The organism is Enterobacter sp. HSTU-ASh6 (genome assembly GCF_026319105.1).
GTDB lineage: Bacteria > Pseudomonadota > Gammaproteobacteria > Enterobacterales > Enterobacteriaceae > Enterobacter > Enterobacter sichuanensis.
In genome coordinates this window covers 171,081-228,751 of the sequence record NZ_WSPD01000008.1, presented here as the reverse complement: position 1 = coordinate 228,751, position 57,671 = coordinate 171,081, and the positions used below count along the sequence as shown (strand labels likewise).

52 protein-coding genes and 2 pseudogenes (1 of these 54 only partly in view) are annotated in these 57,671 nt (G+C 55.3%); 29 read left to right on the top strand and 25 right to left on the bottom strand.

What is annotated here, in order from left to right; all coding sequences use genetic code 11:
• Positions 1–226: 226 nt before the first annotated feature.
• The 7 genes from GM298_RS12495 to lpfA all read right to left on the bottom strand — a co-directional run bounded on the left by GM298_RS12495 (position 227) and on the right by lpfA (position 7,969).
• A complete protein-coding gene (locus GM298_RS12495; RefSeq protein ID WP_266154183.1) occupies positions 227–1,429 on the bottom strand; it encodes an MFS transporter in 1,203 nt (400 codons plus the stop codon).
• A 238-nt stretch (positions 1,430–1,667) separates the two neighbouring features.
• Positions 1,668–2,366, bottom strand: coding sequence for an autotransporter domain-containing protein (locus GM298_RS12490; RefSeq protein ID WP_266154182.1), 699 nt, complete (start codon positions 2,364–2,366; stop codon positions 1,668–1,670).
• A gap of 151 nt (positions 2,367–2,517) precedes the next feature.
• The gene (gene lpfE / locus GM298_RS12485) at positions 2,518–3,051 is read right to left on the bottom strand and encodes a long polar fimbrial protein LpfE (RefSeq protein WP_416347236.1); all 534 of its coding nucleotides are present in this window, start codon (positions 3,049–3,051) and stop codon (positions 2,518–2,520) included.
• Positions 3,051–4,118, bottom strand: a complete 1,068-nt coding sequence (lpfD, locus tag GM298_RS12480; protein ID WP_266154180.1) for a long polar fimbrial protein LpfD — start codon at positions 4,116–4,118, stop codon at positions 3,051–3,053. The genes lpfE and lpfD overlap by 1 nt, the downstream gene beginning before the upstream one ends.
• Positions 4,119–4,135: 17 nt before the next feature.
• The gene (lpfC, locus tag GM298_RS12475) at positions 4,136–6,664 is read right to left on the bottom strand and encodes an outer membrane usher protein LpfC (RefSeq protein ID WP_266154179.1); all 2,529 of its coding nucleotides are present in this window, start codon (positions 6,662–6,664) and stop codon (positions 4,136–4,138) included.
• A gap of 23 nt (positions 6,665–6,687) precedes the next feature.
• Positions 6,688–7,386 carry a long polar fimbrial biogenesis chaperone LpfB gene (gene lpfB, locus GM298_RS12470; RefSeq protein WP_025759183.1) on the bottom strand — a complete coding sequence of 233 codons (699 nt, stop codon included), beginning with the start codon at positions 7,384–7,386 and terminating at the stop codon, positions 6,688–6,690.
• A gap of 58 nt (positions 7,387–7,444) precedes the next feature.
• On the bottom strand, positions 7,445–7,969 hold the full coding sequence (lpfA, locus tag GM298_RS12465; protein WP_126800928.1) for a long polar fimbrial major subunit LpfA: 525 nt from the start codon (positions 7,967–7,969) through the stop codon (positions 7,445–7,447).
• Between the two features lie 349 nt (positions 7,970–8,318).
• Here lpfA and tag point away from each other — a divergent pair, with 349 nt between their 5' ends.
• Together tag and GM298_RS12455 are read left to right on the top strand one after the other, a co-directional pair.
• Entirely contained in the window at positions 8,319–8,900 is a 582-nt protein-coding gene (tag, locus tag GM298_RS12460; RefSeq protein ID WP_025759181.1) for a DNA-3-methyladenine glycosylase I, read from the top strand.
• Positions 8,878–9,324 carry an N-acetyltransferase gene (locus tag GM298_RS12455; protein ID WP_045285996.1) on the top strand — a complete coding sequence of 149 codons (447 nt, stop codon included), beginning with the start codon at positions 8,878–8,880 and terminating at the stop codon, positions 9,322–9,324. The genes tag and GM298_RS12455 overlap by 23 nt, the downstream gene beginning before the upstream one ends.
• Here GM298_RS12455 and GM298_RS12450 read toward each other — a convergent pair.
• Positions 9,287–11,566, bottom strand: a complete 2,280-nt coding sequence (locus GM298_RS12450; RefSeq protein WP_266154186.1) for a molybdopterin guanine dinucleotide-containing S/N-oxide reductase — start codon at positions 11,564–11,566, stop codon at positions 9,287–9,289. The two genes, GM298_RS12455 and GM298_RS12450, sit on opposite strands and share 38 nt — an antisense overlap.
• A gap of 211 nt (positions 11,567–11,777) precedes the next feature.
• Between GM298_RS12450 and GM298_RS12445 the strand changes: the two genes are divergently transcribed.
• The 6 genes from GM298_RS12445 to ghrB all read left to right on the top strand — a co-directional run bounded on the left by GM298_RS12445 (position 11,778) and on the right by ghrB (position 17,850).
• Positions 11,778–12,440: an OmpA family lipoprotein gene (locus GM298_RS12445; protein ID WP_021242473.1), complete on the top strand. Its 663-nt coding sequence runs from the start codon at positions 11,778–11,780 to the stop codon at positions 12,438–12,440.
• 179 nt (positions 12,441–12,619) lie between these two features.
• The gene (locus tag GM298_RS12440; protein WP_021242472.1) at positions 12,620–13,636 is read left to right on the top strand and encodes a LacI family DNA-binding transcriptional regulator; all 1,017 of its coding nucleotides are present in this window, start codon (positions 12,620–12,622) and stop codon (positions 13,634–13,636) included.
• 103 nt (positions 13,637–13,739) lie between these two features.
• The gene (locus tag GM298_RS12435; RefSeq protein ID WP_025759178.1) at positions 13,740–14,489 is read left to right on the top strand and encodes a sugar phosphate isomerase/epimerase family protein; all 750 of its coding nucleotides are present in this window, start codon (positions 13,740–13,742) and stop codon (positions 14,487–14,489) included.
• Positions 14,490–14,492: 3 nt separating this feature from the next.
• The gene (locus GM298_RS12430; protein WP_266154178.1) at positions 14,493–15,431 is read left to right on the top strand and encodes a sugar kinase; all 939 of its coding nucleotides are present in this window, start codon (positions 14,493–14,495) and stop codon (positions 15,429–15,431) included.
• Between the two features lie 137 nt (positions 15,432–15,568).
• On the top strand, positions 15,569–16,849 hold the full coding sequence (locus GM298_RS12425) for an MFS transporter (protein ID WP_025759175.1): 1,281 nt from the start codon (positions 15,569–15,571) through the stop codon (positions 16,847–16,849).
• Positions 16,850–16,875: 26 nt separating this feature from the next.
• The gene (ghrB, locus tag GM298_RS12420; RefSeq protein ID WP_266154177.1) at positions 16,876–17,850 is read left to right on the top strand and encodes a glyoxylate/hydroxypyruvate reductase GhrB; all 975 of its coding nucleotides are present in this window, start codon (positions 16,876–16,878) and stop codon (positions 17,848–17,850) included.
• Positions 17,851–17,908: 58 nt separating this feature from the next.
• Here the strand turns inward: ghrB and cspA are convergent, their stop codons facing one another.
• Both cspA and GM298_RS12410 read right to left on the bottom strand, forming a co-directional pair.
• Positions 17,909–18,121: an RNA chaperone/antiterminator CspA gene (gene cspA / locus GM298_RS12415; RefSeq protein ID WP_003860775.1), complete on the bottom strand. Its 213-nt coding sequence runs from the start codon at positions 18,119–18,121 to the stop codon at positions 17,909–17,911.
• A 247-nt stretch (positions 18,122–18,368) separates the two neighbouring features.
• A complete protein-coding gene (locus GM298_RS12410) occupies positions 18,369–19,079 on the bottom strand; it encodes a DUF3053 domain-containing protein (RefSeq protein ID WP_025759171.1) in 711 nt (236 codons plus the stop codon).
• A gap of 331 nt (positions 19,080–19,410) precedes the next feature.
• Between GM298_RS12410 and GM298_RS12405 the strand changes: the two genes are divergently transcribed.
• Entirely contained in the window at positions 19,411–19,698 is a 288-nt protein-coding gene (locus GM298_RS12405; RefSeq protein WP_025759170.1) for an HTH-type transcriptional regulator, read from the top strand.
• A gap of 39 nt (positions 19,699–19,737) precedes the next feature.
• On the opposite strand, the gene GM298_RS12400 is transcribed toward GM298_RS12405, so the two are convergent.
• Positions 19,738–21,357 (bottom strand): ABC-F family ATP-binding cassette domain-containing protein, encoded by a 1,620-nt coding sequence (locus tag GM298_RS12400; RefSeq protein WP_266154176.1) that lies wholly within the window; start codon positions 21,355–21,357, stop codon positions 19,738–19,740.
• Positions 21,358–22,095: 738 nt separating this feature from the next.
• Between GM298_RS12400 and GM298_RS23340 the strand changes: the two are divergent.
• Together GM298_RS23340 and GM298_RS12390 are read left to right on the top strand one after the other, a co-directional pair.
• A pseudogene (locus GM298_RS23340) lies at positions 22,096–22,185 on the top strand (hypothetical protein); the annotation flags it as partial.
• A pseudogene (locus tag GM298_RS12390) lies at positions 22,170–22,620 on the top strand (hypothetical protein). The pseudogenes GM298_RS23340 and GM298_RS12390, both read left to right, overlap by 16 nt.
• A 93-nt stretch (positions 22,621–22,713) precedes the next feature.
• On the opposite strand, the gene glyS reads toward GM298_RS12390, so the two are convergent.
• From glyS to GM298_RS12375, 3 genes are all read right to left on the bottom strand, one after another.
• Positions 22,714–24,783 (bottom strand): glycine--tRNA ligase subunit beta, encoded by a 2,070-nt coding sequence (glyS, locus tag GM298_RS12385; protein WP_045286000.1) that lies wholly within the window; start codon positions 24,781–24,783, stop codon positions 22,714–22,716.
• Positions 24,784–24,792: 9 nt separating this feature from the next.
• Positions 24,793–25,704, bottom strand: coding sequence for a glycine--tRNA ligase subunit alpha (gene glyQ, locus GM298_RS12380; RefSeq protein ID WP_003860141.1), 912 nt, complete (start codon positions 25,702–25,704; stop codon positions 24,793–24,795).
• 160 nt (positions 25,705–25,864) lie between these two features.
• The gene (locus GM298_RS12375; protein WP_025759165.1) at positions 25,865–26,170 is read right to left on the bottom strand and encodes a YsaB family lipoprotein; all 306 of its coding nucleotides are present in this window, start codon (positions 26,168–26,170) and stop codon (positions 25,865–25,867) included.
• 182 nt (positions 26,171–26,352) lie between these two features.
• Here GM298_RS12375 and GM298_RS12370 point away from each other — a divergent pair, with 182 nt between their 5' ends.
• Positions 26,353–27,348: an acyltransferase gene (locus tag GM298_RS12370; protein ID WP_266154175.1), complete on the top strand. Its 996-nt coding sequence runs from the start codon at positions 26,353–26,355 to the stop codon at positions 27,346–27,348.
• On the opposite strand, the gene GM298_RS12365 is transcribed toward GM298_RS12370, so the two are convergent.
• The 4 genes from GM298_RS12365 to xylA all read right to left on the bottom strand — a co-directional run bounded on the left by GM298_RS12365 (position 27,341) and on the right by xylA (position 31,743).
• The gene (locus GM298_RS12365; RefSeq protein ID WP_025759163.1) at positions 27,341–28,261 is read right to left on the bottom strand and encodes a GlxA family transcriptional regulator; all 921 of its coding nucleotides are present in this window, start codon (positions 28,259–28,261) and stop codon (positions 27,341–27,343) included. The genes GM298_RS12370 and GM298_RS12365 overlap by 8 nt on opposite strands.
• Positions 28,261–28,800 (bottom strand): isochorismatase family protein, encoded by a 540-nt coding sequence (locus GM298_RS12360; RefSeq protein ID WP_266154174.1) that lies wholly within the window; start codon positions 28,798–28,800, stop codon positions 28,261–28,263. Before GM298_RS12360 ends, GM298_RS12365 begins: the two co-directional genes overlap by 1 nt.
• Before the next feature lie 103 nt (positions 28,801–28,903).
• Positions 28,904–30,358 (bottom strand): xylulokinase, encoded by a 1,455-nt coding sequence (xylB, locus tag GM298_RS12355; protein WP_025759161.1) that lies wholly within the window; start codon positions 30,356–30,358, stop codon positions 28,904–28,906.
• A 62-nt stretch (positions 30,359–30,420) separates the two neighbouring features.
• Entirely contained in the window at positions 30,421–31,743 is a 1,323-nt protein-coding gene (gene xylA, locus GM298_RS12350; protein WP_014830210.1) for a xylose isomerase, read from the bottom strand.
• Between the two features lie 370 nt (positions 31,744–32,113).
• On the opposite strand from xylA, the gene xylF reads away from it, so the two are divergent.
• The 4 genes from xylF to xylR all read left to right on the top strand — a co-directional run bounded on the left by xylF (position 32,114) and on the right by xylR (position 37,090).
• Positions 32,114–33,106: a D-xylose ABC transporter substrate-binding protein gene (gene xylF / locus GM298_RS12345; protein ID WP_025759158.1), complete on the top strand. Its 993-nt coding sequence runs from the start codon at positions 32,114–32,116 to the stop codon at positions 33,104–33,106.
• A gap of 71 nt (positions 33,107–33,177) precedes the next feature.
• A complete protein-coding gene (locus GM298_RS12340) occupies positions 33,178–34,719 on the top strand; it encodes a xylose ABC transporter ATP-binding protein (RefSeq protein ID WP_047957484.1) in 1,542 nt (513 codons plus the stop codon).
• Complete coding sequence (xylH, locus tag GM298_RS12335) at positions 34,697–35,878, top strand: xylose ABC transporter permease XylH (protein ID WP_266154173.1); 1,182 nt, start codon at positions 34,697–34,699, stop codon at positions 35,876–35,878. Before GM298_RS12340 ends, xylH begins: the two co-directional genes overlap by 23 nt.
• A 33-nt stretch (positions 35,879–35,911) precedes the next feature.
• Entirely contained in the window at positions 35,912–37,090 is a 1,179-nt protein-coding gene (xylR, locus tag GM298_RS12330; protein ID WP_021242460.1) for a D-xylose utilization transcriptional activator XylR, read from the top strand.
• Between the two features lie 39 nt (positions 37,091–37,129).
• Here the strand turns inward: xylR and GM298_RS12325 are convergent, their stop codons facing one another.
• Positions 37,130–37,954, bottom strand: a complete 825-nt coding sequence (locus GM298_RS12325) for a protein bax (RefSeq protein ID WP_032672543.1) — start codon at positions 37,952–37,954, stop codon at positions 37,130–37,132.
• 313 nt (positions 37,955–38,267) lie between these two features.
• On the opposite strand from GM298_RS12325, the gene GM298_RS12320 reads away from it, so the two are divergent.
• Together GM298_RS12320 and avtA are read left to right on the top strand one after the other, a co-directional pair.
• Positions 38,268–40,298, top strand: a complete 2,031-nt coding sequence (locus tag GM298_RS12320; RefSeq protein ID WP_266154172.1) for an alpha-amylase — start codon at positions 38,268–38,270, stop codon at positions 40,296–40,298.
• A 240-nt stretch (positions 40,299–40,538) separates the two neighbouring features.
• Positions 40,539–41,795, top strand: a complete 1,257-nt coding sequence (gene avtA, locus GM298_RS12315; protein WP_025758385.1) for a valine--pyruvate transaminase — start codon at positions 40,539–40,541, stop codon at positions 41,793–41,795.
• 72 nt (positions 41,796–41,867) lie between these two features.
• On the opposite strand, the gene yiaJ is transcribed toward avtA, so the two are convergent.
• Positions 41,868–42,680, bottom strand: a complete 813-nt coding sequence (gene yiaJ / locus GM298_RS12310) for an IclR family transcriptional regulator YiaJ (protein WP_266154171.1) — start codon at positions 42,678–42,680, stop codon at positions 41,868–41,870.
• 230 nt (positions 42,681–42,910) lie between these two features.
• Between yiaJ and yiaK the strand changes: the two genes are divergently transcribed.
• The 8 genes from yiaK (at position 42,911) to araD (ending at position 50,475) form a co-directional block, all read left to right on the top strand.
• Positions 42,911–43,909: a 3-dehydro-L-gulonate 2-dehydrogenase gene (gene yiaK / locus GM298_RS12305; protein WP_059386744.1), complete on the top strand. Its 999-nt coding sequence runs from the start codon at positions 42,911–42,913 to the stop codon at positions 43,907–43,909.
• A gap of 10 nt (positions 43,910–43,919) precedes the next feature.
• Positions 43,920–44,387, top strand: a complete 468-nt coding sequence (locus GM298_RS12300; protein ID WP_059386745.1) for a YhcH/YjgK/YiaL family protein — start codon at positions 43,920–43,922, stop codon at positions 44,385–44,387.
• Between the two features lie 26 nt (positions 44,388–44,413).
• Positions 44,414–45,340: a DUF4862 family protein gene (locus GM298_RS12295; protein WP_128339058.1), complete on the top strand. Its 927-nt coding sequence runs from the start codon at positions 44,414–44,416 to the stop codon at positions 45,338–45,340.
• Positions 45,341–45,383: 43 nt separating this feature from the next.
• Complete coding sequence (locus GM298_RS12290) at positions 45,384–46,703, top strand: MFS transporter (RefSeq protein ID WP_045286011.1); 1,320 nt, start codon at positions 45,384–45,386, stop codon at positions 46,701–46,703.
• Positions 46,704–46,767: 64 nt separating this feature from the next.
• Positions 46,768–48,273 carry an FGGY-family carbohydrate kinase gene (locus tag GM298_RS12285; RefSeq protein ID WP_266154170.1) on the top strand — a complete coding sequence of 502 codons (1,506 nt, stop codon included), beginning with the start codon at positions 46,768–46,770 and terminating at the stop codon, positions 48,271–48,273.
• Positions 48,270–48,923 (top strand): 3-keto-L-gulonate-6-phosphate decarboxylase UlaD, encoded by a 654-nt coding sequence (gene ulaD / locus GM298_RS12280; RefSeq protein ID WP_266154169.1) that lies wholly within the window; start codon positions 48,270–48,272, stop codon positions 48,921–48,923. The genes GM298_RS12285 and ulaD overlap by 4 nt, the downstream gene beginning before the upstream one ends.
• A gap of 2 nt (positions 48,924–48,925) precedes the next feature.
• Positions 48,926–49,786 (top strand): L-ribulose-5-phosphate 3-epimerase, encoded by an 861-nt coding sequence (locus tag GM298_RS12275; protein ID WP_059386748.1) that lies wholly within the window; start codon positions 48,926–48,928, stop codon positions 49,784–49,786.
• Complete coding sequence (gene araD / locus GM298_RS12270) at positions 49,780–50,475, top strand: L-ribulose-5-phosphate 4-epimerase (protein ID WP_095449911.1); 696 nt, start codon at positions 49,780–49,782, stop codon at positions 50,473–50,475. Before GM298_RS12275 ends, araD begins: the two co-directional genes overlap by 7 nt.
• Here the strand turns inward: araD and GM298_RS12265 are convergent, their stop codons facing one another.
• On the bottom strand, positions 50,476–51,294 hold the full coding sequence (locus tag GM298_RS12265) for a helix-turn-helix domain-containing protein (protein WP_126800944.1): 819 nt from the start codon (positions 51,292–51,294) through the stop codon (positions 50,476–50,478). It lies immediately after the preceding gene.
• A gap of 225 nt (positions 51,295–51,519) precedes the next feature.
• Here GM298_RS12265 and GM298_RS12260 point away from each other — a divergent pair, with 225 nt between their 5' ends.
• Both GM298_RS12260 and GM298_RS12255 read left to right on the top strand, forming a co-directional pair.
• On the top strand, positions 51,520–52,920 hold the full coding sequence (locus GM298_RS12260; protein WP_266154168.1) for an MFS transporter: 1,401 nt from the start codon (positions 51,520–51,522) through the stop codon (positions 52,918–52,920).
• A gap of 10 nt (positions 52,921–52,930) precedes the next feature.
• On the top strand, positions 52,931–54,886 hold the full coding sequence (locus GM298_RS12255; protein WP_266154167.1) for a glycoside hydrolase family 127 protein: 1,956 nt from the start codon (positions 52,931–52,933) through the stop codon (positions 54,884–54,886).
• Between the two features lie 55 nt (positions 54,887–54,941).
• Here the strand turns inward: GM298_RS12255 and GM298_RS12250 are convergent, their stop codons facing one another.
• The 3 genes from GM298_RS12250 to GM298_RS12240 form a co-directional block, all read right to left on the bottom strand.
• On the bottom strand, positions 54,942–55,346 hold the full coding sequence (locus GM298_RS12250) for a type II toxin-antitoxin system HicB family antitoxin (RefSeq protein WP_045286019.1): 405 nt from the start codon (positions 55,344–55,346) through the stop codon (positions 54,942–54,944).
• 14 nt (positions 55,347–55,360) lie between these two features.
• The gene (locus tag GM298_RS12245) at positions 55,361–55,546 is read right to left on the bottom strand and encodes a type II toxin-antitoxin system HicA family toxin (protein ID WP_047957473.1); all 186 of its coding nucleotides are present in this window, start codon (positions 55,544–55,546) and stop codon (positions 55,361–55,363) included.
• 209 nt (positions 55,547–55,755) lie between these two features.
• Positions 55,756–56,496 carry a MipA/OmpV family protein gene (locus tag GM298_RS12240; RefSeq protein ID WP_059386754.1) on the bottom strand — a complete coding sequence of 247 codons (741 nt, stop codon included), beginning with the start codon at positions 56,494–56,496 and terminating at the stop codon, positions 55,756–55,758.
• Positions 56,497–56,616: 120 nt separating this feature from the next.
• On the opposite strand from GM298_RS12240, the gene GM298_RS12235 reads away from it, so the two are divergent.
• On the top strand, positions 56,617–57,579 hold the full coding sequence (locus GM298_RS12235) for a LysR family transcriptional regulator (protein WP_045286021.1): 963 nt from the start codon (positions 56,617–56,619) through the stop codon (positions 57,577–57,579).
• Here the strand turns inward: GM298_RS12235 and aldB are convergent.
• Positions 57,576–57,671, bottom strand: the end of a protein-coding gene (gene aldB, locus GM298_RS12230) for an aldehyde dehydrogenase AldB (RefSeq protein ID WP_045286022.1). 1,443 nt of this gene lie beyond the right edge of the window; only the last 96 of its 1,539 coding nucleotides appear in the window; its start codon lies beyond the right edge, outside the window; its stop codon occupies positions 57,576–57,578. The genes GM298_RS12235 and aldB overlap by 4 nt on opposite strands.

Here is a 57,671-nt window from a genome sequence, read left to right as displayed (position 1 = left end):
GCCTGCCTCGATTAAAAAGCAGACAGATTAAACATACGCTCAAGGGATCGTTCAATGAAACGTCTGGAGGCGTGGTAAGTAGACCACAGGGAAGCAGAAAAGTGGCAGAAGAGAGTGTGATCGGTACAGTTATTTACAAAAAAGCAAATCCCAAAACAGACAAAAACGCTTTATTTCCCGTTTTCAGAAAATACAAAGGCCGGATAACCGGCCTTTCGTGTCGTCATTACGCATGAACTTCTTTGAAAACTTCACGCTGCGGTTGGCGAATCGTGGTCGAGAGCGCCAGGGAGATAATCAGCAGAGCGAAAATCACGCAGAAGGTCACATAGAACCCACCGAACAGGGAAGCAATCAGCGAGCCACAGATACTGCCAATCCCAAAGCCCAGATAGATAACGCCGTAGTTTTTCGCCAGATTATTCAGACCAAAGAACTCGCTCACCAGTGACGGGAAGACCGTAATGGTGCCACCGAAGTTAAAGGCCACACAGGCAATCGCCGCAAAGAAGGTTGCTTCGTTCAGCGGGGCAAACAGGAGAGCCGCCATACCGACCAGCGAAACCACCTGTCCAATCGTAATCACGCGGATGCGGGCGATTTTGTCAGACAGAATACCGAGTACCAGACGACCGGAGAGGTTGGCAATGGAGATCACGGTCACCGCATTGGCCGCCGTGGCCGCATCCAGTTTTACCATCCCCTGCGCGATGTCTTTTGCGACACCGATAACATACAGACCGCTCATGCAGGCCGTCAGGAACATCACCGCCAGCATCCAGTACTGGGGTTTACGCATGGACTGCGCGAGTGTGAAGTCGTTCTCCACTACGCCGTTCACGGATTTAACTTCCTGCTGTGGCGCATCTTTCATCAGGGTGGCGCCGATCAGAATCATCACCAGAACAATCGCCCCCCAGATCATAAAGGTTTTTTCGAGGCCAACGGATGCCAGCAGGTGGGCGTCGATAAATTTAAAACCGAGACTACCCAGACCATAAGATCCGATGGCAAACGCAGAGATCAGGCCTTTACGTTCCGGGAACCACTTCACGCAGTTCGACAGGGTCAGCAGGTAACCTGCACCATCGGCCAGCCCCACCAGCATCCCGGCGCTCAGCCACAGCATCATCAGGTTGCTGGAATGCGCCGTCAGGAAAAAGCCCAGGCCGAGCAGGATCCCGGACGCCATGGTCACACGCTTCACGCCAAAACGTTCCTGCAGCTTGCCCGCCACGGAAGACGAAATCGCCAGCCCCAGGCTCAAGAGACCAAAGGAGAATGCGACCTGGCTAACCGGTGCACCGAGTTTGTCGGAAAGGGCACTGTTAAACAGACTCCAGGTATAGACCGAGCCCAGCGCAAACTGGGTGACGATGGTGCCAAAGAGCGTGAGCCAGCGCGTGCGGTTATAAGTTGATGTGTTCATGGCAGTTGTCCTGCAAGAGAAATTGAGGGAATTCGCTGAGGACAACAATAAACAAAACCTTAATATGCCTGGGGTAAAACGGCATGAAGTGCAGGCGAAACGGAATGAAATGCCTGGAATCGGGAATGAATGGCCTGGCCCGGGAATAAAGCGATAGAGTGTTAGTACCTGCTATCGCTGTAACCCCTGCGGTTATTGTATTCAGGATGTTATCGTAACGTTTAAAAAAGTAACAACGCTAGAAATTTGCATTAACACCCAGGGTGTACAAAAACTCCTCTCCGCTGGTGGTGTGTTCCCCTTGTGCAAGCGACGCATAGGCCGCAACGTGGGTGTTAAACGGCATATCCGTTCCCACGGTCACATCCATCCAGTTGCCGTTTTGTGCCGGAGAGGGGGTCTGCGGCATGCCAAACTGCGATTTCCACTGATTCTCACCAAACTGCTGGTTATAGCTAATCTGCGCCCAGGGACGGAGATCGCCGTAGCGGGTATTTACACGCCACCCCAGCGTGCTGACGCTGGCATGCCAGAGCGGGTCGCTGGACGTTTGCATTGTCGCACTATCACCAAACTCGTTAATCATCATGGGAGCCGTGCCTTCATAACGCCACGCCACCACCGGGCCAGTGTTGATGCCCGCTGAAACCGGAAAATTCCAGCCCACGCTCATCGCTCCGTCCAGGGTGCTGCCAGACGGCACATTCAGGGCCAGACCAGGCGCGTCTTGTGAAGACTGAATTCGCTCAGCGAGAATATCCTCATAACGCGGTGGGTGATCCGCGTCCCAGGTATAGCGTTCCGCCGTATTATTTTGGGCGTCTGAAACGATATATTCCTGTTGCCAGGCAGACGCTGTATTACAAAAAAACAGGCAGGCTGAAATCCCCACCAGGCCAGAAGCGGCATGGCGACCACTGATTTTTTTTATCATCATCAATGCGACCCCAGAGAGAGCCGAATTCGGCGATTATTATCATTTTCAGGACGAGATTTTAGAGCCTATGGCTCTGTATTAACTATTGTCTTTTTCACCAGCACGTCAAGCCAGCCAGGTTGAATTATTTAACGTTCTGTCAGCCACTCCTCTATTCATAAACAACGCTGAAGTTCAGCATGGCGTTAGCCGCCCCCGATTTTGCATCAGGACTGACCGTGACATAGCTGGCGATATATCTCAGCGCGTTATTTCCATCAGTGGGGATGGTATGTGCCAAAGGCGTGGGATCGGTGCTCAGCGGAAACTGCTGAACACCCTCGTCGGTTTTAATTTTCAGGGCAATCCCCGTCGCGCCGCCGCTGTCCAGCGCGAAAAAACGGGGGTCTGTGCTGTCCGCCAGGCCATCCATCGTGACGTAAGTCCGGGCCACGTTAGTACAGTTTTTTAGCGCAATGGTAAACGCCTTTTGATTAAGTTCACGCCCAGCCTGTACCGGGCGCGGCAGTATTACCGACCCCATGTCCACCTCAATGTTGTCCTGCTCCAGCTCGCAGGTTCCCTGACGAATGCTGATGGTAAAATGTACATCCCCGGCAGACCCTATATTGACGGGAACCGCCCATGCGCCGCAGGAGATCAGCAGTCCGCCATAAATCATCGCGTTTATCCTTTTCACGGGCATCACTCCACATCAATTCGCAGGGTGGCAATGCCTTCAAAATCGCCGGTTACCGGCAGCTTACCGGTCGTGCTCACAGGCGAGAACGAAAGCGTGGTGGAGGCAGAACGGTGGATGTCATCCGTCAGCGGCGCGGCCGTCAGCGCCTGCGCATCCGTGCTATTCGGTTTTAGCACCACGCCGCTGGCGTTTTTGATCACTGCGCCAATATCCGGGTTGCCGAGATCGATGGCTGAACTGTCATTCGGATTCGGCGTTCCCTCAATGCGCAGGAAAATTTTCACGCCGTCAGAGATATTAGTGCAGTTAAACTGCAGTTCTTTCGTCACCGGCGAGGCACCGGCCGGAAGCTGTCCTTTACGATCCTTAAAGTCATGGGCCTGGAATTCACCAAAGGGGATCTCCAGCGTGCTACCGCTGGCCAGTTCACAGCCCTGGGGCACGGTGACAGAACCACTGAGATAGACCGAAGACATAGGTGTTGCACTGTATACGCCGGGCTTATAGGTACCGTACAGATTCATAATATTGGTAGAGGGTATATCCAGTTGCCCGACGAAGGGGTGGTGAATATAAAGCGATAAGCTTCCTTTACTGCCTGTAGTAAATTTATCGGTATTATTAGGACTAACATCACATGCCGAGCGGCCTTTATAAAGATTTGACTCATCTGGAAAAGGCGCATCAACATACTCTCGCTTTAGCCCTTCGATCCAAATTTTGGTCGCGATCTGAATATTATTATTTACAATGAAATACTTTTGTGAACCATCATTGTGCCCAAAAGGGAGTGATGTTTTTGCACTAAAATACGTGAACCTGGACTCTTTATTATCAGGGCACTCACATTTCACCTGATACGTTTCCCCCAGATCCCAGGCATAAAAATCCGGAAACACGGTGCCTGAACTGTTCTCTGAGGTATCAGTCACCGTTTTAATCATCGAGGCATTAAACTGACGCGTCCCGTCCGTAGGGATGCAGGGTCCCCAGTCGTCTGCCGCCAGCGTATGGTGGGAAAACAGCGCCGCACACACCAGCCCGGTTAGTGCAAAAACACGTTGATACATCGTCTTTTCCTTCCCTGTTATCGACAAACCGCGTGGGTCATCACCACGTTGCTGCTGTTTTGCTGCTCTGGCAGCGTAAAGTTAACGCGACACTGCTTATTGGCATCGTTACCCCATCGCAGCTGTAGCAGCCCGCTCTCCGGCATGCCGCTGATATAAAGCTGCCCCTCTTCACCCACAATGCTGCTGTTCTCTTTCTTATCATCCACCAACGTGGCCGTAGCGCCAAAAGGCACGACCCGGCCATCATCCTGAGTGATGTTCATCAGCACCCGGTAGCCCACGCGGGTATCGAAGCGAGCCCGTACGATGGCACCCCGCGTGGGCACCACGTTCACCGAGGCACTGTCCAGATCCACCCGGCTGTTCAGGCTGTCGCTTCTCAGCGCGACCTCTGTTTCACGGTACGGACTGAGGTAAGGCACCACCGCATTCCCCATCCAGTCCGCCGTCACTCCACCGTTATTGACCACTCTCGCGCCCCGCGCGCCCGGCGCCGAAATCAGCGCCATCGACTCACCCAACGGCTGTGACAGCGTAATCCCTTCGCTGTGGGCTATAATCCCGCCGCGCAAACCATAGTTAACCTGCTGACTGTCGCGGTTGTAGTTATAACCCATGCTGGCATTGCCAAATCCCCCCTGGTAATCCAGACTGGCGTTGCCGCTGTTGCCAACACCATTGCTGCCATACCCTTCCTGGACGCTGTAGTTGAGGTTATGGTCTTCCAGCGCAGAGCCGCTTAACCCCGCCTGTTGCAGGGTACGTCCATGCTGGTCGGTGGTAATGTGATAGTTGCTCCATACCCGCCCGAGCGGCACCGACAGGCTAAACGACCACAGGCGGTCACTCTCACGACCATCGTGGCTTTTGGTCCAGGAGTAGGCCACGCTGTAATTCACCCGGCCAATACGTCCGTTATAGCCAGCGTTAATGGAGCGCTGCTTACCTTCATCATTCCAGTAATCCTGCTGTGTGGCGTTAACATAAACCGAACCGTAGCTGCCCATTTGCTGGCTGACGTTAGCCTGGATCTGGCTGCGCTTGTGGTAGTTGGCGGAATCGCTGCCTGCGTCGTTGCGCACATCCGTTGCTTCCTGGAAGGTATAAAAACCGCTGGTCGAGTACTTGTAGCCCATCAGGCGAAAATCCGTCCCGCCGTTAAAGCTTTTGGAATAGAGGAAGCGATAAGACTGGCCTTCTTCGGAGCGACCATCCCCCAGCGTGCTTTTAGCCTGGGTGACATCAATGGAGATCGCGCCAATGTAGCCGAAGTTCTTCCCCAACCCCGTCGCCAGTGCGTTGTAATCCTCAGACAGGATGGCGCCGCCATAGGCGGTAAAACCCAGCGGCAGCCCGTACATGGCATCAAACTGTCCAAATTTTGGCTCACCACTGCGGTAATTCCCGGCGCGATATTCCCCACCGGAAAGCGTGTATTTGAGATGCCCCTCGCGCTGAAAAATCGCGACCGACGAGAAAGGCTGAATAAAGGTCTGCTCGCTGCCATCGGCCTCTTTCACCTTCACCGTCAGGTCGCCGCTGTTCGAGGTGGGATAAAGATCGTTAATCTCAAATGCGCCAGGCTGTACATATGCACGGTAAATGACGTAACCATTCTGTTCGATGGTCACCTCGGCGTTGCTTTTCGCGATACCACGTACTACGGGGGCAAACCCTCGCTGGCTGTCCGGCAACATATCATCGTCCGAGGCCAGCATGACACCACGCATCTGCACACTGTCAAAGATATCGCCCGCCGTTGAGGTATCCCCGAGGGTAAGTTCAGCTTTCAGCGGCACGATGGCGCGACTCAGAGATGTACCAAGATTATCCCAGTGCTGTTCACCGTCGTTGCGGGTCCAGGTACTGTAGTTACGCAAACGCCATGGCCCCAGATTCATACCGCTGCGCATATTCAGGTAATAGTTGTCGCTGCTGTCACTCAGATCGCTGTTATGGTCGTTGTAACTGGAATGACTGCCGGAAAAGTTGTAGTCCAGCAGCAGAGCGTTGATCCCCTCATCCCAGCGTGATTCGGGTACCGTACCGCGCGCGGTTTGCTGCATAGCGGCCTGGGGGAAACGCATCACCAGCGTTTGTTCAGCAAAATCAAAATGGCTTGCCGCCTGGGGAATAATCTCTTCAAAGGCAACGCAGGCTTCAGGTGGAGCCTGCTTAAGCGCCGGGAAGCTGTCGATACGCACACCCATACCTTCAAGCTGCACCCGACTCAGGCAAGGCATCAGCGTTTCACCCAGTTTATCGTGCTGAGCCGGAGTCGCCGCTTTAAACTCCAGCGTTCTGGACTCCATCTTGCGGTCATTCACTACCACTGCCACCCGATATTTGCCAGGTACCTGCTCAGCACTTTTCGATTCAAACAACGAGAGATCGACGTGCTGATCAATACCAGGTACCTCTTCCAGAAAACGTGGATTAAACTTTCCCGCCCATGAAGGGGACGTCCCCGCCACCATCAGCGCGAGTGCAGACAACGAGAAATGGGGAGCGTTTCTGGCAAAAAAATGTGACATCCATGGCATTGCGGCGTTCCTTAAGACAATGTTCAGTTCAGATGCTGCGTCAGCATCTCGCCTGCCGTCCCAAAGTCATTGATAATGTTATATTTAACGTCTTTTACCTGACCCATTTCTGCGGGGAGCTGGATAATCAATGAGCCTTTTGCAGGGACCATTCCCAACTTTTCAACAGCGTGCCCATCGGCATAAAGCTGATTAAACGTAAGATTGAAAGCGGAAGGATTGGTCACACTGAGTTGATGTTTTCCCACGCGAGAGAAACGCAGCGTTTCCCAGCCATCCATACTTTTGCCCTGAAGACCCGCCGGGCGATAAAAAAGCTTAAGGCGTGTACGTACCGCAATCTGCAGCACATTTTTGTCCGCTGAGCCCTCGCTTTGTGCAGGAATGGATTTTACGTTTATCCAGTAAACAGACTCGCGATCCTGGGGCAGCGCATCCGTGGTTTTCACAATACGCAGGACGTTATTTTTCGTTGGATTCAGTTTGAACAAAGGCGGCGTGATGATAAAGGGCGTTTTTTTACTGCCATTGATATCATCAATCCAGGACTGAATAAGAAATTCATCCGTCGTGCTTTTATTATTCACCGTGAGCGACGCTTCTTTTTTACTCCCGTCATATATCACTCGCGTACTGCTCAGCGCCACCCCTGCGGCGTAACCGGTTGACGTAATAAATGAAAGCGTTAATGTACCGAGTAATATAAACCTGCCACCTCTCATGATTCTCTCCATCGAATCATCAAAGGCAATAGAAACTATTGCCTTTTCTCTTTGTCAATTATTCGTACGTCAGATTGAAGTCAACTTCTGCATTACCATAACCCGTAGTTACAGCAGCCTTGGTGGCAACATAATTAGCGGTGTAGTACAGAACGGTTTGACCCGCCTGAAGCGTCGTTGTCGCTTTTCCTGTATTTACATCAATCAGCTTATTAGCATTGTCATAGATGCCGATACCTACGCCTGAAGCAGAGCCAGCCTCCGTGTTGACGGAGAGCAGCGAATCGTTTGTTTCATCGGCGATGCCTGAAAAACTCACGTTAACTTTGGTCTTGCTGGAGATATCACATTCTTCCAGTTTGATTTCAAATGGTCTGGAAGAAGATTTATCGCCCACTGCGGTGAATACACTCTTTTTCACCTGGCCGAGCACAACCTCCTGATTTTGTGAATCAACAGAGATGACGCAGGGTGAATCAACTATTTCACCAGTGAATTTGATCGTACCATCACCGGACGCTGCGGCAAAAACGGATGACGACATAACAGCAAGAACCGGAAAAAGCGCAATGATCTTTTTCATTAAAACTCCTTTTAAAAAATACGCCAATGGGATAAAACAAGTCAGGAAATATAATACACATGCCGAATCAATAAAATAATATTAATTAAAGAATGCATTAAGTAAAATTAAATACTTCTTTAAGTATCATAAAAATAATATTTAATTTAAATATCTAAACTTATGCGAATTAATCAGCTCTGAAAATATAATTCCTATCAATACAATCCAAAAATACATTTGGCGAATGTCAGAATGATACGCGGTTCACAGTGTTATCGAAGAGGTTATGCGCTTTGGAGGCTGAACCGTCATAATGTCCGCAGGCTATCGATTCGTTTAGCATCAACATCATTAAGGGACATCGCCTATGCAACGTTGCGGTTGGGTCAGCCAGGATCAGCTTTATATCGACTATCACGATCGGGAATGGGGCGTGCCGGAAAGGGAGGGCAAAAAACTCTTCGAGATGATCTGCCTGGAGGGCCAGCAGGCGGGTTTGTCATGGATTACGGTACTGAAGAAACGCGAAAACTACCGCAATGCCTTTCACCAGTTCGATCCTGTCGCCGTCGCCGCCATGACCGATGACGACGTGGAACGCCTGGTGCAGGATGCCGGTATCATCCGCCATCGCGGTAAGATCCAGGCCATCATTGGTAACGCACGCGCTTACCTGGCGATGGAGCAAAACGGTGAATCCTTTTCAGCGTTTGTCTGGACGTTCGTGAATAACGAACCACAAATCACGCAGGCCGCCACGCTGGCGGAAATCCCCGCCTCGACGCCGGCCTCGGATGCGCTTTCGAAGGCCCTGAAAAAACGTGGCTTCAAGTTTGTCGGCTCCACTATCTGCTACGCCTTTATGCAGGCCTGTGGCCTGGTCAACGACCATGTTACCGGCTGCTTCTGTCATCCGGGAGGCCATCATGATCCGCAAATGGCAAAGTGAGAATACCGCGCCGCTTTTGAGCCTATGGCTTGAAAGCACCACAGAAGCGCATCCGTTTATTGAGGCGAGTTACTGGAAAGAAAATGAAGCCATGGTGCGGGACGTTTACCTGCCTTCGGCTGAAACCTGGGTCTGGGAACAGGATGGCGAACCTTGCGGATTTATCAGCGTGATGCAGTCGCAGTTTGTCGGCGCACTGTTTGTCGCACCGGGGTATATCGGTAAAGGCATCGGGCGAGCGCTGCTGAACCACGTTCAACAGCGCTTCCCGCACTTAAGCCTGGAGGTGTATCAGAAAAATGTCCGGGCGGTGAATTTCTACCACGCGCAGGGTTTTCGTATTGAAGACAGCGCCTGGCAGGATGATACTCAACACCCGACCTGGATCATGAGCTGGCAGGCGGATCAAACGCCGTTAAGGTAAGCTCGGGTCCCTGATATTTCTCGACCCAGGCCAGCGCCGTGTTTCCTGCACAACCATTCCCCAGCTTCGAGCTGGGGAGATCTTTGGTCAGCACGTTAACCGCCCCGTTTTTACAGATCCCCCCTTCGGTGGGCTCCAGGTCAGGCCAGGCGCCCTGGTGAATACAGAAAACGCCCGGTTTAATCCCGTCGCTCACGACCGCTCCGGCCAGCACCTGTCCGCGATGGTTCCAGACGCGCACCACGTCACCGTCGACAATTCCGCGGGCTTTTGCATCGAGGCTATTCAGCGTAATCGGCTCTCGCCCTGCAACCGCATACCGCTCACGCAGTGACGAATAGTTAAGCTGGCTGTGCAGACGATGCGCGGGATGGGCTGACAGTACCTGCAGTTGCCCCGGCTGGGCGTTGCCGTGCCATTCGTCTGGCTCGAGCCACATAGGGTGCGGCGGGCAGTCGGCGTAGCCAAAGCTGGCGATGCGCTCGCTGTAGATCACCATCTTTCCGCTCTCGGTTTTCAGCGGGTGCTTTTCCGGGTCGCGTCGGAAATCGGCGAAACGGACAAACTGCGCGTTCTGTTCACTCTCCGGCATCTCCACGATCTGGTTTGCTTCCCAGAATTCAGTAAAGGGCGGAAGCGTAACGCCCTGGGCGGCCCCGCGTTGAGCGGCAATCTGATAGAAGGTTTCCAGCCATTCGAGGTCAGTTTTCCCCTCAGTGAAACGCTCCCGCCCTCCCGCTTCCCACAGCTCGCTCAGTTCAGCAAATACGTCAAAGTCATCACGCGCTTCATCACGTGGCGCCACCACGCGCTTCATCGGCACCATATGCTGGTTGCTGTAGTCGCCGGTCATGGTGAGATCGTTACGCTCAAACGAGGTGGTCGCCGGCAGCACGATATCGGCGTGTTTGGCCGAGGCGGTCCAGAAGCACTCTGAGATCACCACCAGTTCCGGCTTTTGCCAGGCGCGGATCAGACGATGGGTATCCTGATGATGGGTGAAGTTCGCCCCACCCGCCCACCAGACGAATTTAATCTCCGGGAAATGGCGGTCCTGACCGTTGTGCTGATAAAAACCGCCCGGATTTTCCAGGGCTTCAACAATACGCGCCACCGGAATTTTATCCACGGCATCCACGCCCCCCAGCACCGAGCCCTGCATGGAGGCCAGTACGGCCGCTTTACGGGTGGGGTTACCGCCGTTCGCGAAGTGATAGGAGAGACCAAAACCACCGCCCGGGGTACCGATCTGCCCGATCATCGCGGCGAGCGTCACCAGCATCCAGTGTTTTTGCTCGCCAAACTGCTGGCGCTGCATCCCCCAGCCGGACATCAGCATCGTGATGTTTTGATGGAATAACGCCGCTAGTTCGCGGAGTTTATCCGCAGGAACGCCGCAAATGTCTGCCGCCCACTCTGCCGTTTTGGCCACGCCATCCGTTTTACCCGTCAGATAGTCGGCGAAGTTATCGAAGCCGGTGGTACAACGCGTCAGGAATTCGACATCGTGCCAGCCGTTTTCGACCAGCGTATGGGCGATACCTAACATCATTGCCACGTCGGTGCCCATATGCGGGGCAATCCACTCGGCGCTGTCGCCAAAGAAGTCCATGGTTTCAGAACGCATCGGGTCAATACAGATAATACGCTTACCGCTTTTACGCAGCGCGTCAAAATAGCCAATGCCCTGTTCGTCGCTGGCATTCCAGGCAATTTTCAGCGTGTTGAGGGGGTTAGCGCTCCAGAGCACCACCACGTCGGTGTGTTCCAGCACCAGTGGCCAGCTGGTCTGTTGCTGATAAACCTCATTGCCCCCCACCACATACGGCATAATCGCCTGCGCCGCGCCGGTGGAGTAATCCCCGAGATGGCCGGTGTAGCCTCCCGCCAGGCTCATATAACGCTGCAGCAGCGTCGAGGCCTTATGCAGCACGCCGTTTGAACGCCAGCCGTAAGAGCCGGCAAAAATAGAGGCAGGGCCGTAGCTGTCGCGGATCCGCTTGTGCTGCGTGTGGATCAGCGCCAGCGCGTCATCCCAGCTCACGCGAACAAATTCGTCCTGACCCCGAATGCCCTGTGGCTTGTCCGGCGAAGCCAGAAATCCTTTACGCACCATCGGCCAGCGCACGCGCGTTTTGCTGTGCACCTGATCGCGAACGACGGTCTGTAAAGAGTTGGGATGTTGGGTTGGCAATGCCCCGCGAGACGACAGGACATTCTCGCCATCGGTTTCGACCAGCATCGGCCCCCAGTGGGCGGCGGTCAGAATGGTTTTCGTTGAGGTGCTCAAGCGTGCGCTCCTGGTTGCGTGCAGGTTTACGGCCTTCTTATTGAGGCAGTTTATGGTTTGTCACAAATTTCAGAGTTATCCCCGGAATTTTCTCCGTATCCGGACGTCATAATCAACTGCCACGCTCGCCGTGGCAAAGAATAAAAAGGATTAAGGAAAGAAGATGAAAAAACGCGTACTCGTTATTGCCGCTCTGGTGAGCGGTGCACTGGCTGTTTCTGGCTGCACAACCAACCCTTACACCGGCGAACGCGAAGCGGGTAAATCCGGTATCGGCGCGGGTATCGGCTCGCTGGTAGGCGCAGGCGTTGGGGCACTCTCCTCCTCCAAGAAAGACCGTGGCAAAGGCGCGCTGATTGGTGCAGCAGCGGGCGCGGCGCTGGGCGGCGGCGTCGGATATTACATGGACGTACAGGAAGCGAAACTGCGCGACAAAATGAAGGGAACCGGCGTGAGCGTCACCCGCAGCGGGGATAACATCATCCTGAACATGCCAAACAACGTGACCTTCGACAGCAACAGCGCCACGCTGAAACCTGCGGGTGCTAACACCCTGACCGGCGTGGCGATGGTGCTGAAGGAGTACAACAAAACCGCCGTGAACGTGATTGGCTACACCGACAGCACCGGCAGCAAGGATCTGAATATGCGTCTGTCCCAGCAGCGCGCCGATTCCGTGGCCAGCTCGCTGATTACCCAGGGTGTTGAAGCAAACCGCATCCGCACCAGCGGCATGGGCCCAGCTAACCCTATCGCCAGCAACAGCACGGCGGAAGGCAAAGCGCAGAACCGCCGCGTTGAGATTACGTTAAGCCCAATTCAGTAGGTAAAAGCAAAACGGCAACCCCGTTGCCGTTTTTAGTGTTTACGCCCTCTCCCGTGGGAGAGGGTTGGGGTGAGGGCATTAGGCCGTAACCTCCGGTAAGCGCAGCGCCACCGGGCAAATTACTTGATTCGTCCGATTTTCCCGCTAAGGTATTCTCACTAAATTCAGGGAAATCAGTGATGAGCAAACCAGCCCGGGCCACCATCAGCGACGTGGCGAAAGCCGCCAGAACCGGTAAAACCAGTATTTCGCGCTATCTCAACGGCGAGAAACACCTGTTGTCTGATGCCCTGCTGGCGCGAATTGAACAGGCGATAGCCGATCTCGACTACCGTCCCAGCCTGATGGCGCGCGGGCTCAAACGCGGCCGCACTCGCCTCATCGGACTTATCATCGCCGATATCACCAATCCCTATTCCGTTAACGTGCTCAGCGGTATCGAAGCGGCCTGTCGCGAGAAGGGCTTCACGCCGCTGGTCTGTAATACCAACAACGAAGTCGACCAGGAGCTGCACTATCTCGATCTGCTGCGCAGCTATCAGGTGGAAGGGATTGTGGTTAACGCGGTGGGCATGCGGGAAGAAGGATTAAATCGCCTGCAGCAGTCCTCCCTGCCCATGGTCCTCATCGACCGTAAAATTCCCGAATTTGCCTGCGATGTGGTCGGGCTGGATAACACTCAGGCCGCCACGACCGCCACCGAACATCTGATTGAACAGGGTTTCGAGGCCATTCTGTTTCTGAGCGAACCGCTGGGCATGGTTAACACCCGTCGTGAACGCCTGGGCGCATTTCGCGCCACGCTGGAGCGTTATCCGGGTGTTATCGCCGAAAATGCCGAAACGCCGCTTCACGAAGCCGACCAGCTCGACAACACCCTGCGCCAGTTCCACACCCGCCATCGCGGGATGCGCAAAGCCGTGATCTCCGCCAACGGGGCGCTGACGCTTCAGGTCGCCCGTTCGCTCAAGCGCATTGGCCTGCACTGGGGCAGCGACATTGGTCTGCTGGGGTTTGATGAACTGGAGTGGGCGGAGCTGGCCGGTGTCGGCATCACCACCCTCAAACAACCCACCTGGCAAATTGGCTATGCTGCTGTAGAACAAGTGGTTCGTCGTATCGAAGGTATCAGCGATGCGGTTCGCGAGCAGGTGTTCTCCGGTGAACTGATTGTTCGCGGCTCCACCGCGCGTTAATTTCCCCTTGTGATGTCGATCATAAATTCAACATCCTGACCTTTTCTTTGGAACCGGTTCCATCTAGCGTAATAGTATTGATATGTTGCGATGGAGTCCGACGATGGACAGGAAAATTATGGTGGTCACCGCCGCGTACGGCGCGGAACAGGTGCGACAGGCGGGCGGTCAGCGGGCGATGCTTCCCGTTATTGCTGGCGCGGGCGCAGACGGCGTGGAGATCCGCCGGGAACTGTTCAACAGCGAAGAGCTGCTGGCGCTGCCTGCGCTGGGGGAATCCATTGAACTGCTGGGCCTGCTGGCGTGCTACTCCGCACCCGCCGCCCTGTTTATGCCCGACGGCACGCTAAACCCGGATCTGCCCCGCTATCTTTCAGAGGCCAATACCCTGAACGCGCTGTGGCTCAAGGTTTCCCTCGGCCATTTCAGCGACACGCACGCTCTCGACGCCCTGCGTGCGCTGCTGAATACAAGCGGCATGGCGCTGGTCGTGGAAAACGATCAGACCGACTGCGGCCAGCTGGCGCCTATGCAGCGTTTCCAGGCCGCCTGTCGGGACATGGCGCTCCCCGTCACCCTGACCTTCGACATGGGTAACTGGCTGTGGGTCGGCGATTCGCCCGAAGAAGCAGCCCGCCACCTGGCCCCTGCCGTGAGCTATATCCACGTGAAAGCCGCCGTGCCGCATAAGGATAACTTCCGCGCTGTCGCACCGGACCACGCCGATGCGCGCTGGCTGGATCTGCTCAGCCAGCTGCCCGCCGATGCCCCGCGCGGTATCGAGTTCCCGCTGGAAGGGACGGATTTAACCGCCGTGACCCGCCATTACGTCAACCTGCTACGCGAGGAGTAAACCATGCACAAGACGCTGGATGTCATCACCATCGGCGAGGCCATGGCGATGTTTGTCGCCACCGAAAAAGGCGAACTGAGCGCGGTGGAGCGCTTTATGAAACGCGTGGCAGGCGCAGAGCTGAACGTCGCGACCGGGCTGGCGCGCCTCGGCCTGAACGTCGGCTGGGTCAGCCGCGTGGGGGATGACAGCTTTGGTCATTTCGTTCTCGACTCACTGAAAAAAGAGGGTATTGATGCCGCAGGCGTCACCCTCGACGGACGCTTCCCCACCGGTTTTCAGCTTAAATCTAAAGTCGAAAATGGAACCGATCCCATCGTGGAATATTTCCGCAAGGGATCGGCTGCAAGCCATCTCTCCGTGGCGGATTACCACGCCGACTATTTTGCTGGCGCACGTCACCTGCACCTGAGCGGCGTCGCCGCGGCACTTTCTGCCAGCTCGTATGAACTGCTCGATCATGCCGCGACCACCCTGAAAGCCCAGGGGAAGACCATCTCATTCGATCCCAACCTGCGCCCGGTGCTGTGGAAAAGCGAGGCAGAAATGGTTGAGAAGCTCAACCGTCTGGCGTTCCGGGCGGACTGGGTTCTGCCAGGCCTGAAAGAAGGGATGATTCTGACCGGCGAAAGTACGCCGGAAGGTATTGCCGACTTCTACCTTAATAAAGGGGTAAAAGCGGTGGTGCTGAAAACCGGTGCCGATGGCGCATGGTTTAAAACCGCCGAGGGCGAACAGGGCGCGGTCGCTGCGGTGAAGGTTGAGAACGTCGTCGACACCGTCGGCGCGGGCGATGGTTTTGCCGTAGGCGTCATTAGCGCCCTGCTGGAAGGCAAAACGCTGCAACAGGCCGTCGCGCGGGGCAACAAAATTGGCTCGCTGGCCATTCAGGTACAGGGCGATAGCGAAGGATTACCAACACGAGCACAGCTTAACGAATAAACATTCCCCCCTCACCCTAACCCTCTCCCCTCTGGGGAGGGGCCGGGGTGAGGGGGCATACATCGTACTCAACAAAACAAACCACCGTGTACCCTACAGACAACGGCGGTAACCACCTCAACAACAGAGGCAAGCCTATGAACAGTTCGACCAATGCAGTAAAACGCTGGTGGTACATCATGCCAATCGTGTTCATCACGTACAGCCTGGCGTACCTTGATCGTGCCAACTTCAGTTTCGCGTCCGCGGCAGGGATCACCGAAGACCTTGGGATCACCAAAGGGATCTCCTCCCTGCTGGGCGCCCTTTTCTTCCTCGGCTACTTCTTCTTCCAGATCCCTGGCGCGATCTATGCGGAACGGCGCAGCGTGCGTAAGCTGATCTTCATCTGTCTGATCCTGTGGGGCGCCTGCGCGTCTCTCACCGGCATGGTGAACAATATTCCTGCCCTGGCCGCTATTCGCTTCATCCTCGGCGTGGTTGAGGCGGCGGTAATGCCAGCGATGCTGATCTACATCAGCAACTGGTTTACCAAATCCGAACGTTCACGCGCCAATACCTTCCTCATCCTCGGTAACCCGGTCACGGTGCTGTGGATGTCGGTCGTCTCAGGCTACCTGATCCAGTCCTTTGGCTGGCGCGAGATGTTTATCATCGAAGGGGTGCCGGCAATTATCTGGGCCTTCTGCTGGTGGGTGCTGGTGAAAGATAAACCTGCCCAGGCGAAATGGCTCTCCGAAGATGAGAAAGCGGCGCTGCAGGCACAGCTGGATAAAGAGCAGCAAGGACTGAAGGCGGTGCGTAACTATGGCGAAGCCTTCCGCTCCCGCAACGTGATCCTGCTGTGCGCGCAGTACTTTACCTGGAGTATTGGGGTGTACGGCTTTGTGCTGTGGCTGCCGTCCATTATCCGCAGCGGCGGTGAAAACCTCGGTATGGTCGAGGTCGGCTGGCTGTCATCCGTGCCGTATCTGGCGGCGACAATCGCGATGATCATCGTCTCCTGGGCGTCGGACAAGCTGCAAAACCGTAAGCTGTTTGTCTGGCCGCTGCTGCTGATCGCTGCCTTTGCCTTCATTGGCTCCTGGGCCGTGGGCGCAAACCACTTCTGGGTCTCTTATACGCTGCTGGTGATTGCCGGTGCAGCCATGTACGCCCCGTATGGCCCGTTCTTTGCCATCATCCCGGAGATGCTGCCGCGTAACGTCGCAGGTGGCGCGATGGCGCTGATCAACAGTATGGGTGCGCTGGGCTCGTTCTGCGGCTCCTGGTTCGTCGGTTACCTGAACGGTGCCACCGGCAGCCCGGCTGCGTCGTACATCTTTATGGGGGTGGCGCTTTTCGCCTCCGTATGGCTTACTCTGATTGTTAAGCCTGCTAATAATCAACAACACCCTGTCGGCGCTCGCCACGCCTGAAACCTTAAAACACAACGGAGATTAGCATGAAGCCGTCCGTCATTTTGTATAAAGCCCTGCCGGAAGATCTGCAGAAGCGCCTTGAAGAGCACTTCACCGTCACGCAGGTGAAGAACCTGAGCCCGGAGACCGTGGCACAGCACGCTGATGCGTTCGCCCGCGCTGAAGGCCTGCTGGGTTCAAGCGAAAAAGTGGATGTCGCCCTGCTGGAGAAAATGCCGAAGCTTCGTGCTACCTCAACCGTGTCCGTGGGTTACGATAACTTCGACGTGGAGGCCCTTAATGCCCGCAGGATCCTGCTGATGCATACACCGCATGCCCTGACGGAAACCGTGGCCGACACGCTAATGGCGCTGATGCTCACGACGGCCCGTCGCGTGGTGGAAGTGGCTGAGCGCGTCAAAGCGGGCGAGTGGACAAAAAGCATAGGTCCGGACTGGTTCGGCGTGGATGTGCACGGCAAAACGCTGGGTATTGTGGGCATGGGGCGTATCGGACTGGCGCTGGCGCAGCGCGCGCATTTTGGGTTTAACATGCCGATTCTGTACAACGCGCGTCGCCACCACAGTGAAGCTGAAGAACGTTTTAACGCCCGCTACTGCGAGCTGGATACGCTGCTGCAGGAAGCGGATTTTGTCTGCCTGGTCCTGCCGTTGACTGACGAAACCCGTCATCTGATTGGCAAAGCGGCGTTCGAAAAGATGAAGAAGTCAGCCATTTTCATCAACGCGGGTCGCGGCCCGGTAGTGGATGAGAAGGCGCTGATTGAAGCCCTGCAAAACGGTGAGATCCATGCTGCCGGTCTGGACGTGTTTGAGCAGGAGCCGCTGCCGGTGGATTCTCCGCTGCTGACGCTACCCAACGTGGTCGCCCTGCCCCACATCGGCTCCGCCACCCATGAGACGCGCTACAATATGGCGGCCACGGCGGTAGATAACCTTATCGCTGCCCTCAGTGGCAGGGTGGAGATAAACTGCGTGAACCCGCAGGTACAACGGTAGAAACGAAAAAACCCGCCAGAAGGCGGGTTTTTAAATTCTTTGCTACTGGGTTGGAAGCTTACAGGCTTACAACGTTACCAGCTGCTGGGCCTTTAGCGCCGCTTTCGATGGTGAAGGACACTTTCTGACCTTCGTCCAGAGATTTGTAGCCATCGTTCTGGATAGCAGAGAAGTGTACGAACACGTCTTTAGAGCCATCGTCAGGAGTGATGAAGCCGAAACCTTTATCAGCGTTGAACCATTTTACCAGACCAGTCATTTTAGCAGACATAGAAATTACCTTATTAACAAATATATTGTGCCTTCCGGCTTGATGGATTGCGTTACAGATTTTTAAGCGATGAAGGAAGGGTCACTACGAAGGGTATCTATGGATAACAATCTGGACTGCTTTACTAAACTGCTTTAGGTCTGTGTAACAAACCGACGCGAACATTTATACCGATGTGGGGAAGGAATGACAAGCGTTATTTTCGGAATGCATAAAAAAACCCCGCCGGAAGCGGGGTTTTTTCAGTTTATTCTGTGGCCGCGACGGCTGCGCTCCAGGCCTGGCTAAAGGCCTGATGCTGGGAGGCCAGCGGTCCAATCAGCGTATTGTACTGACTTGCCTGCTGCGAGGTCGGGAACTGAATGCCATTGGCGACAAAGCTTACCTGAGTCTCCTGCTGGGCGATAAAGTCCCCCACCTGGACCAGCTGCTGCGTGAAAATTTGCGCGGCCGGAATCAGCGGTTGCAGCGCTTCAGACGGTTTGGTCACCACTTTCTCATACACTTTGTCGAAGACAGGTTTGAGATCGTCGCCCTGCTTCAGCGCAGAACGTGACGCATCAGCCTGCATTTTCGCATTCTGCAGCTGCTGACTCAGCACGCCAAGCGCACCGTTGGACTGACGTAACGGTTCGCGCTGCGTCATATAATCCTGTGGAACGCGGATGGCGTTCACGCTATCCACTACCGGGCGGATACCAGAATCCATCGCCTGGCTCACCTGCTGTGAATAACCATAAAGAATGGCGTAATCGGACACGAAGGGGCCAAACTGTTTTTTCTGATCCGCAGTCAGCGTCGGCAACCGCTCGCCGCTGCGCATCACTGTATTCTGCAGAAAATCGATAAACGCTTTGCGCTGATCGCCTTCTTTATCAAAACACCCACTCAGGCTAACAACCATCAACAACGCCGCAATAGGCGCAAACCAGCGAGAGCAGGACTTTCCTGTCGCCATTTTATTACTCCTTTCACCCAAAAAAGCGCACACCGGCACACGCGTGCCCAACGCTGACAAGGATAGTCCAGGTCAGCCTTGCAAGATACTCTTTTCATGCAAAACGGCTATTGCCAATTTATTTCTTACCATTTACAAAAAAATACCTGGCGAGGCCGACATATGACTAATCAGGTAATTAGCATAAATATCCATATCGCTGAATCGGGTACAGCATTCGTTACCGCACGATTAATCACAGCCGTGACGATCCTGGGTCTGGATTAGGGACTATTCTTAATTGGCTCTCTGATGTTCTTGATCACGATGTGAGATTTAAGAGGAGTCCTCAATGGAATATAAAGATCCTGAGTTTGAGCTGCTGAGCAGTCTGGAACAGATCATTTTTAAAGATGTACCGCAGACGATTACCCTGCAACAAAAATCCAATCCCTTTACAGAATATGAGCAATTGCGCAAAGGGACAGGACTGAAAACCGAAGAATTCGCCAGAGCGATGGGTGTCAGCGTGGCTATGGTTCAGGAGTGGGAGTCGAAACGTGAGAAACCCACCCCAACCGAGTTAAAGCTGATGCGCCTGATTCAGGCCAACCCTGCACTCAGCAAACAGATAGCGTAGTGACGTTTGAATGCCCCCGCCTTTGCGGGGGCTTGTGTTTTAAAGGCTTTCACAACGCCATCCCCCCGCGTCCCACACCAGCTCATGCGTCAACGCGACTCCTTGCAGGAATTTTTCATCGTGAGAGACGACCAGCAACGCCCCGGGAAAACCGGCCAGTGCCGCTTCAATCGCCTGGACCGATGCCAGATCCAGGTGGTTGGTCGGCTCATCAAGCAGCAGTAGCTGTGTGGCTTTTTCGCGCCACAATACACAGGCCAGAGCGGCTTTCAGCCGTTCTCCCCCGCTCAGCTCTGCCAGCGGGAGCGTGACTTTGTCTGCCCCAAGCTGAAGCTGCGCCAGACGGGTTCGCAATACCCCCTCTTCAAGAGGCGTATGATTCAAATTGAGATGCGTCATGACCGATTGGGTAAGATCGAGTTGCGACAGATGCTGGTCGAGATATGCGCAGCTGACGGAAACCTTACAGGCACCTGAACGTGGGGCTATTTCGCCGAGGATGATTTTTAACAGCGTCGATTTTCCGCAGCCGTTTGGTCCTCTGAGCGCCACGCGCATGGGGCCATCCATCCGCCAGTTGACTGGCGGGAGAGAGACATGCGGCAGTTGCAGGTCCTCCAGCACCAGCACCTGTTTTCCCTCGGCAATGTGGCTTCCCGGAAGGGTAAACATGATGGGGGCATCTTCTTCCACCCGCTCACGCGCCTTGTTAACCGCAGCATTCAGCGCCTCGTTTTGCTCGCTATGCTGCTTCTTCCAGCTGCCAATTCGTTCCTTTGCCGCGCCTTTGTATTTGACCCGCTCAAACGAGGCGATATTCAGGGTATCGACGGTGCGTAACGTTTTTGCCGACCGCCGCTGGCTGTCGTCATGCTCTTTTTGCATGCGCGCCCGCGTGCGTTTGCGCTCGGTCGCTGCATGTTCCAGCGCCGCACGGGCAGCCTGTTGCTCAGCATCGCGCTGGGTTTGATAATCCGCATAATTCCCGCCGTAGCTGCGCAGGCCCGAGGCGCTCAGTTCCAGAATACGCGGCACCTGCTCCAGAAGTTCCCGGTCATGGGAGGCCACCAGCACGCCGCCCTGATACCGCCTAAGCTGGTCGTAAAACCATGCCCGGCCTTGTCGATCCAAATGGTTAGTGGGTTCGTCCAGCAGAAGAAAGTCTGCGTCCGCCGTAAATGCCCCACACAGCAGGGCGCGAATGCGCTCGCCGCCGCTGAGTTCATCGGCGGGCTTATCCGGATCAAACGCGGGCAGTTGCGCATGGATAAATGCCTCACACAGACGCTCGGCTAAATCCCAGTGGCCGTCGAGTATGTCCAGATCGTCAGGCTGGTAATCGCCGCTATCAACGCGTTTACGCGCCGCAAACATCGCGCCGTAACCGAGCAGTTCCGCCAGTGTCGTCTGCGGAGAAATAGCCTGCTGCTGCGCCACATAGAAGTGCGAGCCAAAGCGTTCAATATGACCGCTGGCCGGTTCATCCCGCCCCGCCAGCATGCGCAGCAGACGCGTTTTCCCGCTGCCGTTGCGGCCAACCAGCGCGCACAGGGAGGGCTCAAGTGTGAGATTCAGCGGACCAAAAAGGATATCGCCCGTCGCAAACTGACAGGAGACCTGATGCAAAATAAAAGAAGGGGACTGCGCAAAATGAGCCATAAGCACTCCTGAATGAAATCAAAACATCCCCTGCTGACGCGGTGGCGTTTAGCAAGGATCGAAATTCATCAGTCGTGTTTGTTCATTTTTGGGGGGCGCTCCAGAGCGGGAAAGTTAACGCGGATAAGGATAGCGGTAATGTGTTGACCATTTCAAGGTTAAATTTTGGTCGATTCGTACTCCCTCTCCCTTTCGGCTGAGGGATCCCCACAAAATAATACCTGCACAAACGACCCCCTCTCCCTGAAGGGAGAGGGTTGGGGTGAGGGGGAACATACGGCTGTGGAGGTTATTCCGTTCACTTTATGTTCCTTGCTACTCTGTTACGACAATGCCGGTGAACGTGCCAGGGCGGCTCAATCGCCACCGCCCTGGCGACCCGGGCTCCCGGCGGTAAATCGCCGCTACGCGGTACCTTCGGCTTATTCCTTCCGGCTTATCGGGGACGGGCGGAGGTAACATCCCTGTAAAGCCCGCCCTCTCGGCGCATCCCTGCGCCTCGCCCCGGCCTACAGGAAACGCCTCAGCGATTTACAGCCGGACCATTGCGTCGCTGTAAGACCTCTGCCCGCAGTATGCTTTTCATCGCGGTAATTTTGCGAGCCTCTTTCCAGAAATGGTAATATCCTCAGCAACATAGCTCAAAACTGTTGCAGCATGCTTTGCTACATCTCAATGGTAGGCTGAGCAGGGGCATCGAAAGATGCGCCGGTATCCGATAAGGCCGGTAATGCTAACTCTGTTCAGTCCACCACCAGCGAAATTAGCATTTCCGGTGGTGGAAGCTATATCACTTATCGGATGCTGCCAATATGGCTACTACCCTAACCCACGCTCATTCTTTATTCACCCTGCCCTTCAACCACACAACCGACTTCACCGAGTTGGCGGATAACTGCGAACGTTTTACCGACGCACTGGTCGATTGCGAAGAACCCGCCCCAAAAATGGCGCTTTACGCGCCGACTCTCCGCCTGCCTGAATCTTCTGCAACCCACGCTTCTGGAAACTGTCCCGGAGCATTTAAAAGCCAGCCTGACCGTGGAGGAACTGCCGTCACGCCTTCCGGTTTTCGCCCCCGAATGCGATCAGCTGGGACGCTACTGTCAGGAGATTACGCAGTTGCTGATGAACGGCACACTGCCGCGACAATCTGAAATCGTGATGACAGATTTGCTGCGCGAACTGGTCAGCTACTTTGCCGATACGCTGAAGGCGCCGCGTTGGCTGCAGACGGATAAAGGCACAGTCGCGATAGGCTAAACCTGCTGCATGTCGCTGCGCTTATCCGGCCGACAAAAGACCCATAAAAAAACCCGCCGAAGCGGGTTTTTAATATTTATAACAACAGGCACCTTACTGCAGCAGCGAAATATCCGCTACGCGCAGGAACAGCTCACGCAGTTTTTCGAGCATAGAGAGACGGTTAATACGCAGCTCTTTGTCTTCTACGTTCACCATCACTTTCTCGAAGAAAGCGTCGATAACGTCACGCAGCTCCGCCAGCTCCACCAGCGCTTCCTGGTAACGGCCTTCCGCGAAGAACGGCTCGAGCTTGTCGCGCAGCACCACAACCTGCATCGCCAGGGCGATCTCTTCCGGCTCTTTCAGCGTCGCGGCGTTTACGCGCTCGTTCAGCGTTTCGTCAGATTTCGCCAGAATGTTGGAGACACGCTTGTTGGCCGCAGCCAGGGCAGATGCCGCTTCCAGCGTACGGAAGTGGGAAACCGCCTTCATACGCGCATCGAAATCTGCCGGACGGGTTGGACGACGCGCCAGCACCGCCTGAATGGTGTCAACGGTGTAACCTTCGTCCTGATACCACGCGCGGAAGCGACCGAGCATAAAGTCGATCACATCATCCACCACGTTGGCGTTGGTCAGCTTGTCACCGTACAGACGCACCGCTTCTTCGGTCAGGGTCTGCAGATCCAGGTTCAGGTTCTTCTCAACGATGATACGCAGCACACCGAGCGCCGCACGACGCAGCGCAAACGGGTCTTTGTCGCCTTTTGGATGCTGACCGATACCGAAGATACCTGCCAGGGTGTCCATCTTATCGGCAATCGCCACGGCGCAGGCAACCGGGTTAGACGGCAGCTCGTCGCCCGCAAAGCGCGGCTGATACTGCTCGTTCAGGGCAACCGCCACGTCTTCCGCTTCGCCATCGTGACGCGCGTAGTGCATCCCCATCACACCCTGGGTGTCGGTAAATTCGAACACCATGTTGGTCATCAGGTCGCACTTGGACAGCAGGCCCGCACGGGTGGCGTGGTTGACGTCAGCGCCGATTTCACGGGCGATCCAGCCGGACAGCTCCGCAATACGGTCGGTCTTGTCGCGCAGCGTACCCAGTTGCTGCTGGAACAGTACGGTCTGCAGACGCGGAAGATGATCTTCCAGACGTTTTTTACGGTCGGTGTTGAAGAAGAACTCGGCATCCGCCAGACGCGGGCGCACCACTTTCTCGTTACCGGAGATAATCTGGCTCGGATCTTTCGATTCGATGTTCGCGACAAAGATGAAGTTTGGCAGCAGCTTGCCGTCGTTGGCGTAGACAGGGAAGTACTTCTGGTCACCCTTCATGGTGTACACCAGCGCTTCAGCCGGAACGGCCAGGAACTTCTCTTCGAACTTCGCGGTCAGCACAACCGGCCACTCCACCAGCGAGGTCACTTCTTCCAGCAGGCTGTCGCTCAGATCGGCTTTACCGCCAATCTTACGCGCCGCCTCTTCTGCATCGGCTTTGATTTTGGCTTTACGCTGTTCGTAGTCAGCAATGACCTTACCGCGCTCCAGCAGGATTTGCGGATACTGATCGGCATTATCGATGGTGAATTCAGGCTCGCCCATGAAGCGGTGACCGCGGATCACGCGATCGGACGCCACGCCCAAAATGGTGGCCGGAATCACGGTATCGCCCAGCAGAAGGGTCACGGTGTGAACCGGACGCACGAAGTGCACGTCGGACGCGCCCCAGCGCATCAGCTTCGGAATCGGCAGTTTAGCCAGCGAGCTCGCAATCATCTCCGGCAGCAGCGCTTCAGCGCTTTCACCTTTTACGTGAGCGCGATACAGCAGCCACTCGCCTTTGTCGGTGGTCAGACGCTCGGCCTGGTCAACGGTAATACCGCAACCACGCGCCCAGCCTTCCGCCGCTTTGCTCGGCTTGCCTTCGGCATCGAACGCCTGGGCAATGGCCGGGCCACGTTTTTCCACTTCACGATCCGGCTGAGACGCCGCCAGGTTAGCCACTTTCAGCGCCAGACGACGCGGTGCAGCAAACCATTCAATTTTACCGTGCGCCAGGCCAGCGTTATCCAGCTCGGCAGTCACGTTCGCAGCAAAAGATTCAGCCAGGCTGCGCAGGGCTTTTGGTGGCAGCTCTTCGGTGCCGATTTCCACCAGGAAAGTTTTCTCAGACATGGCCGCCTCTTATTTGTTTCGGTTGCACATCGGGAAGCCAAGGGCTTCACGGGACGCATAGTAAGCTTCTGCAACGGCTTTAGTCAGGGTACGAATACGCAGAATGTAGCGCTGACGTTCAGTCACGGAGATCGCTTTGCGAGCGTCCAGCAGGTTGAAGCTGTGGGCGGCCTTCAGAATACGCTCATAAGCAGGCAGCGGCAGCGGAGTCTCCAGCGCCAGCAGCTGCTGCGCTTCTTTCTCGTACTGCTCGAAGCAGGTGAACAGGAAGTCCACGTCCGCGTATTCGAAGTTATAGGTGGATTGCTCCACTTCGTTCTGATGGAACACGTCGCCGTAGGTGGTTTTACCCAGCGGGCCGTCGCTCCAGACCAGGTCGTAAACGCTGTCTACGCCCTGAATATACATAGCCAGACGTTCCAGACCGTAGGTGATTTCACCCGTGATCGGTTTACATTCCAGACCGCCAACCTGCTGGAAGTAGGTAAACTGGGTCACTTCCATGCCGTTCAGCCACACTTCCCAACCCAGCCCCCAGGCACCCAGCGTTGGGTTTTCCCAGTTATCTTCCACGAAACGGATATCGTGAATGGTGGGATCCATACCCAGCTCTTTCAGTGACCCGAGATACAGTTCCTGAATATTGTCTGGTGATGGCTTAATCACCACCTGGAACTGATAGTAATGCTGCAGACGGTTCGGGTTCTCACCGTAACGACCATCGGTCGGACGGCGGGAAGGCTGCACATAAGCGGTCGCCATTGGCTCTGGCCCCAACGCGCGTAAGCTGGTCATCGGGTGTGAAGTGCCGGCGCCGACTTCCATGTCCAAAGGTTGAACAATGGTACAGCCCTGACGAGCCCAGTAATCCTGTAAGGTCAGGATCAGGCCCTGGAAGGTCTTGGTATCAAACTTTTGCATAGTATTTCGTGCTGGATACGTGTGGTTTTAAATGGAAGGGACCAGTATACCCGCTGGCTGCAAGATATACAGTACGAAACGGAGTTGTTTAGGGAAAATTGGGAAATAAGCATTCAAGCCAGAACGCCGCAGGCGTCTGGCTGTTGATTATCCGAGCAGGCTAGCGCATGGAGAGGTGTAAAAACTGACCGTCCGCATCAAACGAGCAGACAAAGCCCTCTTTACGGGAGGTATGGCCCCGCAGCTCATAGCTTCCCTGAAAGCGCTCAAACCCGGTGACATCAATTTTCTGCACCTCCGAGTTATAACGTCGGGCAGCCTGATCTTTACAGAGCGCTTCCATATTCAGTGAACGTTCCGGGCTCATTTTACCCTGCTGTGCTTTTTGCACTGGTGCTTCTTGCGGGGCACTGCATCCTGCCAGAATGCCCAGCAGAAAGAGTGACGCCACACGCTTCATCATCATTTTTATTACCGCCCTGGTCTGTGGCTGTTATTTTTAGTATCAAAGCTTTTATAGATTATGGTCTGGCATTCTGCGAATCTCGCTGCCTCCCGACAACACTGCTGAATAAATCTCAGATTTTTCCAGGGAAAGATATTTCCACAACGGCAGTCACACTCTATTTACAGGGAAAAGAGGAACTGATGCAGTCTAAAATTAACTGGATTGATAACCTGCGAGGAATAGCGTGTCTGATGGTGGTGATGATCCACACGACGACCTGGTACATCACTAACGCCCACAGCGTCAGCCCCGTTAACTGGGATATCGCCAATATTCTCAATTCTGCTTCACGCGTCAGCGTTCCGCTGTTCTTTATGATTTCCGGCTTTCTCTTTTTTGGCGAGCGTAGCGCGCAGCCGAGGCATTTCATTCGCATCGCAGCTTGCCTCGGGTTCTACAGCGCCATTGCCCTGCTCTATATCACGCTGTTCACCTCAATTAACGCCGGGTTAGCGCTGAAATACGTACTGCAAAAACCGGTGTTCTACCATCTGTGGTTCTTCTTCGCCATTATCGTTATCTATCTGGTCTCCCCCCTCATACAGGTGAAAAACGTCAGCGGAAAAATGCTGCTGGCGCTGATGGTGGTGATTGGCATTGTCGCCAACCCGAATACAGTCTCGCAGAAAATCGACGGTTTTGAGTGGCTACCGGTCAACCTCTACATCAACGGCGATACCTTTTACTATGTGCTTTACGGCATGCTGGGGCGGGCCATCGGGATGATGAATACGCAAAAACGCGGTATGAACTGGCTTTGCGCGGCACTGTTTATCGCTGGCGTGGCGGTGATTGCGCGCGGGACACTCCATGAACTGCAGTGGCGCGGTAATTTTGCGGATACCTGGTATCTCTACTGCGGGCCGATGGTCTTTATCTGTGCTGTTTCTCTGCTGACGCTGGTCAAAAACACGATGAACGCGCGCCCGCTTCCCGTGCTGGGCTATATCTCGCGCCACTCGCTGGGGATTTACGGTTTCCATGCCCTGGTAATCCACGCTCTGCGAACGAGAGGGGTGGAACTGAAAAGCTGGCCGGTGCTGGACATCGTCTGGATTTTCTCCGCCACACTGGTCGTCAGCTTACTGCTGTCAATGCTGCTACAGAAGGTAGATACGCGCCGCTTCGTCAGTTAACGGTGCGCTGTCGGGCGCGATGAAACTGGCGCGGGGAAGAAAACCCTGCCGCCAGGGAAGCCTGCTCCACGCCACGCCCCTGCAATAACCACTGCTCGGCCACTGCCAGACGCAGCTGCTCCAGGTAATCACGAACGCTAATGCCTAAATGCGTCTGAAACAGACGGGTTAAATGGCGGGGACTGACGTGCGCCAGCGCGGCGATATCCGGGACGCTCCAGGCTTTTTGTGGTTCGGCGGTCAGCGCATCCTGGGCACGGTGGATAGCCGGGTGAAGATGATTGCGGTAGCGTAGCCACGGAGAAAGCTGCGGATCGTCTCCCGACCGGCGGAACCAGACCACCATCTCACGCGCCACGGCCAGCGCCTTTTCGGGGCCACACAGGCGGTTAATCATATGCAGCGCCAGATCGATACCTGAAGTGATGCCTGCGCTGGTCCAGATATTCTCATCCTGCACAAATATCCGGTTTTCTTTAATCACCGCCGAGGGAGCCGCGGTACGCAAACGGCTAATCACGTCATGATGTGTGGTGCACTGCCGGTGATTCAGCAACCCGGATTTCGCCGCCAGCAATGCCCCCGAACAGACGCACATCACCGTGATATCCCGACGCTGAATGGCTGGCTGCAGGCGCATCAGCCAGTGCTGGATCTGCAACGCCTGCGGTGTCGAAAACTGAGTGCGGGAGTCGCTCACGCCGGGCAGGACCAGCAGGCTCCCCGCCGGGAGCCCTTCCGGTAAGGGCTGAATGCCGCTCATTGCGAGACCAATCGACGTTTGGACCTCAGGTTGCGGGCCAATGTAATGCAGGCGAAACGCATCGCCCGCCAGTACAAAGGTTTCCGCCGGGCCGGTCATATCTAAAGACAGCACCCCGGGCAACATCACAAACCAGACGTCGATGCGCATTACAGTGACTCCAGCGTCTCCGCTACCGTTTTAATTCCGGCAAACCGCCCGGCCAGTACCGTTTCGGTACGATGACGAATTTCCGCTGCGCTAAGGATAATCCCTCTGTACGTCATGGGAAACGTCAGCGTTGCCTCGCTCACAAAGGTCACAGCATAACCCAGATCGGATGCCACCCGTGCGGTGGTCTCACAGCACTGTTCAGTACGAATGCCACACACGATCAGCTGGTTGATATCACGCGCGCGCAGCCAGCGGTCAAGCCCGGTATCCGTGAAGGCATTATGGACGTGTTTCTGGAAAACCACATCCGGCTGATGACGTAAAAAGGCCATCGGTTTGACATAGCCGCTTTGCAGTGAGAAAGGGCCATCTTCATCCACATGAAATATATCAACGACGGGAATATTGCGTGCCTGGCAACCCTCAATCAGCCCCAGCATTGCCTGCTGAAAGGCCGGAATGTCTTGTTCCTGCCAGTAATCACGGTGATGAAAAGACTGTTGGGTATCGATGTTGAGTAGTGCAATGCGTGACATGATGGTGCTCCTCGCCAGTGGGTATGAATACATACTGACGAGGAAACAGGCACGCGGACAGACCAAAAAAGGACATCCTCGTGCCGCTGGCAGACAATCGCGTTTACGACATCACCGGCAGCAGCTGCTGATAAATTTTGCGGAACACATCGCGCCTTTCCGCGTAACGCGCATGGCGTGCGGCATCAGGCAGATGCGCCTGTTCCAGCGTAAGCTGCGGCAGCAGTTGCGACAGCGGTATTTCCGGGTTCATGGCGATCTGCGCCAGTCGCGCGGCACCGAGCGCTGGCCCGACGTCACCACCGGTGCGGAAATCCAGCTGCAGTCCGCTAATATCCGCCAGCATTTGTCGCCAGTACGGGCTTCGCGCCCCGCCGCCAATCAGGGTAATGCTCGCCGGTTTCAGGCCGCAGTCATGCACCACGTCCATTCCATCAGCCAGGGCATAACCTACGCCTTCGAGAACCGCTCGCGCCAGTTCTGCCGGACCGTGTTGGTGGGTTAAGCCAAAGAACACGCCTTTTGCTTCCGGGTTGTTGTGCGGCGTACGCTCACCGGACAGATACGGTAAAAACCAGACGGTACCGGCTTTTTCATCCGCCTGTTGCGCTGCGGCAATCAACGCAGGCACATCGGCCATCCCGGTCAGCTTCGCCGCCCAGTCCAGGCACGACGCGGCACTCAGCATCACCGACATCAAATGCCATTTTCCTGGCAGCGCATGGCAGAAGCTGTGCACTGCACTTTCAGGGTTGCTGCGATACCCGTCACTGACGGCAAAATAGACGCCGGAGGTTCCCAGCGAGAGCATAGCCTGCCCGGCCTCAACCATCCCGACACCCACAGCCCCCGCCGCGTTGTCCCCGCCTCCGGCCACCACCGGTACGGCAGGCATATTCCAGCGTTCCGCAACCGCTGGCAGCAATGTGCCCGTCACTTCACTGCCTTCGAACAGTGCGGGCATGTGTTCACGGGTCAGATGGCAGGCATCCAGCATCGCCTCGCTCCAGTCACGTTTCGCCACGTCGAGCCACATCGTGCCGGCGGCATCGGACATGTCGCTGGCAAAATCCCCCGTCATGCGAAAACGCAGATAATCTTTTGGCAGCAATACTTTTGCCACCTGACGGAAAATATCCGGCTCGTGGCGCTGCACCCATAGCAATTTGGGCGCAGTAAAGCCGGGCATCATCAGGTTTCCGGTAATTTCACGAGAGGCAGGAACACGCGCCTCAAGGAGTGCGCACTCTTCTGCACATCGGCCATCGTTCCAGAGAATGGCGGGACGAAGCACACGATGCTGGTTATCCAGCAGCGTAGCGCCGTGCATTTGTCCGGCGATCCCCAGCGCGTTGACGCCACGCAGATTGTGCTGCTCACCCAGGGCCTGAATGGCACGATCCGTCGCCTGCCACCACTGCTCCGGATCCTGCTCCGACCACAGCGGGTGCGGACGTGAAACCTGCAGTTTTTCTGTCTGCGTTGCTAACACGTCGCCCTGCTCGCTTAACAGGATGGCTTTCACACCCGATGTGCCAAGATCGATCCCGATGTACATTAACGGTGACTCCTTTAACAGAAATGCCCGGTGGCGCTACCGCTTACCGGGCCTGCGTGCTGTTATTTATCGAACAGGTAGTGATTGACCAGATTTTCCAGCAGCTCCTGATGTCCACTCTGGTGCTGCGGAGCCAACTGGTGTTGTTCAGCGTACTTCGCAATTTCCGCAAGCGATAACTGACCTTTCAGAATTTGCTGGCCCAGCTCACTGTTCCAGCCGCTATACCGCTTCGCCACGCGCTTATCCAGCTCGCCGTCTTCGATCATGCGCGCGGCCACTTTCAGCGCCAGCGCCATGGTGTCCATCGCGCCAATGTGGCCGTAGAACAGATCGTATTTATCGGTGCTCTGGCGACGCACTTTGGCGTCAAAGTTCAACCCACCGGTGGTGAACCCCCCCGCTTTAATAATTTCATACATCACCAGCGCATTCTCTTCCACGCTGTTCGGGAACTGGTCGGTATCCCAGCCCAGCTGCGCATCGCCACGGTTAGCATCGACAGAGCCGAAAATGCCCAGCGCAATCGCAGACGCGATCTCGTGATGGAATGAGTGGCCCGCGAGGGTGGCATGGTTGGCTTCAATGTTAACTTTAATCTCTTTTTCCAGGCCGAACTGCTTCAGGAAACCGTACACCGTCGCCACATCATAGTCATACTGGTGCTTGGTGGGTTCCTGCGGTTTCGGCTCAATCAGCAGCGTGCCGCGGAAACCGATTTTATGCTTATGCTCAACAACCATCTGCATAAAGCGGCCAATTTGCTCGCGCTCCTGACGCAGGTCCGTGTTAAGCAGGGTTTCGTAGCCTTCACGGCCGCCCCACAGAACATAGTTCTCACCGCCCAGCTGATGCGTGGCGTTCATGGCTGTCACCACCTGGGTGGCCGCCCAGCTAAACACTTCCGGATCCGGGTTAGTTGCAGCCCCCGCGCCGTAGCGTGGATTCGTGAAGCAGTTCGCCGTACCCCACAGCAGCTTCACGCCACTTTGCTGCTGTTTCGCCGCCAGCACATCCACCATCTGCGCGAAGTTGTTCAGGTACTCTTTCAGCGACGCGCCCTCTGGCGACACGTCCACATCGTGGAAGCAGTAGTAGGGCACGTTCAGCTTGTGGAAGAACTCAAACGCCACATCGGCTTTCCGTTTCGCCAGCTCGATAGCCTCACCCGGCTGTTGCCACGGACGGTCAAAGGAACCCACGCCGAACATGTCGGCGCCATTCCAGCAGAAGGTATGCCAGTAACAGGCAGCAAAGCGCAAATGATCTTCCATGCGCTTACCCAGCACCAGCTCATCCGGGTTGTAGTGACGAAATGCTAAAGGATTGGTCGTTTTTGGGCCTTCGTAACGAACACGATCGAGTTGGTCGAAATAAGCTTGCATATTGAGCTCCATAATCAGGGTATGCGGCGAGTCGTTGATACAGGAGTAATAGTGAATAGACATTTGGGGTTGCTCAATTACGTTATTTCACACTGCTATTGAGAGAATGCACAACTGTGCGCTGGCTCGCAAAATAATGCGCAGGCAAACTATTTTTCGGCGTGTATTCCAGAATCAAATGTAATTAAGACGTTACGTATTTTAAAATCCGATCGCGGTCATAAATTCAGAAATAAACCAAATATCATAATAGGAAGATAAAAATCTGTAATTGCCAGCCTGCCTTTCCGCGTTAAAAATTTGCTGCGTCTCAGTAGTGAATGTTTCTTTTATCTCAGCAACACATACCCCTACAAAAGGCCTAATAATTATGAAGATAAAGAACCTGACCCTAACGCTCTGCACTACGCTCCTGCTGGCAAGCTTTGCAGGCCATGCTAAGGAGGTCAAAATTGGCATGGCGATTGATGACCTGCGTCTGGAGCGCTGGCAAAAAGATCGCGATATTTTTGTTAAGAAAGCAGAATCACTTGGCGCAAGCGTGTTTGTTCAGTCGGCTAACGGCAACGAAGAAACGCAAATGTCGCAAATTGAGAATATGATCAACCGTGGTGTCGATGTCCTGGTCATTATCCCCTATAACGGCCAGGTATTAAGTAACGTGGTGAAAGAAGCCAAACAGGAAGGGATAAAAGTTCTGGCCTATGACCGTATGATTAATAATGCGGATATTGATTATTATATTTCCTTCGACAATGAAAAAGTAGGCGAATTACAGGCGCAAAGCCTGATCGACAAAGTGCCACAGGGCAATTATTTCCTGATGGGCGGTTCGCCGGTAGATAACAACGCCAAACTGTTCCGCGAAGGGCAAATGAAAGTCCTTAAGCCGTACATCGACAGCGGGAAAATTAAAGTGGTTGGCGATCAATGGGCCGACGGCTGGCTGCCAGAAAACGCGCTGAAAATTATGGAGAACGCGCTGACGGCCAACAACAACAAAATTGATGCGGTCGTCGCCTCCAACGATGCCACCGCAGGCGGCGCGATTCAGGCACTGAGCGCCCAGGGCCTGGCCGGGAAAGTGGCCATTTCAGGGCAAGATGCCGATCTGGCCGGGGTAAAACGCATTATCGCCGGCACCCAAACCATGACGGTCTACAAGCCGATTACCGAGCTTGCGAATACGGCGGCGGAAATAGCCGTGGAGCTGGGCAACGGTAAGCAACCTAAAGCCGACGCGACGCTGAATAACGGGCTGAAAGACGTTCCGGCTCGTCTGCTCACACCTATTGAAGTCAATAAAGAGAACATTGACGCCACCGTGATTAAAGACGGTTTCCACAAGAAGAGCGAACTGTAATCCGGCGCGCCCCTGCTCTGCGGGGGCGCTTCACGTTGTACTGTTCTTCCCTCGGGTTACGTGGAGCAGTTATGCCTTATTTACTTGAAATGAAAAGCATCACCAAGCGCTTCGGCACGGTGAAAGCCGTCGACAACGTCAGTCTCCGGCTGAACCCCGGCGAAGTCGTTTCGCTGTGTGGCGAGAACGGCTCGGGCAAGTCAACGCTGATGAAAGTGTTGTGCGGGATCTACCCCCATGGCAGTTACGAAGGCGAAATCGTCTTTGCCGGTGAAGTGATTCAGGCGACACACATTCGCGATACCGAACGTAAAGGCATCGCCATCATCCACCAGGAGCTGGCGCTGGTGAAGCATCTCACCGTGCTGGAGAACATTTTCCTTGGGGCCGAAATTTCCCGCCACGGCGTGCTGGATTACGATACCATGACGCTGCGCTGCGAAAAGCTGCTGGCACAGGTGAGCCTCAGCATTTCACCGGACACCCGCGTGGGAGATCTGGGCCTGGGGCAGCAGCAGCTGGTCGAAATTGCGAAAGCGCTGAATAAACAGGTCAGGCTGCTCATACTCGATGAGCCCACGGCGTCACTCACCGAACAGGAAACCGCGGTTCTGCTCAATATCATCCGCGACCTGCAAAACCACGGCATCGCCTGCATCTACATTTCGCACAAGCTCAACGAGGTCAAAGCCATTTCGGACACCATTTGCGTGATCCGCGACGGACAACACATCGGCACGCGTGAAGCCGCGGGCATGAGTGAAGATGACATCATCACTATGATGGTGGGCCGCGAGCTGACGGCGCTCTACCCTAATGAACCTCACACCACCGGTGACGAAGTGTTACGCGTGGAAAACCTGACCGCGTGGCATCCCGTGAACCGCCACATTAAGCGCGTCAATAACGTCTCATTTTCTCTTCACAGCGGTGAAATTCTTGGGATTGCGGGGCTCGTCGGGGCCGGGCGAACCGAAGCCGTACAGTGTCTGTTTGGCGTATGGCCGGGGCGCTGGGAGGGCAAAATTTATATCGACGGCCAGCCGGTGAAAATTGACAACTGCCAGCAGGCGATTGCCCGCGGCATTGCCATGGTCCCGGAAGATCGTAAAAAAGACGGCATCGTGCCGGTGATGGCGGTCGGAAAAAATATCACGCTGGCAGCACTCGATCAGTTCTCCGGTGCGCTAAGCAGCCTGGACGATGCCGCAGAGCAGCAGTGTATTTTGCAGTCTCTCGCCCGCCTCAAGGTGAAGACTTCCTCTCCTGAACTGGCCATTGGTCGTCTGAGCGGCGGCAATCAGCAAAAAGCGATTCTGGCGCGCTGCCTGCTTCTCAACCCGCGCATATTAATCCTCGATGAGCCCACACGCGGAATTGATATCGGTGCCAAATATGAAATTTACAAACTGATTAATCAGCTTGTACAGCAAGGGATTGCCGTCATTGTCATCTCGTCTGAGTTACCCGAAGTGCTCGGCCTGAGCGACCGTGTGCTGGTCATGCACGAGGGAAAACTGAAAGCCAACCTGATTAACCAGAACCTGACGCAGGAGCAGGTGATGGAAGCCGCTTTAAGGAGCGAACGTCATGTCGAAAAGCAATCCGTCTGATATCAAAATCGCTGTTCCGACGCCCGGCGCGTTCGCGGGGCTAAAAGCGCTGAACCTGCAGGTTTTCGTGATGATCGCGGCGATTATCGTCATTATGCTGTTTTTTACCTGGATGACCGATGGCTCGTACCTGAGCGCGCGTAACGTCTCAAACCTGCTGCGCCAGACCGCCATCACCGGCATTCTGGCCGTGGGGATGGTGTTTGTGATTATCTCCGCGGAAATCGACCTGTCCGTCGGGTCGATGATGGGCCTGCTTGGCGGCGTGGCGGCTATTTTTGACGTCTGGCTTGGCTGGCCGCTGCCGCTGACCGTGGCGGTCACGCTGGTATTGGGTCTGGTATTGGGGGCCTGGAACGGCTGGTGGGTTGCCTACCGTAAAGTGCCATCGTTCATTGTTACCCTGGCAGGAATGCTGGCCTTCCGCGGGATCTTAATCGGCATCACCAACGGTACCACCGTCTCCCCCACCAGCGCGGCCATGTCGCAGATTGGCCAGAGTTACCTCTCAGACAGCATAGGCTTTACGATTGGGGTGATTGGGCTACTGGCGTTTGTCGCGTGGCAGTGGCGCGGTCGTATGCGTCGTCAGGCGCTGGGGCTGGCGTCGCCGGCGTCAACGTCAGTGGTCGGGCGTCAGGCGCTCACCGCAGTCATTGTGCTCGGCGCAATCTGGCTCCTGAACGACTATCGCGGCGTCCCTACGCCGGTATTGCTGCTGGCCCTCTTACTGCTGGGCGGCATGTTTATGGCTACCCGTACCGCGTTCGGTCGTCGTATTTACGCCATCGGCGGCAACCTTGAAGCCGCCCGTCTGTCAGGGATTAACGTTGAGCGTACCAAACTGGCCGTCTTCGCCATTAATGGCCTGATGGTCGCTATCGCCGGGCTGATCCTCAGCTCGCGTCTGGGGGCCGGTTCTCCCTCCGCCGGCAACATCGCCGAGCTGGATGCTATTGCCGCCTGCGTCATTGGCGGCACCAGCCTCGCAGGCGGTATCGGTAGCGTGGCGGGCGCGGTGATGGGGGCATTTATTATGGCTTCGCTGGATAACGGGATGAGTATGATGGACGTCCCGACGTTTTGGCAGTATATCGTCAAGGGGGCCATTCTTTTGCTGGCAGTCTGGATGGACTCAGCAACCAAGCGACGGGCCTGATAACGGTATTGTGACTTAATTGGGAAGCGAGCCATGTTTGAAAAGCGTCACCGCATTACGTTGTTATTCAATGCCAATAAAGCCTACGACCGTCAGGTAGTTGAAGGGGTTGGCGAATATTTGCAGGCGTCGCAATCGGAGTGGGATATCTTTATTGAAGAAGATTTCCGCACCCGTCTGGAGAACATTAAAGACTGGCTGGGCGATGGTGTCATCGCCGACTATGACGACCCCGTCATTGAGCAACTGCTGACCGACGTCGACGTCCCGATTGTGGGCGTCGGCGGCTCCTACCATTCCCCGGAACACTATCCGCCAGTCCATTATATTGCTACCGATAACCATGCCCTGGTCGAAGCGGCCTTTCTCCATTTAAAAGAGAAAGGCGTTCATCGCTTTGCGTTTTATGGTTTGCCCGCCACCAGCGGCAAGCGCTGGGCCGTTGAGCGTGAGCACGCGTTTTGTCAGCTGGTCGCGCAGGAGAAGTACCGCGGCGTGGTCTATCAGGGGCTGGAAACCGCACCGGAGAACTGGCAGCACGCGCAAAACCGCCTGGCAGACTGGCTGCAAACGCTGCCGCCGCAAACCGGTATTATTGCCGTTACGGATGCCCGCGCGCGCCACGTGCTGCAGGTCTGCGAACATTTACACATCCCGGTACCTGAAAAACTGTGCGTGATTGGCATTGATAACGAAGAACTTACCCGCTATCTGTCTCGCGTGGCGCTCTCTTCCGTTGCTCAGGGCACACGTCAGATGGGCTATCAGGCGGCGAAGCTGCTGCATCGTCTGCTGGATAAAGAGTCTCTGCCGCTTCAGCGCTTGCTGGTACCCCCTGTGCGGGTCGTTGAACGGCGCTCAACCGACTATCGCTCCTTAAGCGATCCTGCCGTCATTCAGGCCATGCACTACATTCGCAACCACGCGTGTAAAGGGATTAAGGTCGATCAGGTTCTGGATTCAGTGGGCATCTCGCGTTCGAATCTGGAGAAGCGCTTCAAAGAAGAGGTGGGCGAAACCATTCATGCGGTTATCCATGCTGAGAAGCTGGAGAAGGCCCGCAGCCTGCTCATCTCCACGTCGCTGTCGATCAACGAAATTTCGCAGATGTGCGGTTACCCATCCCTGCAGTATTTCTATTCGGTGTTTCGCAAAGAATATGACACCACACCCAAAGAGTACCGGGATCGCCACAGCGAGGTGCTGATATAGAAAAGAAAACGCCTTCCACTGGAAGGCGTTCTTTTAAGATTACATATGGGCGGCAATTAAGCGCTGGTTATCCTGATACATCGCGAACAGATAGTTGTTATAGCTCTGTCCCTTCGTCGAATACCCTTTCAGCTTGTGGATCATCGTACTGGCCGTCACTTCCTGGTCCGCTTTACGCAACTGCGCACGTGATTTACGGAACGATGAGTAGGCCGGGTGCGTGTTCAGATTCACCACGTAGGCATTCACAGAATCTTTCACTGATTCAAACTGAGAATAACCTTTCACCTTGCCAGGCGCATTGTTACAACGACCTTTCACACACTTCATACCGAAAAGGTTATTGTTGTTACGCGCAAGCTTAGAGGTCCCCCAGCCGCTTTCAGCAGCCGCCATGGTCGCAACCATGCTACCCGGGATGATATCCACACGCTCAAGGAGAGCGTTCCACGGCACACGACGAGTGTTACCGTTCCAGCTCAGCTTGTAGCGCTTCGTGATATCTTTCAGACGCGCGCGCTCTGACGGCGACCAGCGGCTATCGTACTGTTTCGAAATCAGCCAGTTACGATCCGCAGTAATCGCGGCATTTTGACTCGTGATGTAAGGCATTACCGTCCGGAGAAACGCTTTTTTCCTTGGTGTTCCGGAAGGGTATTTTCGCAAATCAGGAAGTGAACTACTCTTTGCACTATTGCGAGAATACTCTTGTTTACTGCTAACCTTACTACTTGTCGTCTTTATTACGTGGGCTTTCTTACTCGTTGTATCCGTGTGCGTCTTCGCAAGCACCTCACCCGAAAATGCCGTGGTGAGTAACATGAGTATCGCAGCCCCATATCGTCGAATGGGAGTCGATATCATTAGGTCTCCTGGTCGGATGTAATCATCCTAACACCTTATTTTTTCACAAATTTGAGAGCGGAATCTCAAATCATATCAAAAATAGACTTCAAGAGCACGTATAGAAATAGTCCAATTCTGAAACTATGTCATCTGAAACTTGCTCATTTAAGCATCAATTCTGAAAAAATGTGTGCGATCTCGCAGATAACTGCCTAATTTTGCGCGAGATCACTCATCCTCACGCATCCTCCGGGCAGAAAGCGCCGGGGGATGAGTTTTTACCCTCCGCCTGGTGGCACACTGGTCAAAAATGCCGCGACAGGAAAATGGAATGAAACGCACCGCAATAGCCTTTCTGATGTTACCCGCACTGGCACATGCTGACTGGTCGTCACCGGGGTTTAACGCCTTTAGCGCCGAAGGCACCGGCGTTTTCATAAGCCAGGCAAAGCTTGCGAAGGGTACGCGTCCTGTGACCGTGAGTTTTGACAACACGTGCTGGCAGCCAACAGACGCGATAAAACTCAATGAGATGCTGTCACTTAAACCCTGTGACGGCACGCCGCCGCAGTGGCGCCTGTTCCGCGACGGTGAATACCAGATGCGGATAGACACCCGCTCCGGCACGCCCACTCTGCTGCTGACCATCCAGAGCACTGCAGAACAGCCGGTTGCAAATGTCATCCGCCAGTGCCCGACGTGGGACGGTAAACCGCTGACGCTGGACGTCAGCCATACCTTCCCGGAAGGCTCGGTCGTGCGCGACTATTACAGTAAACAGACCGCGACAGTGCAGAACGGAAAAATCACTCTGCAGCCAGCTGCCAACAGCAATGGCCTACTGCTGCTTGAGCGCGCGGAAACCGACAAACCCGCGCCGTTTAGCTGGCAAAACGCCACCGTCTATTTTGTACTGACCGACCGCTATGTGAATGGCGATCCTGGCAACGACAACAGCTATGGCCGTCATAAAGACGGCATGCAGGAGATAGGCACATTCCACGGCGGCGATCTTAAGGGACTGGCCAGCAAGCTCGATTACTTACAGCAGCTGGGCGTGAATGCCCTCTGGATAAGCTCTCCGCTTGAGCAGATCCATGGCTGGGTGGGCGGGGGGACCAAAGGTGACTTCCCTCATTACGCCTATCACGGCTACTACACCCAGGACTGGACAACGCTTGATGCCAACATGGGTAGCGAAGAGGATTTACGCCATCTTGTTGATGAAGCGCATAAACGCGGCATTCGCATCCTGTTCGATATCGTGATGAACCACACGGGCTACGCAACGCTTGCGGACATGCAGGAGTATCAGTTTGGCGCCTTGTACCTGCAGGGCGATGAGCTGAAAAAGACGCTGGGAGAGCGATGGACAAACTGGACGCCGGGCGCAGGCCAAAGCTGGCACAGCTTTAACGACTACATCAACTTCAGCGACAAAGCCGCATGGGAAAAATGGTGGGGGAAAAAGTGGATCCGCACCGACATTGGCGATTACGACAACCCCGGCTTCGATGATTTAACGATGTCGCTGGCATTCTTACCCGATTTGAAAACAGAATCCACCGCGCCTTCCGGGTTACCTAACTTCTATCAACACAAACCCGATACCCATGCGAAAGCCATTCCGGGCTATACCCCGCGCGATTACCTGACCCACTGGCTGAGCCAGTGGGTCAGAGACTATGGCATTGACGGTTTCCGGGTGGATACCGCCAAACACGTCGAACTTGCGGCCTGGCAACAGCTGAAAGACCAGGCAAGCCAGGCGCTGGCCGCCTGGAAAGGCGCGAACCCGGACAAAAAGCTCGACAACGCGCCATTCTGGATGACAGGGGAATCCTGGGGCCACGGGGTCATGCAGAGCGATTATTATCGCCACGGCTTCGACGCGATGATCAACTTCGATTATCAGGAGCAGGCGGCGAAAGCGATAAATTGCCTGGCTGATATGGACCTCACGTGGCAGCAGATGGCGGAAAAGCTGCAAAGCTTCAATGTGCTGAGCTATCTCTCCTCGCATGACACGCGCCTGTTCCGTGAAGGCGGCCAGCGCGCGGCCGAACTGCTGCTGTTAGCACCGGGTAGCGTTCAAATTTATTACGGAGATGAATCTGAACGTCCGTTCGGACCGACGGGTTCCGACCCGCTGCAGGGCACCCGCTCTGACATGAACTGGCAGGACGTGACGGGCAAACAGGCGTTAACCGTCGCCCACTGGCAAACGCTGGGTCAGTTCCGCGCCCGCCATCCCGCGGTAGGTGAAGGCAAGCAAACCACGCTGTCGCTGAAAGAGGGGTATGGCTTCGTGCGCGAGCATAAGGGCGATAAGGTGATGGTGGTTTGGGCAGGTAATCAATAATTTACCCCCTCACCCTAACCCTCTCCCCAAGGGGAGAGGGAATTGCACGGTGCAGTCTTTTCCCCCTCGCCCCTTTGGGGAGAGGGCCGGGGTGAGGGGAAAAGCACCAGAACTATTCACTACATAAATCCACTCCTACCCTATAAAACAACAAATCCGACCACACCAGCCGATTTGCACCAGCACGGTGCTAGCGTTATGGTTACCCACTTTCAAAATAAGCTCGACAGATCACCTGCTATGACGTTTTCACTTTTCGGCGACAAATTTACCCGCCATTCAGGCATTACTCGCCTGATGGAGGACCTCAACGACGGGCTGCGCACACCGGGCGCAATCATGCTCGGCGGCGGAAACCCGGCTCAAATCCCGGAGATGAATACCTATTTCCAGACCCTGCTTGCTCAGATGCTGGAAAGCGGCAAAGCAACCGATGCGCTTTGCAATTACGACGGCCCGCAGGGGAAAACTGAACTGCTGGCACTCCTCGCTGAAATGCTGCGTGACGAGCTGGGCTGGGATATCGAACCACAGAATATTGCACTGACAAACGGCAGCCAGAGCGCATTTTTCTACTTGTTTAACCTCTTCGCTGGGCGTCGCGCCGACGGCACCACCAAAAAAGTGCTGTTCCCGCTGGCGCCAGAGTACATCGGCTACGCCGATTCCGGCCTGGAAGAGGATCTGTTCGTCTCCGCGCGCCCGAACATCGAACTGCTGCCGGAAGGCCAGTTCAAATATCACGTCGATTTTGAACATCTGCATATTGGTGAAGAGACGGGCATGATCTGCGTATCACGTCCCACGAATCCAACGGGCAACGTGATCACCGACGAGGAGTTAATGAAGCTGGATGCGCTGGCGAATCAGCACGGCATCCCGCTGGTGATCGATAACGCCTACGGCGTACCGTTCCCCGGTATTATCTTCAGCGAAGCACGTCCACTGTGGAACCCGAACATTGTCCTGTGCATGAGCCTCTCTAAGCTGGGCCTGCCGGGCAGCCGCTGCGGCATCATCATTGCCAATGAGAAAATCATCACCGCCATTACCAATATGAACGGCATTATCAGCCTTTCACCGGGCGGCATCGGTCCGGCGATGATGTGCGAAATGATCAAACGCAACGACCTGCTGCGCCTGTCGAATGAGGTGATCAAGCCCTTCTATTACCAGCGCGTTCAGGAAACCATTGCGATTCTTCGCCGCTATTTACCGGAAGAACGTTGCCTGATCCACAAACCCGAAGGGGCGATTTTCCTGTGGCTGTGGTTTAAGGACCTGCCTATCACCACCGAACTGCTCTACCAGCGCCTGAAAAAGCGCGGCGTACTGATGGTACCAGGTGATTACTTCTTCCCGGGTCTGGATAAGCCGTGGCCACATACACATCAGTGCATGCGGATGAACTACGTGCCCGATCCGGAAAAAATTGAAGCCGGGGTGAAAATTCTCGCCGAAGAGATCGAGTACGCCTGGCGCGAAGATACGCAGTAAGGGCTTACGCCAGATGACGCACCAGACGGTACGTCATCTGGCAGGCTCCGCAACGATAAACCTGCCCTTGTGCTACGCCTCGCGCACGTTAAAACCCAGCTCTTTTGAAATAGCCTCTGCCGTTTCGCGCAGCGGCTTGAGTAAGTTTTTCTCGCCCACCTGCTTCATGCGCGACGTCGACAGCGATATAGAGATCGCGTACGGCACGCGGCCATGAATATCAAATACCGGCACGGCAATACAGGAGACACCCAGTTCGTTCTCTTCTTTGTCCATCGCCATGCTGTGCTCGCGGATCGTTGCCAGCTCGTCATACATCGCGCTCAGTTCGGTGATGGTATTGCGGGTCAACGGCTGGATCTGATCCTGGTGGCTTTCCCAGTAGCTCGCCACATACGCCTGTTGACCAAACGCCATGTAGATCTTGCCCATCGCAGAGCAGTAGAGCGGCATATGCTGACCGATATAAGCACGCGTGCGCAGCATGCCGGTTGTCGGCTCAAGCTTATAAATCAGAATGGCGTGGTCGTCTTCCCGGCTGGAGAAGTTCACCGTCTCGCCGGTAGCAATGTTCAGCGCTTCAAGGTGTGGCGCCGCCACGTGGATAATATTCAGTGATGACAGCGCCTTTTGCCCGACGGCGATAAATTTGGTGGTCAGGCGATAGGTCCCCGCCGCAGGTGCCGGCGTGACATACCCGCACGACTGCAATCCCTGCAGCAACCGGTGCACGGTGCTCTTATTTAGCCCCGCCAGTTCCGATAAATGCGCCAGCGGACAGCCGTTCGGATAGTTACTGAGGATCTCAATCAGCATCAGGCCGCGAAACAAGCTCTGGCTGCCTGCTGGCCTCTCTTTTTCTTGCGTCATTTCGCTCTCTTTCATGCTTTTTCCATGGCTCCTGTTTAGCGCGTCCTGATGGTAGCGCAAAGTGTGGGTCAGTTCACGATCTCGACAGAAAAAATACAACCAGTTGATTTTAATCGATTTTGAAAAACAGGAATGTCGTTGATCTGACAAATTTTGATCGCTATATTTGAAATCAGATTTCGCATAGTGAAATTTAGCGATAAAAAAGCACTCGCACTTGCCCCGACAAAAACAGGAGAACAGGGATGAAAGTGACCTTCGAAGAGTTGAAAGCGGCGTTCAATCGGGTTCTGCTCGATCGCGGTGTCAGCGCGGACACCGCGGACGCCTGCGCGGAGATGTTTGCCCGCACCACGGAATCCGGCGTCTATTCGCATGGCGTCAACCGCTTCCCGCGCTTTATCCAGCAGCTTGACGCCGGCGACATCATTCCTGACGCCCAGCCAAAACGGGTTACCACATTAGGGGCCATCGAACAGTGGGATGCGCAGCGATCCATCGGCAACCTGACAGCGAAGAAGATGATGGACCGCGCCACCGAGCTGGCGTCCGATCACGGGATTGGTCTGGTGGCGCTACGTAACGCTAACCACTGGATGCGCGGCGGCAGCTACGGGTGGCAAGCCGCCGAGAAGGGCTATATCGGGATTTGCTGGACCAACTCCATAGCCGTGATGCCCGCCTGGGGCTCAAAAACGTGTTGCATCGGCACCAACCCGCTGATCGTGGCCATTCCTTCCAGCCCGATCACCATGGTCGATATGTCGATGTCGATGTTTTCCTACGGCATGCTGGAGGTCAATCGTCTCGCAGGTCGCGAACTTCCGGTAGACGGCGGCTTTGACGACGAGGGTAATCTCACCAGAGAGCCTGGCGTGATTGAGAAAAACCGTCGCATCCTGCCGATGGGATACTGGAAAGGCTCAGGCTTATCGATCGTGCTCGATATGATCGCCACCTTGCTCTCCAACGGCGCGTCCGTGGCGGAAGTCACCCAGGACAACAGTGACGAATACGGCGTGTCGCAGATCTTTATCGCCATCGAGGTCGATCGCCTGATCGACGGACCAACCCGCGACGCTAAGCTGCAGCGCATCATGGACTTTATCACTACCGCAGAGCGGTCAGATGAAAACGTGGCGGTCCGTCTGCCGGGGCATGAATTTACGCGTCATCTGGAAGAGAACCGTCGCCACGGTATCACCATCGACGACAGCGTGTGGGCGAAAATCCAGGCACTGTAAGGAGTGGACCATGATATTCGGACATATCTCGCAGCCCAATCCGTGCCGCCTGCCACGCGCCATTGAAAAAGCACTGGATTTTCTGCGTACCACGGATTTCACCTCCCTGATGCCGGGCGTCGTTGAAATCGAAGGACGTAACATCTTTGCTCAGGTGCTCGACCTGACCACCAAAGCACAGCATGAGAATCGCCCGGAAGTACATCGCCGCTACCTCGATATTCAATTCCTGGCCTCCGGCGAAGAGAAAATCGGTATCGCTATTGATACCGGCAATAACGAAATAAGCGAATCATTGCTCGAACAGCGGGATATTATTTTTTATCACGACAGCGAAAATGAGTCGTTTATTGAAATGGTACCGGGCAGCTACGCCATATTTTTCCCGCAGGACGTTCACCGCCCTGCCTGTATTAAAAATAAAAGTTCTGCGATTCGTAAAATTGTGGTGAAAGTTGCCATCAGCGAATTGAATTAATTTTTTATAAATAGTGGAAACGCGAAATGACCAACACCGGGTTTATTATTGGTGCGTATCCCTGCGCACCCTCGTTTCATCAGCAAGGGGAACAAGAAGAACGGGCCTTCTGGCGGGCACTTTCCGACACGCCGGATATCCGTGGGCTGGAACAACCGTGTCTGGAAAATCTCCATCCGTTTGGTGATGAATGGCTGTTCCGCCATACGCCAGGCGACTGGCAAATGGTTGTCACCGCCGTTATGGAAACCATGCGCCGCCGGGGCACCCACGGTGCGTTTGGCCTGGCATCTGCTGACGAAGCGCAGCGTAAAGCCTGCGTCAATTTCTACCGTCATCTGCACCAGAAAATTGACGCCGTGAATGCCCGTTTTCCGGGAAAAATTATCGCGCTGGAGATGCAGGCGGCTCCGCAGATCGGCAATGCTTCTGTTGAGCAGGCCACCGATGCATTTTCCCGCTCTGTTCGCGAAATCACCGCGTGGGACTGGTCCTGCGACCTGGTGCTTGAACATTGTGATGCCATGACAGGTCTCGCCCCGCGCAAGGGTTTCCTGCCTCTGAAGCAGGTTCTGGAGGCGATCAACGAGACCGATATCAGCGTCTGCATCAACTGGGCGCGTTCGGCCATTGAGGGACGCAACACAACGCTTCCGGTTGAGCATGTGCAAACCGCCCTTCAGGCCGGAAAGCTGGGCGCGCTGATGTTCTCCGGTACCACCCTCCGCGGGGAGTACGGCGAATGGCAGGATCTGCACGCGCCGTTTTCTTCGTTCTGCGCCGACAGCCTGATGTCCACTGAACATGTAAAAACACTGTTTACTGCGGCGCACGCCGCAACGTTGAAATTCTCCGGTATTAAATTACTGGAAATAAATGCTAATGCTGACGTCGGGCATCGTATCGCTATTTTACGCGACGGCATTAGCGCGATGAAAAAAGCAACACAATAACAATAAAAACGTAATTCCGGTTACCTACACTGAGAGATTAAATATGACTACGTCTACTCAAGCCCTACATGCGGACATTCCGCGCCAGCGCTGGCTAAGAATCATTCCTCCTATTCTTATCGCCTGCATTATTTCTTATATGGACCGTGTGAATATCGCTTTTGCCATGCCGGGCGGTATGGATGAAGAGTTGGGTATTTCCGCCACCATGGCAGGTCTGGCGGGCGGGATATTCTTTATCGGTTATCTGTTCCTGCAGGTTCCCGGCGGCAAGATTGCCGTCCACGGCAGCGGCAAGAAGTTTATCGGCTGGTCACTGGTCGCCTGGGCGGTGATCTCGGTTCTGACCGGGCTTGTGACGAATCAGTATCAGCTTCTGGTGCTGCGTTTCTTACTCGGTGTGGCGGAAGGGGGGATGCTGCCCGTTGTGCTCACCATGATCAGCAACTGGTTCCCGGATGCCGAGCGCGGTCGCGCCAACGCCATTGTGATCATGTTTGTGCCCATCGCCGGGATCATCACCGCCCCGCTGTCGGGCTGGATTATTACCGCACTCGACTGGCGCTGGCTGTTTATCATTGAAGGGCTGATGTCCATCGCGGTGCTGGTGCTGTGGGCGTTCACCATTTATGACCGTCCCCAGGAAGCCCGCTGGATCTCAGACGCCGAGAAAAACTATCTGGTGCACACGCTGGCGGCTGAACAGCAGGCCATCGCCGGAAAAGAGGTGAAAAACGCCTCTCTCAGCGCGGTGCTGTCAGACAAAACCATGTGGCAGTTGATCGCCCTGAACTTCTTCTATCAGACCGGAATTTACGGTTACACCCTCTGGCTGCCCACCATTCTCAAAGAGCTGACACACACCAGCATCGGCCAGGTGGGAGTGCTCGCGATCCTGCCTTACATCGGCGCTATTGCGGGCATGTTCCTGTTCTCTACGCTCTCTGACCGAACCGGCAAGCGCAAGCTGTTTGTCTCCCTGCCGTTGATTGGTTTCGCGCTCTGCATGTTCCTCTCGGTGGCGCTCAAAGCGAATACCTGGCTGGCCTATGCCGCTCTGGTGGGCTGTGGTTTCTTCCTGCAGTCGGCCGCAGGCGTGTTCTGGACCATTCCGGCCCGCCTGTTCAGCGCGGAGATGGCGGGCGGTGCGCGTGGCGTGATCAACGCCCTGGGCAACCTCGGTGGCTTCTGCGGCCCGTATGCGGTAGGCGTGCTGATCACGCTCTACAGCAAAGATGCGGGAGTGTACTGCCTGGCGGTGTCTCTGGCGCTGGCATCGCTGCTGGCCCTGCTGCTGCCGGCGAAATGCGATGCGGGGGCAGAGCCCAATCCCACGGTGAACCCCCATAAACGTGCGGCCTGATGCCCTCAAACCGAACCGTAGGCCGGGTAAGCGCAGCGCCACCCGGCGAATAAGCGAGATAAAGATGAGTGAAAAAGAGCCCTTCTGGCTGGGTATCGATTGTGGCGGTACTTATCTGAAAGCCGGTTTATACAACAGTCAGGGCAAAGAAGTCAGTATCGAACGCCGCTCCGTTGCCACGCTCAGCCCACGAGCGGGCTACGCCGAGCGGGATATGCACCAGCTGTGGCAGCACTGCCACGCGACCGTGGCCTTGCTGCTCAACCATTCAGGGGTAAACGGAAAACAGATCAAGGGTGTCGGTATTTCCGCGCAGGGCAAGGGACTGTTTTTACTCGATAAACATGACCAGCCGTTGGGCAACGCTATCCTCTCCTCTGACCGCCGGGCCCAGGACATTGTGCAGCGCTGGCAGCAGGACGGTATTCCCGAAAAACTGTATCCGCATACGCGCCAGACGCTGTGGACCGGGCATCCGGTCTCCCTGCTGCGCTGGATCAAAGAGAACGAACCGCAGCGGTATCAGCAAATCGGCTGCGTGATGATGGCGCACGACTATCTGCGCTGGTGCCTCACCGGCGTAAAAGGCAGCGAAGAGAGCAACATTTCCGAGTCCAACCTCTACAACATGAACACCGGCCAGAACGACCCACAGCTTACGCGCTGGCTGGGTATCAGCGAGGTTGACGGCGCACTGCCGCCGGTTGTCGGTTCAGCAGAAATGTGCGGGGAAATCACCCCTCAGGCAGCTGCACTTACCGGTCTCGCGGCGGGCACGCCCGTCGTGGGTGGACTGTTTGATGTGGTTTCCACCGCGATCTGCGCCGGACTGCATGACGAACATACGCTGAACGCCGTGATGGGCACCTGGGCCGTCACCAGCGGGATCGCCAGTGCGCTTCGCGACAACGAACCGTTCCCGTACGTCTATGGACGCTACGTGCATCCACAGCAATACATCGTGCACGAAGCCAGCCCTACCTCGTCCGGCAACCTGGAGTGGCTGACTGCGCAGTGGGGCGACATGTCATTCGATGAGATCAACCTTGCCGTCGCCAGCCTGCCGAAAGCCGAAAGCGATCTGTTCTTCCTGCCGTTCCTTTACGGCAGCAACGCCGGGCTGGAGATGACCAGCGGTTTCTACGGTATGCAGGCGCTGCACACCCGCGCGCATCTGCTCCAGGCAGTTTATGAGGGCGTGGTATTTAGCCACATGACCCACCTCAACCGTATGCTCGAACGCTTTACCCACGTTCATGCGCTGCGCGTAACGGGGGGACCCACCCATTCTGAGGTGTGGATGCAAATGCTTGCAGACGTCAGCGGCCTGGCCATTGAACTGCCGCAGGTTGAGGAGACCGGTTGTTCCGGCGCGGCGCTGGCTGCCCTGGTTGGCACTGGCGTATATCCCGATTTTCACGCGGCGCAACGCGCCCTTCGACACGACATTCGGGTCATTGAACCTGACATGCACGCCCATGCAGCCTATCAGCGTAAGTATCAGCGCTACCGGCTACTGATTTCAGCACTACAGGGCTACCACGCCCGCGTTAAGGAGTACGACCTATGAGCCGACCATTATTGCAGCTGGCGCTCGACCACACCTCTCTTCAGGCCGCGCGGCGCGATGTCGCGACGCTTTCAGATCACGTCGATATTATCGAAGCGGGCACCCTTTTGTGCCTGACCGAAGGGCTAAATGCCGTACGCGCCCTGCGCGCGCAGTGCCCGGATAAGATCGTCGTGGCGGACTGGAAAGTGGCCGATGCCGGAGAAACGCTGGCGGAACAGGCGTTTGGCGCTGGCGCGAACTGGATGACCATTATCTGCGCCGCACCGCTGGCGACCGTTGAAAGAGGCCACGAAGTAGCACTGCGTTGCGGGGGAGAAATCCAGATGGAACTCTTTGGCCACTGGACGCTGGACGACGCGCGCGCCTGGCAGCGCATCGGCGTGAAGCAGGCCATTTATCACCGGGGTCGCGACGCCCAGGCCAGCGGACAGCAGTGGGGTGAGGCGGATCTCGCCAGAATGAAAGCCCTCTCCGACATCGGTTTGCAGATCTCGATCACCGGCGGCATCACCCCCGCCGACCTGCCGCTGTTTAAGCAGATCAATGTGAAAGCCTTCATTGCCGGACGCGCGCTGGCAGGCGCGGCCAATCCATCGCAGGTGGCGCACGCGTTCCATTCACAAATCCGCGACATCTGGGGAGCGTAACCATGCGTCAGCATCCGTTAGGTATTTACGAAAAAGCGCTGCCGAAATCCCTCACCTGGCCAGAGCGCCTGGTGCTGGCGAAAAGCTGCGGGTTCGACTTTGTTGAGATGTCGGTTGATGAAACCGACGAACGCCTGTCGCGCCTCGAGTGGAGCACCACACAGCGCGCATCGCTGGTTGAAGCGATGCTGGAAACCGGGGTGGCGATCCCCTCCATGTGCCTGTCGGCCCACCGCCGCTTCCCGTTTGGAAGCCGGGATGAAACCGTGCGTGAACGCGCCCGTGAAATCATGACCAAAGCCATCAGGCTGGCCCGCGATCTCGGCATTCGCACCATCCAGCTTGCGGGTTATGACGTCTACTACGAAGCGCACGACGAGGGCACGCAACAGCGCTTTGCTGAAGGGCTGGCGTGGGCTGTAGAGCAGGCCGCGGCCGCCCAGGTGATGCTGGCGGTGGAGATCATGGACACGGCGTTTATGAACTCCATCAGCAAATGGAAAAAATGGGATGAGATGCTCGCCTCGCCGTGGTTCAGCGTTTATCCGGATGTCGGCAACCTCAGCGCGTGGGGCAACGATGTGGCTGCCGAATTGACGCTGGGTATCGATCGCATCGCTGCAATTCACCTGAAAGATACCCAGCCCGTCACCGAGCAAAGTCCGGGACAGTTCCGCGATGTGCCGTTTGGCGAGGGCTGCGTCGATTTCGTAGGGATATTTAGCACACTCAATCAGCTGAACTATCGCGGTGCGTTTCTGATTGAAATGTGGACTGAAAAAGCAAAAGAGCCGGTGCTGGAGATCATCCAGGCGCGCCGCTGGATTGAAGCCCGCATGCAGGAAGGAGGCATGACATGTTAGAACAACTCAAAGCCGAGGTACTGGCGGCAAACCTGGCGCTTCCCGCCCACCAGCTGGTGACCTTCACCTGGGGCAACGTCAGCGCAGTGGATCGCGCAAGCGGCCTGATGGTGATCAAGCCCTCCGGCGTGGAGTATGACGTGATGACCGCAGAAGATATGGTGGTGCTGAATATCGCCACCGGTGAGGTGGTCGAAGGCCGCAAAAAACCCTCGTCAGACACCCCAACGCATCTTGCGCTGTATCGTCGTTTCCCGGAGATCGGCGGCATCGTGCATACCCACTCTCGCCACGCTACCATCTGGTCGCAGGCGGGGCAGGATTTACCGGCATGGGGCACCACGCACGCCGACTATTTCTACGGGACAATCCCCTGCACGCGGAAGATGACCCCGGCCGAGATTGCAGGGGAATACGAATACCAGACGGGGGAAGTGATCATCAAAACCTTCGAGGAGCGCGATCTCAGCCCAGTGCAGATCCCGGCGGTTCTGGTGCACTCTCACGGCCCGTTCGCCTGGGGTAAAGATGCCGCCGATGCGGTACATAATGCCGTCGTGCTGGAAGAGTGCGCCTACATGGGTCTGTTCTCGCGCCAGCTTGCCCCCCAGCTTCCGGTTATGCAGCAGGAACTGCTCGACAAACATTATCTGCGTAAGCACGGGGCGCATGCCTATTACGGCCAGTGATCATCCGGAATTAATATGCTCTTTACAGTACCGCCGTTTCCAGACGGCGGGGGTTAACCCGGTGTGCTTTGAAAATATCTGTCGGAAATAACCTACGTCATTAAAACCGCAGCGGGTGGCCACTTCGGTGAGCGAGGCGGTGCCATCCAGCAACAGTTTTTCTGCCGCCCTGACGCGCTGGCGATGTATTGCTTCCGTCAGGGTTAAATGGAAAGTCCGGCGAAACACGCGTCCGAGATAATCAGCATTACAGTGCAACGCTTTTGCCAGCTGCGATGTGGAAAGTGGCAAATGAAACTGCGTGCGAATAAGCTGCTTCGCCTTCCATGCCATTGCCGCCCCGGCCTCATCGGCGTTGTCTTCATATCCCGACGAGATCGACACCTGCTGTAAAATCAGTAATAAAATCATCTCCAGCGCCACGCTTCGCTGTAATTTCTCCTGCTCGCTGAGGAATTGCCGAAATAGCGCAATAACATATTGCGCATCCCTTACGCGGCAATGTTGTTCTATTGCCAGAGGGGTGGCTTCTGGCAAGATGACATGTTGCTTTTCAACCTCAAAGTGGAGCCAGTAAAAGCGCAGGTCCGCCGGGAAATCCTCTACGCCCACATGTCGACGGCCCGGCCAGAGAAGCAAACTTTCTCCCGCCTTCACCTCAAAGAGATGATTTTCTTCCTGGATCGTTAATGTCCCTTTTTCAACAAATATTATCTCCCATGAGGTTAACTTCCTGGCAGGGTGACGCCCCACGCCCCGGGAAATAAACAGCCCGCCATTCTGGACTTTAATCGGAAGCGCTATGGATAATTCGAGCATGGATATTCACCATTCCGCTTTTAGTGCCGTTAATATTCGACTTACGCTTTGATTATTAATAAATAACCGAATAACGGCTCGATCAAATTCACATTTTTATCATCAGGTCGGAATCGTCATCTTTTTATACTTTTCCCTTCTCTTGTTGGCCTGCCTGTTCGGTGCAGAATAAATGCGTACCTTGCACAAATACGATAATAAATTCGATTCCTGAGGAGTTATCTCATGACTTCCACACCGATTACAGAATCAGACGTGACACAAGGGGCAGCCGATAGCCGTTTGTCCATTCGCGAGAAAATTGGCTACGGCCTGGGCGATGCGGGCGGAACGGTGATGACCTGCCTGATCATGAATTTTCTGACCTTTTTCTACACCGACGTTTTTGGCCTCACCCCGGCACTTGTCGGTACGCTGTTTATCGCCCTGCGCGTCTTTGATGCCATTTCCGACCCGGTGATGGGTATCATTGCCGACCGCACCCAGAGCCGCTGGGGACGCTTTCGTCCCTGGCAGCTGTGGGTGGCATTTCCCATCGGAATTATTGGCGTGCTGACCTTCACCGTGCCGGAAGCCAGTATGGGCGTGAAAATCGCCTGGGCGTTCGGGACATACCTGCTGTTGTCCGTCGGCTATACCGCCATCAACGTTCCCTACTGCGCGCTGATCAACACCATGACGACTCGTCACAACGAGGTGATCTCCTGCCAGTCATGGCGCTTTGTGCTGTGCGGCGTGGCGGGTTTTCTGGTCTCCGTGGGTCTGCCGTGGCTGGTTGCGGAGTTGGGCCAGGGGAATGCCGCACGGGGCTATCAACTGGGGGTTGGCGTGCTGTGCGCCATCGCGGTAGTAATGTTTCTCTGCTGCTTCTTCTGGGTGCGTGAGCGCGTTCCGCTGGCGCTGATGGGCAAATTCACCCTGCGCGAACACCTGGCCGGTCTGCGTAAAAATGACCAGCTGCTGCTGATGCTGGTGATGTCGTTTTTGCTGATCAACGTGTTCAACATCCGCGGCGGCGGTTACATGTACTTCATCACCTACGTGCTGCAGGGCAGCACCGCCTATACCTCGCTGTTTTTCACCATGGTGACCTTCGCGGCCATTCTGGGCGCGGTGATCGTCAACCCTCTCTCTCGCCGCGTTGATACTGTCAAACTTTACTACTACACCAACCTGGTGCTGGCCGCGCTCGCGGTGGGCATGTGGTTCCTGCCCGGCGGCCCGGCTCACCAGACCCTGTGGCTTATCGTCATTCTGAGCAACGGCGTCATTCTCGGTTTTACCCTGCCGCTGCACTTCTCGCTGATGGCCTTTGCCGACGACTACGGCGAGTGGAAAACGGGCGTGCGCTCGTCGGGCATGAACTTCGCCTTTAACCTGTTTTTCATCAAGCTGGCGTGGGCATCCAGCGCCGGGATCATCAGTCTGGTGTTTATCGCCGTGGCCTACCAGCCTGGCACGGGCAACCAGACTCCCGCTTCACTGCAGGGTATCACCGCCATGGAGACGTTACTCCCTGCCCTATTCCACCTGCTGCTGGCTGTCTCTGTTCGCTGGTGCAGGCTCAACAACCCGATGATGGCGCGCATTGCCACCGATCTGCGCCAGCGTCATGTATCGTCCTGAGGAGAACGCTATGCCCGTAATGGAAGCCAACCTGCACAACCTGAAAATCAACGACCCGTTTCTCGGCCAGTATCAGCGGCTGGTGCGTGATGTGGTGATCCCCTACCAGTGGGATGCGCTGAACGATCGCGTGCAGGACGCCGAACCCAGCCATGCCATCACCAACTTCCGCATCGCGGCAGGCCTCGAGCAGGGGGAGTTCTACGGCATGGTCTTTCAGGACAGCGACGTGGCGAAATGGCTGGAAGCCGTAGCGTGGTCGCTGTGCCAGAAACCGGACGCTGAACTGGAAAAAACCGCCGACGAGGTCATTGAACTGATCGCGGCAGCGCAGTGTGAAGATGGCTATCTCAATACCTATTTTACGGTAAAAGCCCCCAGCGAGCGCTGGACCAACCTGGCTGAATGCCACGAACTTTACTGCGCAGGACATATGATTGAAGCCGGCGTGGCGTATTTTCAGGGCACCGGTAAACGCCGGCTGCTGGAGGTGGTATGCCGTCTGGCGGACCACATCGACAGCGTGTTTGGCCCTGGTGACAACCAGCTCCACGGTTATCCGGGTCACCCGGAAATCGAGCTGGCGCTGATGCGGCTTTATGACGTTACCCAGGAGCCACGCTATCTCACGCTAGTGAAATATTTTATTGAACAACGCGGCGTGCAGCCTCACTTCTACGATATCGAATATGAGAAGCGTGGCAGAACGTCATACTGGAACACCTACGGTCCGGCATGGATGGTCAAGGACAAAGCCTACAGCCAGGCGCATCAGCCACTAGCTGAACAGCAAACGGCCACTGGCCACGCGGTGCGCTTTGTCTACCTGATGGCGGGCATGGCGCATCTGGCTCGCCTGAGCCATGACGAGGGCAAGCGGCAGGACTGCCTGAGACTGTGGAACAACATGGCGCAGCGCCAGCTGTACATAACTGGCGGGATAGGCTCGCAAAGCAGCGGTGAAGCCTTCAGCAGCGATTATGATTTGCCCAACGATACGGTCTATGCCGAAAGTTGCGCCTCCATCGGCCTGATGATGTTTGCCCGTCGGATGCTGGAGATGGAGGCCGACAGTCACTACGCCGACGTGATGGAGCGGGCGTTATACAACACGGTGCTTGGGGGCATGGCGCTGGACGGTAAGCACTTCTTCTATGTGAACCCTCTGGAGGTCCATCCGAAAACCCTGGCGTTCAACCATATCTACGATCATGTGAAACCCGTTCGCCAGCGCTGGTTCGGCTGTGCCTGTTGCCCGCCGAATATCGCTCGCGTGCTGACGTCGCTGGGGCATTACATCTATACCGTTCGCCCGGATGCGCTTTTTATTAACCTCTACGTGGGCAACGAGGTCGCCATACCGGTGGGCGACGAGACGCTGCAACTGCGGATTAGCGGCAATTATCCTTGGCAGGAAGAGGTAAATATCGAGATCGTCTCACCTGCGCCGGTGAGGCATACCCTGGCCCTGCGGCTCCCGGACTGGTGCGCGGCACCTGCCGTGTCGCTGAACGGTGAAGCCGTTGCGGGTGAAATCTCCCGGGGATACCTCTACCTGACCCGTACCTGGCAAGAGGGGGATGCTGTCACGCTGACGCTACCGATGCCGGTTCGCCGCGTGTATGGAAACCCGCAGGTACGCCAGCAGGCGGGCAAGGTCGCCCTGCAGCGCGGCCCGCTGGTCTACTGCCTGGAAGAGGCCGATAACGGAGCGAACCTACATAACCTCTCCCTGCCTGCCGACAGCGTATTTCGGGTCTTTGAAGGAAAAGGGATTTTCGCACATAAGATGCTGGTTCAGGCGCAAGGGGTAGCACGAAGCGCCACTGAGACGGGATCGGCGGCGTTATGGCAGTATGACCGCTCTCCGGTGCAGCCTCAGCCCAAAATGTTGACCTTTATCCCCTGGTTTAGCTGGGCTAACCGGGGAGAAGGGGAAATGCGGATTTGGGTGGATGAAGGCTGATTATCTGCGGCCTGTTGCCCTCACCCCAGCCCTCTCCCACGGGAGAGGGAGAACGTTAAGGCAGCACGCGACGTGCTGCCTCAGCCAGAAATGCGCTTCGATTGCCGAACTGAGGGTGCTCGCTTACAAAGGAGTCGATCTTTACCAGCAAACGTCGAGGCATCGTGATGTTGATACGCTCGGCTCTGCCGTCGAACTGCTTCATATTAATATCCACCAACAGCCATTGCCCACCAATGAAATCCTCTGGACGACTTTCCAGATGCGCTTCCACATTACCCGGAAGAGGCAGGACTTCATCCACTTCAAACAGTGCTTCGAAGTGGGCGGTGAGTGCATCACGTGCATCCTGAAATGCATCATCCAGGGAATCACCTGCAAAAAAACAGCCCGGAACGTCAGGGAAAAAACCGCTGGCGCTTCCGTCTGAGTCAGAATGAATGTAAGCCGGATAAAACATAACTACTCCTGATATCAGTGTTGAATGCCCGCCTGCCGCCAAATCTGCGCGAGGGTGCCCGGTTTAATATCCTTTTTAGGATGTGGGACAGTCACCAGCCCTTTCTTCACGGGGTGACGAAACTGATGATGGCTTCCTTTCGTTCTCACACATTTCCAGCCATGCCTGATCAGAACAGTAATGACATCCGCACTTTTCACATCCTAATCCTTCCATGATTATACACATAATACACACCATCACTATCGGGTCGCATCACATTAGCGCATCGGGAACAACAGTGCAGCCATAGGTTGCCGGAACGGGAAGATGCATCGAGAAAAGAAAAGGGGGATACGCTGTATTGCAAAAAAAATGTAGGGGCTATCGTAGGCCGGGTAAGGCGAAGCCGCCACCCGGCCTTATCACATCAGAAACGCCAGGTCAGGCCGGTCATCAGCGCGAAGCTGTCGTCGCGGTCGATCATCGGGCTGTTCTTCACGTCGTCAGGTAATACGGTATAGACCGCGCTGGCGTTAAGGAACAGCTTCTCGGTTAACTGATATTTTGCCGCCAGGCCAACGTATGGCGTCCAGCTGTCACCGGCGGTGTATTCATCCAGACCTGAGCGACGAGACTCGCTGCCGGATACGCCGTAGTAATAGTCGTTGTAGCTTTCGTCGCTGTAGAAAACACCGAAAGAGGGCGTCAGGGTCAGGCGTTCCATCCTGATTGGGCGGAAGTACGAGACCTCGCCCACCACGCCACCGCTTTCATCCATCGCATCGCCGGCAACGGCCACTTTCAGAGACCCCCAGCTTTCGTGGCGGTAGTAGGCGCCACCGAGGAAGGCAGACGCTTTACGCTCATCAAGTTTTTTCATCTGATGGTCGTCGTTATCTTCTGGATCAAAATGCAGCGGCATCCACGATGCGGTCAGGCTGAATTCATTCTTTGCGTCTTTCCACAGGATCCATCCGCCCGTGGTCTGGCGAACATAGAATCTGTCGCCTTCATAGCTAATTAACGGAACCGCGGTGGTATTTTCATTATATCCTTTGTAAGGAGACTCATTAAATACAGCCCCCGCGCCAAGTGAAAAGTCACCGGCCATTGCAGAAGTTGTTGCAAATAACGTGGCCGCGATGAGTAAATTGTATTTAATAGTCATTACATGTAATCCATTTATATGCCAAACAAGCGAGGCGAATAATAATGGTTACAAATTTGCCAATGCAACGCTGCGGTTTATATAATATTATATATAAAATCATATAGATGGGTGCGCAGGATGAGTAAATTACAGCTAAAACCACGCGAATTAAAAATCATATCCGTTATCGCCGCAACCCACAGCATTGGTGATGCCGCCGCCCTGCTGGGTATGGCGCAGGCCAACGTCAGTAAATATCTGTCTGATTTTGAAACGCGGGTTGGGCTGAAGGTTTTCGAGCGCACCACCCGTCAGCTCGCCCTCACCCAGTTTGGCGAGGCGTTACTCCCTTACGTGAATGCCACGTTGGATAAGAACAGTCAACTTGTTAATTTCATTGCTGATTATAAGCATGAAAAGCGCGGAAAAGTGACGATCTACGCCCCAACGGGCATCGTGACCTATCTCGCGCGGCACGTGATCCATCAGATAGAGAACATCGGTGACATCCGCATCTCCCTGAAAACCTATAATCTGGACCGGAATGAATTTTCAGAAGGGGTTACCTTTCCGGATGACTGCGATATCTTAATTACTTATGCACAGCCGAAAGACGAAAGCCTGGTTGCCAGTGTGCTAACAAAATATTCCGTAACGGCATTCGCAACCGTTGACTATTTAAATAAACACCCCTTAACGGGACCTGAAGATTTAATTAATCACTCCTGTATTCTCATTGATTCCATGCTGGTCGATGATGCAAACATCTGGCGTTTCCGCGTCCACGGCAGCGATCACGTACATGATTACCGGGTAACGGGTAATTATATTTGTGACAATACGCAGACGGCCCTGGAGCTGGCAAGAAATAATCTGGGAATCGTGTTTGCGCCAAAAGAGAGTCTGGAGAAAGAATTAACCAAAGGCATGCTGGTCCCTTGCTTTCCGCATCAGGAGGAGTGGTGGCTCGATCTGACCGCCATTTTCCGTAAACGCGAATACCAGCCCTGGCGTGTGCAATACGTTCTGGACGGCGTTCTGAACTGCCTGCGCCAGCAAATTGCTCAGGCCGCCCACGGACGGCCTGAACTGGGTGATTAGAACAGCCCCAGCGGTTTATCAGAGTAGCTGACCAGCAGACATTTCGTCTGCTGGTAATGCTCCAGCATCATCTTGTGGGTTTCACGCCCGAT

Coding starts and splice junctions, on each gene's coding strand:
- GM298_RS12435 (WP_025759178.1), top strand. CDS start 13,740: ATGGACAGGAAAATTATGGTGGTCACCGCCGCGTACGGCGCGGAACAG.
- GM298_RS12360 (WP_266154174.1), bottom strand. CDS start 28,800: ATGTCACGCATTGCACTACTCAACATCGATACCCAACAGTCTTTTCAT.
- GM298_RS12425 (WP_025759175.1), top strand. CDS start 15,569: ATGAACAGTTCGACCAATGCAGTAAAACGCTGGTGGTACATCATGCCA.
- tag (WP_025759181.1), top strand. CDS start 8,319: ATGCAACGTTGCGGTTGGGTCAGCCAGGATCAGCTTTATATCGACTAT.
- GM298_RS12455 (WP_045285996.1), top strand. CDS start 8,878: ATGATCCGCAAATGGCAAAGTGAGAATACCGCGCCGCTTTTGAGCCTA.
- GM298_RS12265 (WP_126800944.1), bottom strand. CDS start 51,294: ATGCTCGAATTATCCATAGCGCTTCCGATTAAAGTCCAGAATGGCGGG.
- ghrB (WP_266154177.1), top strand. CDS start 16,876: ATGAAGCCGTCCGTCATTTTGTATAAAGCCCTGCCGGAAGATCTGCAG.
- GM298_RS12440 (WP_021242472.1), top strand. CDS start 12,620: ATGAGCAAACCAGCCCGGGCCACCATCAGCGACGTGGCGAAAGCCGCC.
- GM298_RS12235 (WP_045286021.1), top strand. CDS start 56,617: ATGAGTAAATTACAGCTAAAACCACGCGAATTAAAAATCATATCCGTT.
- yiaJ (WP_266154171.1), bottom strand. CDS start 42,680: ATGAAAGAGAGCGAAATGACGCAAGAAAAAGAGAGGCCAGCAGGCAGC.
- GM298_RS12240 (WP_059386754.1), bottom strand. CDS start 56,496: ATGACTATTAAATACAATTTACTCATCGCGGCCACGTTATTTGCAACA.
- xylR (WP_021242460.1), top strand. CDS start 35,912: ATGTTTGAAAAGCGTCACCGCATTACGTTGTTATTCAATGCCAATAAA.
- cspA (WP_003860775.1), bottom strand. CDS start 18,121: ATGTCTGCTAAAATGACTGGTCTGGTAAAATGGTTCAACGCTGATAAA.
- yiaK (WP_059386744.1), top strand. CDS start 42,911: ATGAAAGTGACCTTCGAAGAGTTGAAAGCGGCGTTCAATCGGGTTCTG.
- GM298_RS12495 (WP_266154183.1), bottom strand. CDS start 1,429: ATGAACACATCAACTTATAACCGCACGCGCTGGCTCACGCTCTTTGGC.
- lpfA (WP_126800928.1), bottom strand. CDS start 7,969: ATGAAAAAGATCATTGCGCTTTTTCCGGTTCTTGCTGTTATGTCGTCA.
- GM298_RS12290 (WP_045286011.1), top strand. CDS start 45,384: ATGACTACGTCTACTCAAGCCCTACATGCGGACATTCCGCGCCAGCGC.
- GM298_RS12340 (WP_047957484.1), top strand. CDS start 33,178: ATGCCTTATTTACTTGAAATGAAAAGCATCACCAAGCGCTTCGGCACG.
- lpfC (WP_266154179.1), bottom strand. CDS start 6,664: ATGCCATGGATGTCACATTTTTTTGCCAGAAACGCTCCCCATTTCTCG.
- lpfB (WP_025759183.1), bottom strand. CDS start 7,386: ATGAGAGGTGGCAGGTTTATATTACTCGGTACATTAACGCTTTCATTT.
- araD (WP_095449911.1), top strand. CDS start 49,780: ATGTTAGAACAACTCAAAGCCGAGGTACTGGCGGCAAACCTGGCGCTT.
- GM298_RS12325 (WP_032672543.1), bottom strand. CDS start 37,954: ATGATATCGACTCCCATTCGACGATATGGGGCTGCGATACTCATGTTA.
- ulaD (WP_266154169.1), top strand. CDS start 48,270: ATGAGCCGACCATTATTGCAGCTGGCGCTCGACCACACCTCTCTTCAG.
- GM298_RS12410 (WP_025759171.1), bottom strand. CDS start 19,079: ATGGCGACAGGAAAGTCCTGCTCTCGCTGGTTTGCGCCTATTGCGGCG.
- GM298_RS12400 (WP_266154176.1), bottom strand. CDS start 21,357: ATGGCTCATTTTGCGCAGTCCCCTTCTTTTATTTTGCATCAGGTCTCC.
- glyQ (WP_003860141.1), bottom strand. CDS start 25,704: ATGCAAAAGTTTGATACCAAGACCTTCCAGGGCCTGATCCTGACCTTA.
- lpfE (WP_416347236.1), bottom strand. CDS start 3,051: ATGCCCGTGAAAAGGATAAACGCGATGATTTATGGCGGACTGCTGATC.
- xylB (WP_025759161.1), bottom strand. CDS start 30,358: ATGTACATCGGGATCGATCTTGGCACATCGGGTGTGAAAGCCATCCTG.
- glyS (WP_045286000.1), bottom strand. CDS start 24,783: ATGTCTGAGAAAACTTTCCTGGTGGAAATCGGCACCGAAGAGCTGCCA.
- GM298_RS12490 (WP_266154182.1), bottom strand. CDS start 2,366: ATGATGATAAAAAAAATCAGTGGTCGCCATGCCGCTTCTGGCCTGGTG.
- avtA (WP_025758385.1), top strand. CDS start 40,539: ATGACGTTTTCACTTTTCGGCGACAAATTTACCCGCCATTCAGGCATT.
- xylA (WP_014830210.1), bottom strand. CDS start 31,743: ATGCAAGCTTATTTCGACCAACTCGATCGTGTTCGTTACGAAGGCCCA.
- GM298_RS12445 (WP_021242473.1), top strand. CDS start 11,778: ATGAAAAAACGCGTACTCGTTATTGCCGCTCTGGTGAGCGGTGCACTG.
- GM298_RS12365 (WP_025759163.1), bottom strand. CDS start 28,261: ATGCGCATCGACGTCTGGTTTGTGATGTTGCCCGGGGTGCTGTCTTTA.
- GM298_RS12300 (WP_059386745.1), top strand. CDS start 43,920: ATGATATTCGGACATATCTCGCAGCCCAATCCGTGCCGCCTGCCACGC.
- GM298_RS12255 (WP_266154167.1), top strand. CDS start 52,931: ATGCCCGTAATGGAAGCCAACCTGCACAACCTGAAAATCAACGACCCG.
- GM298_RS12450 (WP_266154186.1), bottom strand. CDS start 11,566: ATGCTGGTCGAAACCGATGGCGAGAATGTCCTGTCGTCTCGCGGGGCA.
- GM298_RS12430 (WP_266154178.1), top strand. CDS start 14,493: ATGCACAAGACGCTGGATGTCATCACCATCGGCGAGGCCATGGCGATG.
- GM298_RS12375 (WP_025759165.1), bottom strand. CDS start 26,170: ATGATGATGAAGCGTGTGGCGTCACTCTTTCTGCTGGGCATTCTGGCA.
- GM298_RS12275 (WP_059386748.1), top strand. CDS start 48,926: ATGCGTCAGCATCCGTTAGGTATTTACGAAAAAGCGCTGCCGAAATCC.
- lpfD (WP_266154180.1), bottom strand. CDS start 4,118: ATGTATCAACGTGTTTTTGCACTAACCGGGCTGGTGTGTGCGGCGCTG.
- GM298_RS12370 (WP_266154175.1), top strand. CDS start 26,353: ATGCAGTCTAAAATTAACTGGATTGATAACCTGCGAGGAATAGCGTGT.
- GM298_RS12285 (WP_266154170.1), top strand. CDS start 46,768: ATGAGTGAAAAAGAGCCCTTCTGGCTGGGTATCGATTGTGGCGGTACT.
- GM298_RS12260 (WP_266154168.1), top strand. CDS start 51,520: ATGACTTCCACACCGATTACAGAATCAGACGTGACACAAGGGGCAGCC.
- GM298_RS12250 (WP_045286019.1), bottom strand. CDS start 55,346: ATGTTTTATCCGGCTTACATTCATTCTGACTCAGACGGAAGCGCCAGC.
- xylH (WP_266154173.1), top strand. CDS start 34,697: ATGTCGAAAAGCAATCCGTCTGATATCAAAATCGCTGTTCCGACGCCC.
- GM298_RS12295 (WP_128339058.1), top strand. CDS start 44,414: ATGACCAACACCGGGTTTATTATTGGTGCGTATCCCTGCGCACCCTCG.
- GM298_RS12405 (WP_025759170.1), top strand. CDS start 19,411: ATGGAATATAAAGATCCTGAGTTTGAGCTGCTGAGCAGTCTGGAACAG.
- xylF (WP_025759158.1), top strand. CDS start 32,114: ATGAAGATAAAGAACCTGACCCTAACGCTCTGCACTACGCTCCTGCTG.
- GM298_RS12320 (WP_266154172.1), top strand. CDS start 38,268: ATGAAACGCACCGCAATAGCCTTTCTGATGTTACCCGCACTGGCACAT.